Origin of the sequence: Novosphingobium naphthalenivorans NBRC 102051 (assembly GCF_001590985.1) — a bacterium.
Taxonomy (GTDB): Bacteria; Pseudomonadota; Alphaproteobacteria; order Sphingomonadales; family Sphingomonadaceae; genus Novosphingobium; species Novosphingobium naphthalenivorans.
Window position 1 is genome coordinate 1 of sequence record NZ_BCTX01000009.1, and the last position, 56,914, is coordinate 56,914.

Annotated in this window: 48 protein-coding genes and 1 pseudogene (1 of these 49 cut by a window edge); 22 read left to right on the forward strand and 27 right to left on the reverse strand. The window is 65.0% G+C overall.

Translation table 11 applies throughout. The features are described 5' to 3' along the window. Together NN5_RS04695 and NN5_RS04700 are read right to left on the reverse strand one after the other, a co-directional pair. A pseudogene (locus tag NN5_RS04695) lies at positions 1-285 on the reverse strand (7-carboxy-7-deazaguanine synthase QueE); the annotation flags it as partial. A gap of 476 nt (positions 286-761) precedes the next feature. Then, the gene (locus tag NN5_RS04700) at positions 762-3,464 is read right to left on the reverse strand and encodes a valine--tRNA ligase (protein WP_067732867.1); all 2,703 of its coding nucleotides are present in this window, start codon (positions 3,462-3,464) and stop codon (positions 762-764) included. Between the two features lie 152 nt (positions 3,465-3,616). On the opposite strand from NN5_RS04700, the gene NN5_RS04705 reads away from it, so the two are divergent. From NN5_RS04705 to NN5_RS04725, 5 genes are all read left to right on the forward strand, one after another. Further along, positions 3,617-4,732 (forward strand): ABC transporter permease, encoded by a 1,116-nt coding sequence (locus tag NN5_RS04705; RefSeq protein WP_067732868.1) that lies wholly within the window; start codon positions 3,617-3,619, stop codon positions 4,730-4,732. Next, the gene (locus tag NN5_RS04710; RefSeq protein ID WP_067732869.1) at positions 4,729-5,616 is read left to right on the forward strand and encodes an ABC transporter ATP-binding protein; all 888 of its coding nucleotides are present in this window, start codon (positions 4,729-4,731) and stop codon (positions 5,614-5,616) included. The genes NN5_RS04705 and NN5_RS04710 overlap by 4 nt, the downstream gene beginning before the upstream one ends. 10 nt (positions 5,617-5,626) lie before the next feature. Then, entirely contained in the window at positions 5,627-6,565 is a 939-nt protein-coding gene (locus NN5_RS04715; RefSeq protein WP_067732870.1) for an MlaD family protein, read from the forward strand. Positions 6,566-6,588: 23 nt separating this feature from the next. After that, positions 6,589-7,200: an ABC-type transport auxiliary lipoprotein family protein gene (locus tag NN5_RS04720; RefSeq protein WP_157081011.1), complete on the forward strand. Its 612-nt coding sequence runs from the start codon at positions 6,589-6,591 to the stop codon at positions 7,198-7,200. Positions 7,201-7,735: 535 nt separating this feature from the next. Continuing rightward, entirely contained in the window at positions 7,736-8,293 is a 558-nt protein-coding gene (locus tag NN5_RS04725; RefSeq protein WP_067732871.1) for an outer membrane protein, read from the forward strand. Between the two features lie 82 nt (positions 8,294-8,375). On the opposite strand, the gene NN5_RS04730 is transcribed toward NN5_RS04725, so the two are convergent. Genes NN5_RS04730 through crcB form a run of 6 tightly spaced genes read right to left on the reverse strand, consistent with a single transcriptional unit; the run spans position 8,376 to position 12,388 of the window. After that, positions 8,376-9,107, reverse strand: coding sequence for an Nmad3 family putative nucleotide modification protein (locus NN5_RS04730; RefSeq protein ID WP_067732872.1), 732 nt, complete (start codon positions 9,105-9,107; stop codon positions 8,376-8,378). Next, positions 9,104-9,802, reverse strand: a complete 699-nt coding sequence (locus tag NN5_RS04735; protein WP_067732873.1) for an ATP12 family chaperone protein — start codon at positions 9,800-9,802, stop codon at positions 9,104-9,106. The genes NN5_RS04730 and NN5_RS04735 overlap by 4 nt, the downstream gene beginning before the upstream one ends. Beyond that, entirely contained in the window at positions 9,799-10,014 is a 216-nt protein-coding gene (locus tag NN5_RS04740; protein WP_067732874.1) for a hypothetical protein, read from the reverse strand. Before NN5_RS04740 ends, NN5_RS04735 begins: the two co-directional genes overlap by 4 nt. Before the next feature lie 24 nt (positions 10,015-10,038). Further along, the gene (locus tag NN5_RS04745; protein ID WP_067732875.1) at positions 10,039-10,689 is read right to left on the reverse strand and encodes an HAD-IA family hydrolase; all 651 of its coding nucleotides are present in this window, start codon (positions 10,687-10,689) and stop codon (positions 10,039-10,041) included. After that, complete coding sequence (locus NN5_RS04750; protein ID WP_067732876.1) at positions 10,686-11,984, reverse strand: RluA family pseudouridine synthase; 1,299 nt, start codon at positions 11,982-11,984, stop codon at positions 10,686-10,688. The genes NN5_RS04745 and NN5_RS04750 overlap by 4 nt, the downstream gene beginning before the upstream one ends. Continuing rightward, positions 11,981-12,388, reverse strand: coding sequence for a fluoride efflux transporter CrcB (gene crcB, locus NN5_RS04755; RefSeq protein ID WP_067732877.1), 408 nt, complete (start codon positions 12,386-12,388; stop codon positions 11,981-11,983). The genes NN5_RS04750 and crcB overlap by 4 nt, the downstream gene beginning before the upstream one ends. A gap of 170 nt (positions 12,389-12,558) precedes the next feature. Between crcB and NN5_RS04760 the strand changes: the two genes are divergently transcribed. From NN5_RS04760 to gatB, 6 genes are all read left to right on the forward strand, one after another. Continuing rightward, positions 12,559-13,215: a hypothetical protein gene (locus NN5_RS04760; protein WP_067732878.1), complete on the forward strand. Its 657-nt coding sequence runs from the start codon at positions 12,559-12,561 to the stop codon at positions 13,213-13,215. Between the two features lie 233 nt (positions 13,216-13,448). After that, positions 13,449-13,655, forward strand: a complete 207-nt coding sequence (rpsU, locus tag NN5_RS04765) for a 30S ribosomal protein S21 (RefSeq protein ID WP_067732879.1) — start codon at positions 13,449-13,451, stop codon at positions 13,653-13,655. A 155-nt stretch (positions 13,656-13,810) separates the two neighbouring features. Continuing rightward, entirely contained in the window at positions 13,811-14,338 is a 528-nt protein-coding gene (locus tag NN5_RS04770; protein WP_067732937.1) for an FKBP-type peptidyl-prolyl cis-trans isomerase, read from the forward strand. Positions 14,339-14,463: 125 nt separating this feature from the next. Further along, the gene (gene gatC, locus NN5_RS04775) at positions 14,464-14,766 is read left to right on the forward strand and encodes an Asp-tRNA(Asn)/Glu-tRNA(Gln) amidotransferase subunit GatC (protein ID WP_067732880.1); all 303 of its coding nucleotides are present in this window, start codon (positions 14,464-14,466) and stop codon (positions 14,764-14,766) included. Between the two features lie 121 nt (positions 14,767-14,887). Further along, positions 14,888-16,375 carry an Asp-tRNA(Asn)/Glu-tRNA(Gln) amidotransferase subunit GatA gene (gene gatA, locus NN5_RS04780; RefSeq protein ID WP_067732881.1) on the forward strand — a complete coding sequence of 496 codons (1,488 nt, stop codon included), beginning with the start codon at positions 14,888-14,890 and terminating at the stop codon, positions 16,373-16,375. Positions 16,376-16,380: 5 nt separating this feature from the next. Next, a complete protein-coding gene (gene gatB, locus NN5_RS04785) occupies positions 16,381-17,886 on the forward strand; it encodes an Asp-tRNA(Asn)/Glu-tRNA(Gln) amidotransferase subunit GatB (RefSeq protein ID WP_067732882.1) in 1,506 nt (501 codons plus the stop codon). 114 nt (positions 17,887-18,000) lie between these two features. Here gatB and NN5_RS04790 read toward each other — a convergent pair whose 3' ends face one another. The 3 genes from NN5_RS04790 to NN5_RS04800 all read right to left on the reverse strand — a co-directional run bounded on the left by NN5_RS04790 (position 18,001) and on the right by NN5_RS04800 (position 23,768). Next, positions 18,001-18,303 carry a hypothetical protein gene (locus tag NN5_RS04790; protein ID WP_067732883.1) on the reverse strand — a complete coding sequence of 101 codons (303 nt, stop codon included), beginning with the start codon at positions 18,301-18,303 and terminating at the stop codon, positions 18,001-18,003. Between the two features lie 5 nt (positions 18,304-18,308). Further along, a complete protein-coding gene (locus NN5_RS04795) occupies positions 18,309-21,230 on the reverse strand; it encodes a M16 family metallopeptidase (RefSeq protein ID WP_067732884.1) in 2,922 nt (973 codons plus the stop codon). A 78-nt stretch (positions 21,231-21,308) separates the two neighbouring features. Beyond that, on the reverse strand, positions 21,309-23,768 hold the full coding sequence (locus tag NN5_RS04800) for a TonB-dependent receptor (protein ID WP_245656237.1): 2,460 nt from the start codon (positions 23,766-23,768) through the stop codon (positions 21,309-21,311). A gap of 276 nt (positions 23,769-24,044) precedes the next feature. On the opposite strand from NN5_RS04800, the gene NN5_RS04805 reads away from it, so the two are divergent. From NN5_RS04805 to clpB, 3 genes are all read left to right on the forward strand, one after another. After that, positions 24,045-24,590, forward strand: a complete 546-nt coding sequence (locus tag NN5_RS04805; protein ID WP_067732885.1) for a DUF2478 domain-containing protein — start codon at positions 24,045-24,047, stop codon at positions 24,588-24,590. Between the two features lie 207 nt (positions 24,591-24,797). Beyond that, the gene (locus tag NN5_RS04810; RefSeq protein WP_067732886.1) at positions 24,798-25,922 is read left to right on the forward strand and encodes a S8 family serine peptidase; all 1,125 of its coding nucleotides are present in this window, start codon (positions 24,798-24,800) and stop codon (positions 25,920-25,922) included. A gap of 176 nt (positions 25,923-26,098) precedes the next feature. Continuing rightward, positions 26,099-28,678 carry an ATP-dependent chaperone ClpB gene (gene clpB, locus NN5_RS04815; protein ID WP_067732887.1) on the forward strand — a complete coding sequence of 860 codons (2,580 nt, stop codon included), beginning with the start codon at positions 26,099-26,101 and terminating at the stop codon, positions 28,676-28,678. Positions 28,679-28,756: 78 nt separating this feature from the next. Here clpB and NN5_RS04820 read toward each other — a convergent pair whose 3' ends face one another. Both NN5_RS04820 and NN5_RS04825 read right to left on the reverse strand, forming a co-directional pair. After that, positions 28,757-31,723: a TonB-dependent receptor domain-containing protein gene (locus NN5_RS04820; protein WP_157081012.1), complete on the reverse strand. Its 2,967-nt coding sequence runs from the start codon at positions 31,721-31,723 to the stop codon at positions 28,757-28,759. 573 nt (positions 31,724-32,296) lie between these two features. After that, a complete protein-coding gene (locus NN5_RS04825) occupies positions 32,297-32,830 on the reverse strand; it encodes a hypothetical protein (protein ID WP_067732888.1) in 534 nt (177 codons plus the stop codon). 184 nt (positions 32,831-33,014) lie between these two features. Here NN5_RS04825 and NN5_RS04830 point away from each other — a divergent pair, with 184 nt between their 5' ends. Together NN5_RS04830 and NN5_RS04835 are read left to right on the forward strand one after the other, a co-directional pair. Continuing rightward, positions 33,015-33,266 (forward strand): hypothetical protein, encoded by a 252-nt coding sequence (locus NN5_RS04830; protein WP_157081013.1) that lies wholly within the window; start codon positions 33,015-33,017, stop codon positions 33,264-33,266. Positions 33,267-33,384: 118 nt separating this feature from the next. After that, entirely contained in the window at positions 33,385-34,854 is a 1,470-nt protein-coding gene (locus tag NN5_RS04835) for a tetratricopeptide repeat-containing sulfotransferase family protein (RefSeq protein ID WP_067732890.1), read from the forward strand. On the opposite strand, the gene NN5_RS04840 is transcribed toward NN5_RS04835, so the two are convergent. Continuing rightward, positions 34,851-36,383, reverse strand: a complete 1,533-nt coding sequence (locus tag NN5_RS04840) for a 2OG-Fe(II) oxygenase family protein (RefSeq protein ID WP_067732891.1) — start codon at positions 36,381-36,383, stop codon at positions 34,851-34,853. The two genes, NN5_RS04835 and NN5_RS04840, sit on opposite strands and share 4 nt — an antisense overlap. A gap of 113 nt (positions 36,384-36,496) precedes the next feature. After that, a complete protein-coding gene (locus NN5_RS04845) occupies positions 36,497-39,412 on the reverse strand; it encodes a TonB-dependent receptor domain-containing protein (protein ID WP_067732892.1) in 2,916 nt (971 codons plus the stop codon). Between the two features lie 472 nt (positions 39,413-39,884). Here NN5_RS04845 and NN5_RS04850 point away from each other — a divergent pair, with 472 nt between their 5' ends. The 3 genes from NN5_RS04850 to mtnP all read left to right on the forward strand — a co-directional run bounded on the left by NN5_RS04850 (position 39,885) and on the right by mtnP (position 42,207). After that, complete coding sequence (locus NN5_RS04850; RefSeq protein ID WP_067732893.1) at positions 39,885-40,670, forward strand: SDR family oxidoreductase; 786 nt, start codon at positions 39,885-39,887, stop codon at positions 40,668-40,670. Between the two features lie 99 nt (positions 40,671-40,769). Next, positions 40,770-41,327 carry a TetR family transcriptional regulator gene (locus NN5_RS04855; protein WP_373280324.1) on the forward strand — a complete coding sequence of 186 codons (558 nt, stop codon included), beginning with the start codon at positions 40,770-40,772 and terminating at the stop codon, positions 41,325-41,327. A 25-nt stretch (positions 41,328-41,352) separates the two neighbouring features. Beyond that, positions 41,353-42,207: an S-methyl-5'-thioadenosine phosphorylase gene (mtnP, locus tag NN5_RS04860; protein ID WP_067732940.1), complete on the forward strand. Its 855-nt coding sequence runs from the start codon at positions 41,353-41,355 to the stop codon at positions 42,205-42,207. A 12-nt stretch (positions 42,208-42,219) separates the two neighbouring features. Here the strand turns inward: mtnP and NN5_RS04865 are convergent, their stop codons facing one another. The 11 genes from NN5_RS04865 to NN5_RS04915 all read right to left on the reverse strand — a co-directional run bounded on the left by NN5_RS04865 (position 42,220) and on the right by NN5_RS04915 (position 53,498). Next, complete coding sequence (locus NN5_RS04865; RefSeq protein ID WP_067732895.1) at positions 42,220-42,552, reverse strand: SHOCT domain-containing protein; 333 nt, start codon at positions 42,550-42,552, stop codon at positions 42,220-42,222. A gap of 21 nt (positions 42,553-42,573) precedes the next feature. Next, positions 42,574-42,987, reverse strand: coding sequence for a Cu(I)-responsive transcriptional regulator (gene cueR / locus NN5_RS04870; RefSeq protein ID WP_067732896.1), 414 nt, complete (start codon positions 42,985-42,987; stop codon positions 42,574-42,576). Further along, positions 42,984-45,323, reverse strand: a complete 2,340-nt coding sequence (locus NN5_RS04875) for a heavy metal translocating P-type ATPase (protein ID WP_067732897.1) — start codon at positions 45,321-45,323, stop codon at positions 42,984-42,986. The genes cueR and NN5_RS04875 overlap by 4 nt, the downstream gene beginning before the upstream one ends. 161 nt (positions 45,324-45,484) lie before the next feature. Beyond that, positions 45,485-45,841 (reverse strand): hypothetical protein, encoded by a 357-nt coding sequence (locus tag NN5_RS04880; protein ID WP_067732898.1) that lies wholly within the window; start codon positions 45,839-45,841, stop codon positions 45,485-45,487. Between the two features lie 196 nt (positions 45,842-46,037). Further along, positions 46,038-47,060, reverse strand: coding sequence for a type II secretion system F family protein (locus NN5_RS04885; protein ID WP_067732899.1), 1,023 nt, complete (start codon positions 47,058-47,060; stop codon positions 46,038-46,040). Positions 47,061-47,080: 20 nt separating this feature from the next. Beyond that, positions 47,081-48,052: a type II secretion system F family protein gene (locus NN5_RS04890; protein WP_067732900.1), complete on the reverse strand. Its 972-nt coding sequence runs from the start codon at positions 48,050-48,052 to the stop codon at positions 47,081-47,083. 66 nt (positions 48,053-48,118) lie between these two features. Then, positions 48,119-49,384: a pilus assembly protein CpaE gene (locus NN5_RS04895; RefSeq protein WP_067732901.1), complete on the reverse strand. Its 1,266-nt coding sequence runs from the start codon at positions 49,382-49,384 to the stop codon at positions 48,119-48,121. Positions 49,385-49,387: 3 nt separating this feature from the next. Next, positions 49,388-50,062, reverse strand: coding sequence for a CpaD family pilus assembly protein (locus tag NN5_RS04900; protein ID WP_067732902.1), 675 nt, complete (start codon positions 50,060-50,062; stop codon positions 49,388-49,390). 14 nt (positions 50,063-50,076) lie between these two features. After that, a complete protein-coding gene (locus tag NN5_RS04905) occupies positions 50,077-51,645 on the reverse strand; it encodes a type II and III secretion system protein family protein (RefSeq protein ID WP_084384741.1) in 1,569 nt (522 codons plus the stop codon). 56 nt (positions 51,646-51,701) lie between these two features. Next, entirely contained in the window at positions 51,702-52,718 is a 1,017-nt protein-coding gene (cpaB, locus tag NN5_RS04910) for a Flp pilus assembly protein CpaB (protein ID WP_067732904.1), read from the reverse strand. A gap of 69 nt (positions 52,719-52,787) precedes the next feature. Next, positions 52,788-53,498 (reverse strand): A24 family peptidase, encoded by a 711-nt coding sequence (locus tag NN5_RS04915; RefSeq protein ID WP_067732905.1) that lies wholly within the window; start codon positions 53,496-53,498, stop codon positions 52,788-52,790. Positions 53,499-53,585: 87 nt separating this feature from the next. Here NN5_RS04915 and NN5_RS04920 point away from each other — a divergent pair, with 87 nt between their 5' ends. The 3 genes from NN5_RS04920 to NN5_RS04930 all read left to right on the forward strand — a co-directional run bounded on the left by NN5_RS04920 (position 53,586) and on the right by NN5_RS04930 (position 55,970). Then, positions 53,586-54,560 (forward strand): alpha/beta fold hydrolase, encoded by a 975-nt coding sequence (locus NN5_RS04920; protein WP_067732906.1) that lies wholly within the window; start codon positions 53,586-53,588, stop codon positions 54,558-54,560. Positions 54,561-54,565: 5 nt separating this feature from the next. After that, a complete protein-coding gene (locus NN5_RS04925) occupies positions 54,566-55,657 on the forward strand; it encodes an NAD(P)/FAD-dependent oxidoreductase (RefSeq protein ID WP_067732907.1) in 1,092 nt (363 codons plus the stop codon). A gap of 130 nt (positions 55,658-55,787) precedes the next feature. Continuing rightward, positions 55,788-55,970: a YegP family protein gene (locus tag NN5_RS04930; RefSeq protein WP_067732908.1), complete on the forward strand. Its 183-nt coding sequence runs from the start codon at positions 55,788-55,790 to the stop codon at positions 55,968-55,970. Positions 55,971-55,975: 5 nt separating this feature from the next. On the opposite strand, the gene NN5_RS04935 is transcribed toward NN5_RS04930, so the two are convergent. Then, positions 55,976-56,914: the 3' portion of an FUSC family protein gene (locus NN5_RS04935; RefSeq protein ID WP_245656239.1), read on the reverse strand. 168 nt of this gene lie beyond the right edge of the window; only the last 939 of its 1,107 coding nucleotides appear in the window; its start codon lies beyond the right edge, outside the window — the gene reads right to left on this strand; its stop codon occupies positions 55,976-55,978.

A 56,914-nucleotide genomic window follows, 5' to 3' on the forward strand; every position in this document is an offset into this window, starting at 1 on the left:
GCCGGTCACGACGAGCCGGTCCGGCGGCAGCGCGGCGATCGCCTGCGCCACGTCCTCTTCGTCCCGCATGAGCTGGTTGGCCTTGCGCTCGAAGGCGGTTTCGTCGCGGTGCGGGCGATTGTCGCCTTCGAAGCGCCAGGTGTAGGCGGTGTCGCACCACTGGCAGGCCAGATTGCAGCGCGAGAGGCGCACGAAAGTGCTCGGCCGCCCGATCGAGGGGCCTTCGCCTTGCAGCGAGGCGAACAGTTCCGGTTCGCCCGGCGTGGTGGTGGCCAAAGTCAGCATGAGAGAGTGGGAGTCACAAGGTTACAGGTCAGGTTGACACGGTTTACACAGTCCAGAGCGAAGCCAATGTGTCACCTTGCGCCGGACTGTCACCTTGTGCGGAAGAGGCAGGGTGAAGGCGGGGCAGGGCGGACATGCCGGGACAGTGGCAGAAGGTGCGCGGGTAGGAAAATGAAATCGCGGGTGAGGCGCTGTAAACCGTCCGCCCTTGATAGGCGCAGTTGGAAGGGGGTGATGGAGCGTCGCGCCCGGACTTCACCCCCACCCAACTCCGGCCAGGCAGACAAGCTGCCAAGCCTGCGTATCCCTCCCCCATCAAGGGGGAGGAGGCCGTCTCCAAATCCTCCCTGTCGCGAAGCGATGGGGAGGGGGACCGCCCGCGAAGCGGGTGGTGGAGGGGTAGCATGCCCCTCCGTCAGCGACTGCGTCGCTGCCCCCTCCCCATTTTGCCATGCAAAACAGGGAGGATTGTGTGATTACCCCAGCCGCTGGAGTGCCGCCGCCAGCCGCTCCGCTTCCGCCGCGTGGTGGGCGTGGTCGGCCTTGGCCTTCTCGACCGCTTCGGGCTTGGCCTTCTCGACGAACTTGGGGTTCGACAACCGGCCTTCGAGCGACTTGGCTTCCTTCTGCGAGGCCGCCAGCGCCTTTTCGAGGCGGGCTTTTTCGGCGGCGATGTCGATCACGCCTTCGAGCGGGATCGTCAGCATCGCATCGCCCGCGCCGACCTGCATGGCCGCGCCGGCGGGCGCCGCTTCGAAATGGATCGCATCGAGGCGGGCGAGGCGGTCGACCGCGGTGCCGTTGCGCCCGATGATCGCCTTGGTGGCGTCCGAGGGATCGGCCAGATAGGCCGTCAGCCGCGCACCCGGCGCGATGCCGAGTTCGGCCTTGGCGGCGCGCAAGTTGCCGATCAGCGCGATCAGCCATTCGACCTCGCGCTTGGCATCGGCATCCACGGTAGCTTCAGGGGCAGGCCACTTCGCCACGATCAGCTCGCCGTCGCGATCGCCCATCTTGCTCCACAGCTCTTCGGTGACGAAGGGCATGAAGGGGTGGAGCATGACGAGGATCTGGTCGAGCACCCAGCCGGCGACGGCCTTGGTTTCCCCCCCCAAATCCGGATCGTCGAAATTGCCCTTCACCAGTTCGATGTACCAGTCGCAGAACTGGTCCCAGACGAAGTGATAGACAGAGTTCGCCGCCGCATCGAAGCGCAAGTCGGCCATGGCCTTGTCGAGTTCGGCTTGGCATTCGACGACTTCGCCGATGATCCACTTGTTGACCGCGCTGGTGGCGGCAGGCGCGGCGACCGAAGTGCTCGCGCCGATACCGTTGGACTGGCAGAAGCGGGCGGCGTTCCACAGCTTGGTGGCGAAGTTGCGGTAGCCCTCGACGCGCTTCTCATCCATCTTCACGTCGCGGCCCTGGCTTTCCATGGCGGCCATGAAGAAGCGCAGCGCATCGGCGCCGTACTGGTCGATGAGGCCCAGCGGATCGACGACGTTGCCCTTGGACTTGGACATCTTCGCCCCGTCCGCCGCGCGCACGAGGCCGTGGAGGTAGAGCCGTTTCCACGGCACTTCCTTCATGAAGTGCAGCCCCTGCATCGCCATGCGGGCATCCCAGAAGAACAGGATGTCGAAGCCGGAGATCAGCAGGTCGTTGGGGTAGTGGCGCTTGAGCAGCTCGGTATCGTCCGGCCAGCCGAGCGTGGCGAAAGGCCAGAGCGCGGAGGAGAACCAGGTGTCGAGGACATCCTCGTCGCGTGTGAGCGGCTTGTTGCCGGCAAGGGCTTGCGCCTCTTCCTCGGTCTCGGCGACGAAGACTTCGCCATCTTCTGCATACCAAGCCGGAATCCGATGTCCCCACCAGAGCTGGCGGCTCACACACCACGGCTGGATGTTCTCCATCCAGTTGAAGAAGGTCTTCTCCCACGTCTTCGGCACGATCTCGATCGCGCCCGACCGTACTGCCTCGATCGGCGCCCCGGCGAGCTTTTCGGCATCGACGTACCACTGGTCGGTCAGCCAGGGTTCGATCACCACGCCGCCGCGGTCGCCGTAAGGCGTCTGGATCGTGCGCGGCTCGGCGTCGTGCTCGATCTCGTTGCCTTCCTTGTCCTTGGTGACATGGGGGATGAGGAAGCCCAGGTCCTTCATCTCGGCGACGATCTGCTCGCGCGCCTCGAAACGGTCGAGCCCGAGGAACTGTTCGGGCACGAGGCCGTCCGCCGTCTGGCAGACATGCGCTTCGGCATCGAGCATGTTGAGCATCTCGGCGGGCTTGAACCCGGCGCGCTTGCCCACCTCGAAGTCGTTGAAGTCATGCCCCGGGGTGATCTTCACCGCGCCCGAGCCCAGTTCCGGATCGGCGTGCTCGTCCGCCACGATGGGGATCTCGCGGCCGGTGATCGGCAGGATCACCGTGGCCCCGCGCTCCAGCAGCGGCTTGTAGCGCGCGTCTTCCGGGTTCACGGCGACTGCCATGTCGGCCAGCATCGTTTCCGGACGCGTGGTGGCCACGGTGATGAAGCCCGAGCCGTCCGAGAGCGGGTACTTGAAGTGCCAGAACGACCCCTTGATCTCGCGGGTTTCCACTTCAAGGTCGCTGATTGCGGTCTTGAGCTTGGGGTCCCAGTTGACCAGCCGCTTGTCGCGGTAGATCAGGCCCTGATTGTAGAGGTCGACGAAGACTTTCACCACCGCCTTGGTGAAGTGCGGGTCCATGGTGAACTGCTCGCGGCTCCAGTCCATCGAGCAGCCGAGGCGCCGCAGCTGGCCGGTGATGGTGCCGCCGCTCTCGTGCTTCCACTCCCAGACTTTGTCGATGAACTGCTCGCGCGTGTAATTGGTGCGCTTGTCCTGCTTCGCCTCCATCTGGCGTTCGACCACCATCTGCGTGGCAATGCCCGCATGGTCGGTGCCGACCACCCACAGCGCATCCTTGCCGCGCAGGCGCTCGTAGCGGATGACGATATCCTGCAGCGTGTTGTCCAGCGCGTGGCCGATGTGCAGGCTGCCCGTCACGTTCGGCGGCGGGTTTACGATGGTGAAGGGCTGCGCGTCCGGGCGTTCCGGGTGGAACAGGCCGTTGTTCTCCCAGTGGGCGTACCACTTCGCCTCGATGTGGGCGGGGTCGAAAGTCTTGTCCAGAGCGGTTTCAGGTGCGGTTTCTGTCATGGCGCGGGCGCTTTGCCAGCGGGCGGGTTTACGCGCAAGGCGCGATTGCCACGGTTTCGCCGCAAGTGCGTGCCATCAAAAGCCCCGTCACAACTCGTCGCAGCCGTGGAACCACTTGCCGGTCCACGCTTTTTCCCCCAATACGAGCCGAGATGCGGGAATACGCGGAATTTACCCTGTCGGAAAGCGACGATGGCGGCGTCCCGACTCTGGCGCTGAAAGGGCCCCTGCGCGTCTATTCGCTGGGCGACCTGGATGCCCGGCTGGCGGCGCTTGACGGCCATTTCCAGCGGATCGACCTGTCCGGCGTTACCGATATCGACACCACCGGGGCCTGGCTCGTGGCGAACTACGCGCGCGAGCATGGGCTTGAGACGACGGGCGAAAGCGAACAGGCGCGGCGTCTGTTCGCGGCCATCGGCAGCCTGGGCGAGCAGGAGGCCGCGCCGGAACCGCGCCCCTCGCTGCTGATCCGCACGCTGGGCGATGTCGGCGACGTGGTGATCGGCTGGGGCCATGGCTTCGTGAAGTCGGTCTCGTTCCTGGGCGAGATGATCAGCGCCATGTTCACGGCGCTGCGCCATCCCTCGCGCCTGCGCGGCACGGCGCTGGTCCACCACATGCAGTACGTGGGGATCAACTCGCTGTGGATCATCGGGCTGATGAGCTTCCTCATCGGCATCGTGATCGCACAGCAGGGCGCTGTGCAGCTCGAACAGTTCGGGGCGGAGATCTACACGATCAACCTGACCGGGCGCCTCTCGATGCGCGAACTGGGCATCCTGATGACCTCGATCATGGTCGCGGGCCGGTCCGGTTCGGCTTTCGCCGCGCAGATCGGCACGATGAAGCTGACCGAGGAAGTGGATGCGATGCGCACGATCGGCGTTTCGCCGATGGAAGCGCTGGTGGTGCCGCGGGTGCTGGCCTCGATGATCATGATGCCGCTGCTCGGCTTCTATTCGGCCGTGCTCTCGATCATCGGCGGCGCCTTCATCTCGAACTTCGCGCTCGACATCCCGTTCTGGACTTTCCTGCAGCGCACGCAGGAAGTGGTGCCGATCACCGACGTGTGGATCGGCATTATCAAGGCCCCGGTCTTCGCGCTGATCGTGGCCCTGCTCGGCTGCTATCAGGGGATGCAGGTGACGTCCAACGCCGAGGAAGTCGGCACCCGCACCACGCAGGCGGTGGTCACGGCGATCTTCACGGTGATCGTGCTCGACGCGTTCTTCGCCATCTTCTTTACGGAGATCGGCTGGAAATGACCGATCTGTCGGGCGATTACGAAGGCGAATATCCGATCGTGGTCGAAGGCCTGCGCAATGCCTTCGGCGAGCATGTCATTCACGAGAACCTCTCGCTCAGGGTGCGCAAGGGGGAAGTGCTGGGCGTGGTCGGCGGATCGGGCACCGGCAAGTCGGTGCTGATGCGTTCGATCATCGGGCTGCAGCACCCCAGCGCCGGCCACATCGAAGTGCTCGGCCGCGACATGACCCAGCCGCGCGACGATGGCGGCATCGATATCCGTTCGCGCTGGGGCGTGCTGTTCCAGGGCGGCGCGCTGTTTTCCACGCTGACCGTCGGCGAGAACGTCGAAGTGCCGCTCAAGCAGTTCTATCCCGAGATTTCGGGCCATCTGCGCAGCGAGATCGCGCGCTTCAAGGTGCGTCTGTCCGGCCTGCCGGAGGAGGCGGCGTTCAAGTATCCCAGCGAGCTTTCGGGCGGTATGCGCAAGCGCGCCGGGCTGGCGCGCGCGCTGGCGCTCGATCCGGAACTGCTGTTCCTCGACGAGCCGACCGCCGGCCTCGATCCGATCGGTGCGGCTGCGTTCGACAGCCTGACGCGCGCGCTCAAGGAAACGCTGGGGCTTACCGTGTTCCTGATTACCCACGATCTGGATACGCTCTATGCGATCTGCGACCGGGTGGCGGTGATCGCAGACCGGCAGGTGATCGCGGTCGGCACGATCCCGGAACTGTTGGCGCTCGATCACCCGTGGATTCAGGAATACTTCAACGGCCCGCGCGGCCGGGCGGCGCTGGCGGCCAAGGGCGATCCCGAAGTGGAAAGCGCGATGGCCGGTACAGGCATAGAGAGCACAGGGCTGGACAGCACTGGCATGGACAGCATGGGCAAGACGGGGGCATAGGGCTTAGGGCATGGAAACACGGGCCAATCACGTCTGGGTAGGAACCGTCACGCTGGTGCTGCTGGCGGCGCTGGCGGCCTTTGTCCTGTGGCTCGCGCGTCTGAACGAAGGCGCGCAGAACGAATACGACATCTTCTTCAAGCAATCGGTCGACGGGCTCGCGAAGGGTTCGGAAGTCGCTTATTCCGGTGTGCGCGTCGGCCAGGTGAAAGAGATCGAGCTGTGGCGCAAGGATCCCAGCTTCGTGCGCGTGCGGATCAAGGTGGATGAGAAAGTGCCGATCACCATCGGCACTTCCGCGACGATCCAGGGCAGCTTCACCGGCGTATCCGACATCCAGCTTGAAGGCGCCAAGAAGGGCGCGCCGCTGCTCACCCAGTCCGGGCCGGAAGGCGTGCCGGTCATTCCCACCAGCCGCGGCGGGCTCAGCGAAGTGCTGGCCAATGCCCCGCTGCTGATGGAGCGTCTGGCGACGCTGACCGAGAATCTCAACCTGCTGCTGTCCGACGATAACCGCAAGGCGATCGGCGGCATCCTCAAGAACACCGACAAGATGACGCGCGATCTTGCCAAGGCCACGCCCGAAGTGCGCAAGACGCTGGTGGAACTGCAGGGCACGCTGGATCAGGCGACGCAGACGCTCGCCTCGTTCCAGGGGGTGGCGGACAAGGCCGACGACCTGCTGGGCAGCGAGGGCAATTCGCTGGCCGAGCAGCTGCGCAAGACGCTGGCCTCGGCGCAGAAGTCGATGGATCAGCTCAACAAGACCATGGAGCACGCGCAGCCCGCGCTCGATCAGGTCTCGCAAAGCACGCTGCCCGCTGCCGAAGCGGCGATCCGTGACTTGCGCGCCACCAGCAAGGCGCTGCGCAACGTGACCGAGAAGATCGACGAGCAGGGTGCCGGCGCCCTGATCAAGGGGCAGACGCTGCCCGACTACAAACCGTGAATGGGGCGATGATGGGAAAAGCGATGAAGCCTGCGGCAGCACCCGGTATCCTCAAGGGCGCCCTGTTCGCCGTGTCGTGCCTGGCCCTGTCGGGGTGCATCAGTCTCGGCAGCAAGGCGCCGGACCTGCTGTTCCGCCTGACGCCGGAGAAGACGGCGCCGACAGGGGCGACAGCCAGCGGCAAGCTGAGCAATGCGATCGTGGTGTTCGATCCGGAGACCGACCGCAGCCTCGATGTGCTGCGCATTCCGGTGCGGGTGGATGCGTCGAACCTGGCCTATCTCAAGAACGCCGCCTGGATCGAGAAGCCGGCGCGTGAATTCCGTTCGCTGCTGGCGGAGACGATCCGCGCCGAGACCGGCAAGCTGGTGATCGAAGGCGGCGACTTCGAAGTGACCGGCGAGACCTTTGTCCGCGGCCGCCTGCTGGAGATGGGCTACGACGTGCCGCGCCAGGCGGTGGTCGTGCGCTTCGATGCGGTGCGCAGCGGCGGTCCGGGCAGCGAAATCGTCACCAAGCGCTTCGAAGCGGCGGTGAACGGTGTGGAGCCCAAGGCCAAGTATGTCGGGCCGGCGCTCAATCAGGCCGCCAACGACGTCGCGCGGCAAGTGGCGGACTGGATCAAGGGCGGGTAGGGGCTTCCGAACAAAGGGCCGCTGCCGGGCCTCTGTCGGGACGTTTCTGCGGCTTGTCGGATGGCCGCAAAGGCGGGGTCGGCGCCGTTCGAGACAGCCCACCCCCGGCCCCCTCCCGCAAGCGGGAGGGGAGTATCAGAACCACGCAGCAACGGGCGCAATGGCGCCCTCCCGCTTGCGGGAGGGTCGCGAGACTTGGTCTTGCACAGCAAGGCCTAGTCGCAGCGGGGTAGGCTGTCTGTAATGTCGGTGGATTCGGAAAATTTGGCGATATGATGCTTGTCGATTTTTAATCGGCATTCGTCGAAAAAATAGAAAAGGCGTCTTTCGGGGTTGCATTGCAATTGTTTGAAGTGACCGAATTCCTCAATATTCGGAATTATGCTGGTCGATTATTTGTTGCAACAATACAACTATGACGATTTTGTTGCAGGTTGTTTTCGGAATTTTGTTTCCGGGAAATTTTTTCCTCCTGTAAGCGGCGCCTCCCCGCTGCCGGTCCCGGCGCGGATGATAAGCACAAGCAGGAGTTACCATGAAGAAGTTCGCCATCGCGGGCGCCGCTGCCGCGCTGTTCGCCATTCCCGCTGCCGCTAACGCCGAGGCTTTCTTGCAGGTCGAAACCGGCCTTGATTCGGTGTCGGTGAGCGGCGATTCCGACGAAGGCGTGAACTACGGCATTTCGGCCGGCTACGACCTTCCGCTTTCGGGCGGCATGTTCGTTGGCATCCAGGGCACTGTTGCCGACAGCACGGTCAAGGAATGTGCGAGCGACATCTTTACTGCCGGGGATCGCCTGTGCGTCAAGACCGGCCGCGATCTGGCTGCTGTCGTTCGTCTCGGCACCTCGGTCGGTGAGAAGAGCAAGCTCTACGTTCTGGGTGGTTACACCAACGCACGCATCCGTGCGACTTACACCGATGGCGTGAATTCCGCTTCGGATGGCGCGAACGGTGACGGCTTCCGTCTCGGCGCGGGCTACCAGTACGACCTGAGCGACCGTCTCTTCCTGAAGGCTGAATACCGTTACTCGAACTACGAGTCCGACGTCAGCCGCCACAACGCGATCGTCGCGCTCGGCGCCAAGTTCTGATCTCAAGAAGGATGGGCGCGGGCATTTCGCCTGCGGCTGTCGGAAGGCCCGCTCCGGTTCGTCCGGGGCGGGCTTTTCCGCGTCAGGTGCCTTCGATCAGCGCGGCGATGCGTTCCAGCCAGCGGCGCGGTTCCTGCGCGCGGCCGATGTCGCAGACGAATTCCTGCCCGCGCCTGGCGGAATCGAGCAGGCCGCCGCGCCGCCAGCGTTCCGGCTTGTCGTGATACGTGAGGCCCCGCTGCCGCAGCCAGGAGGGCACGCTCCAGAGGTTGAGCGGGCCGCCGGGCACGGTCAGGCGCAGGGCGTCCGGGGCATGGCGGGCGGTCTTGCCGGGGCCGAACCAGATCGTGTTGTTGGCAGGCCAGTCCCCCTCGCGGTGGGGATGGGGCCGGGGCGGTGCGATCCAGTGCGCGGAGCGCTCGATGCCGTCCGGTGATCCCATGGCCAGGACCTGCATGTGGCCGAAGATCCGGTGGTGCCGCTCGCCGGTTTCGGGATCGGCGAAGAGGCCGAAGAACAGGAAGTGGTCGCCGGGGCCGACGCCGTGCTTCGCCAGATGGCCCTGCGCGGCGCCGCATTGGCCGAACCAGCACAACCCGTCCGCGAACATCGGATCGTCATGGCACAAGTCCTGGCCGGTGAGCCTGCCGCGCGTGGTCTGCGCCACGAGGCCGGCAAGGCCGCGATCGGCAAAGGTCGTGCGCGAACGGTCCCGGGCCGGGATCGGCAGTGAGACCGGCACGCCCTCCACGATGGGCGAAGGTGCGCCGCCTGCGGTGCTGTCGAAACCCTTGCGGCTGAAGACCAGCTTCATGCCTTGAGGGAAAGCTCCGCCATGCGCATGGCCAGCGTGAACGCCTCGAAGCGGGCGGCGCGGCGCTCGGCGGCTTCCCAGTCCTCGCCCCAGAGTTCCACCTGCCAGTCGGTTTCCAGCTCGGCGGCTTTCCATAGCGCTTCGGCATTGGCGCCGGGGCGCACGGCTTCGAGCGCGATCGTGAGCGAGGCGGCGAGGCTGGAGAGCATCTTGAGCGCGGCAAGGGCGAAGCCGCTCTGGGCTTCCAGCTCCTGCCGCAGCCGCGCCAGCGTTTCGGCGGGTTGGGGCTTGTGCAGGATGCCCGAGACGCGGGCGAACTGCACGCCCAGCCGCGCTTCAACGCCGGCCAGCAGCGGCTCCCAGACATCGATCTGGCGCTTGTAGAGCGCCTCGTCGGGATCGGCGCGGTAGCACAGGGTGTCGGTCTCGGCGTAGGGCAGCAGTTCGCCGATCACTTGCGCGCGATTGGTGGCGACGGCGTCGATGGCGAAATCGGCCAGATCGCGGAAAGGGAAGCGGGCAGTGTCGATTTCCTCGCCCTGGCCCTGCCATTCGGCCGCCAGCGCCTCCGCGAGGGGCTGGGTGGGCACCACTTGCGCGCGGCCCCCGGCGGTCTTGATCCCGCGCCCGTCGAGCAGCACGCGCCAGTCGTCCCCGGCCGGTTCAACCGTCACAGTCTTGTAGAAACGCTTCATTTCGGCGTGCGCCACTTCCGGATGAGGATCGGCGGGATGACGAACACGTCCACCAGTCCATTGGCGATGAGGATGTAGCCCACCCAGTCAGGCAGGCCGGGCAGGATGCGGTCGGTGGCGATCACGATGCCCAGCACCACGCAGGCGACGCCGGTCAGCCGGGTGAGCTGGATCGCGGCAAAGCGGGCGGCGGCGGGGTCTTTCTCGCTCATGCCAAAGTGCTCAGGCCAAAGTCATCATGACTGCAGGTATTCCAGCAGTTCGGCGGGGGATTCGACCACTTTCTCGGCCCCCGCGGCTTCCAGCTCGTGCGGGTGGTGATAGCCCCAGTCGACGCCCACGGCGCGGGTGCCGGCGCTGACCGCCATCTGCATGTCGTAAGCGGTATCGCCGATCATCACCGCCTCTTCGGGCAGGGCGCCGGCCTCGAACAGCGCTTCTTCGAGCATCGCCGGGTGCGGCTTGGAAGGGTGGCGGTCGGCGGTCTGCAGCGAGACGAAGAGATCGGTAATGCCGTTGTTGGCGAGGCAATGCGTCAGGCCGCGGTCGGACATGCCGGTGGCGACGGCGAGCGTCCAGCCTGAGCCGTGGAGCGCGCGCAGGGTCTGCTCGACGCCGGGAAACAGCGGCTGCGCCACGCGGCCTTCGCTGCGCGCGGTGCGGAAGGCATCCTTGTAGGCATCGGCGATCGCGTGCTGCTGTTCGCTGGTGCTGTCCGGCAGGAGCTGGCGGATCGCCTGCGGCAGCGAGAGTCCGACCGCGCGGCGGATCATTCCGCGCGGCGGGGCGGGCAGATTGAAGGCCGCGAAGGCCGCTTCCATCGCCTCGCAGATCGAGGCCTGCCCATCGACCAGCGTGCCGTCGCAATCGAAGACGGCGAGTTTCACCGCTTGCCTCGCGGGGATGATCCGCGCGGCGCGGAGCCGCCCGGCTTGCGCGCGCCGGGACGGGCGGGGCGGCCGGAAGGTTTGCCGGAGGGCCTGCCACCGGGCTTTCCGCCGGGCTTTCCGCCGGGCTTTCCGCCGGGTTTGCCGGGGCCCTTGGAGCCCGGCTTGCCCGCCGGTTTGCCCGAGCGGACGCGGCCCGAGGGGCTGTCGCTGCGCTTGCGGCGTTCGCCGCGGCGTTCCTTGCGGTATTCCTTGGCGTGGGCCTTCGCCGCGCGCTTTTCGTCGGCCTTGGTCGGCTCGGGCGGGGCAGGGGGCAGTTCGGCGCCGTCCGCCTCGTCGAAACCGAGCGAGGCCATCGAATTGGCGAAGTGCTCGGGCAGGGGGGCGGTCACGTCGAGCGGGGCGCCGTCCGGATGCTCGATAATCAGGCGGCGCGCGTGCAGGTGCATCTTGCGGCTGATCGTGCCCGAGAGGAACGCGTCCTGCCCGCCGTACTTGCCGTCGCCGACGATCGGGTGGCCGATCGCCGCCATGTGGACGCGCAGCTGGTGGGTGCGGCCGGTGAGGGGATGCAGTTCGACCCAAGCGGCGCGGTTCCCCGCGCGGTCAAGCACGCGGTAGCGGGTGCGCGCGGGCTGGCCGCCTTCCTCGTCCACATGCATTTTCTCGCCGCCGGTGCCCGGCTGCTTGGCGATCGGCAGTTCGATCATGCCGTCGGAGATGTTGGGCACGCCGACCACCAGCGCCCAGTAGATCTTCTTGGCCGAACGCCCCGAAAAGCGCTTGGAAAAGAACGCCGCGCTGCCCGGCGTGCGGGCGATGAGGAGGACGCCGGAGGTGTCCTTGTCCAGCCGGTGGACGAGGCGGGGGCGCGGACCGTCGCCGGCGAAGGCATCGAGCAGCCCGTCGACATGCTGCTTCATCCCCGAGCCGCCCTGCGTGGCAAGGCCCGGCGGCTTGTTGAGCACGATCGCGGCGCGGTCCTGCGTCAGCACCATCGAATCGGCGAGCTCGATTTCCTCGTCGGTCAGTTCGCGCTTGGGGCGGGCGGGCTTGCCGCTGCCCTTGGCTTCGCCGCCCGGCGGCACGCGCAGGATCTGGCCCGCTTCGAGCCGCGTATCGACATCGGCACGCTTGCCGTCGACGCGGATCTGCCCGGTGCGCGCCCAGCGCGAGACCATCGCGAAGCCGACTTGCGGCAAATGGCGCTTGAACCAGCGGTCCAGCCGTACCCCGTCGTCGTCGTGCCCGACGGTGAACTGGCGAACGGTTTCGGTCGTGCCCGGCCCGCTCATGCTGCGTGCCTCATGATGGCAAGGCCAAGGAACAGGCTGGAAATGCCGGCGATCACCGAAATGCCCGCGTAGAAAGCGGCCATCCCCAGTTGCCCGCGCTCGGTGAGCGTCACGATGTCGAGGCTGAACGAGGAGAACGTGGTGAAGCCGCCCAGCAGGCCGATGGCCAGGACCAGGCGCGTGCCTTCGCCGTGGCTGCCGAAGCGGGCGAGCCAGCCGACGAGCAGGCCCATGAACAGGCTGCCGAGCACGTTGACCGTGAGCGTGCCATAGGGAAATTCGCTTGCGCGCACGGGGCCGATGAGCGCGGTCCAGGCGCGGCCGACAAGGAAGCGCAGCCAGGCGCCGGTGCCGCCGCCCAGCGCTACATAGAGCGAGGCCGCTAGAAAGGAAGGTTGAGGCATCCGGCCGCCTTAGCCGCGAATGGACGGATTTCCAATCACCGCCGTGCGCGGAGGCCTTCTGCGTTTCGGGATACGGTGATTTGCGTAGCAGGGATTGAGGCGCTTTTAGCCATGTCCGGTTACTTCCGCCGCAGGGATGCGACCCCACTCCAGTTATTGGAGACCGAAGTATGCAAGTCATGTCTTCGGCGGGCATGTCACGCCCGCCCATGAGTCCGCGCAACGATATGGATAACAAGATCTCGGCCGCGCTTGAGGCGGGATCGATCAGCGAAACCGACGCCACGGCACTGGAAAGCGCGCTCGATTCGATCGACAGCGCGCTGGGTTCAGGCAGCAGCAGCGGCACGTCGTCGAGCAAACTCGATCCGTCGGAAATGAAGGACCGCATCGATTCGCTGATTTCCGATCAGGTCGATGCCGGCACGCTTACCGAGGATCAGGCCGCCGAATTGCAGGGCCTGTTCGCGCAGGGCCCCTCCGGCGCCGGTGGCACGCCGCCGGAGATGGCCGCGTCGAGTGACGGCACGGAAGTGGCCAGCATCGATGGCAGCAGCAGTGTGGACGGGATGCAGGGCATGGGTGGTCCCGGTGGTCCCCACGGCCCGGGTGGCCCGCCGCCGCCTCCGCCGTCGTCGTCGGACGATGACAGCTCGGTTTCGTCGTCGAGCAGCGACTCGGAGACCTCGGTCGATGACGTGCTGGCCTCGATGCAGGCGTTTCTCGACAATCTGCGCGCCAGCATGGCCAGCGGCTCGACCTATTCGGCGTCGAGCAGCACCAGCACTACTGCCAGCAGCGGGCTGATCGTCGACCAACTGGCATGAAGTACGGGGCCGTGGTATAAGGGCGCGGAAAGCTGCATTTCCTCCTGCGCCGCCAGTATTGGCGAGGGCAAGATCTGCGGCAAGATTGCTTGCCTTTTCGTCCGTCCGGTGCTAGCGGCCCCCAACTTCGAGCCGGCCCTGATGGGAATCGGCGTCTTTTCGTATTCTATAGAGGGCCTTCCCCGCGTCGGCATGTGGGGCTCTGGTCTTCGATTTGTGAGGTGTTTCGGTTTATGCAGATTCTCGTTCGCGACAACAACGTTGATCAGGCCCTTCGTGCGCTCAAGAAGAAGCTGCAGCGTGAGGGTGTGTACCGCGAAATGAAGCTGCGCCGTCACTACGAAAAGCCCTCGGAAAAGCGCGCCCGCGAAAAGGCCGCTGCCGTTCGCCGCGCCCGCAAGCTGGAGCGCAAGCGCATGGAGCGTGACGGCGTCAAGTAAGCGCCGTTTCCTGCGGTTTTTCGCAGGGCACCTCAAAATCGCGGGTTCGCGCTTGAACGCAGGCCCCGCTTGAGCCATGAGGGCGCGGAAATCCATCCGCGCCCTTTGTGCATCTGCACGTCTATGGGGCGAACCCCAACGAGGTCTTTTCGACAATGACAGAGATCACCCGCGTCCCGCTGCAGCCGATCGCCAAGGGCTCGCTCACCAAGATCTGGCTTGGCGTGGCGGCGATTGCGCTGGCTGCCGGCGGTGTCGCTTATGCCGCCATGCCGCCCGCCGTCCATGTCGAGACGCTGACCGCCGGCAGCGGCGATTCGCCGACGATGGATGACGTGGTGCTCATCAACTACAAGGGCACGCTGCCCAGCGGTAAGGTGTTCGACCAGGCCCAGCAGGTGCCGATGGCGCTGGGCGAAGTCGTTCCCGGTTTCAGCAAGGCGCTGGTGAAGATGCAGCGCGGCGGCAAGTACAAGGTCGAGATTCCCTCGTCGCTGGCTTATGGCGACAAGGCCGTGGGCGACATTCCGGCCAACACCGACCTGACGTTCGAGATCGAACTGCTGGACTTCAAGAGCCGCGCCGAGATCGAGCAGCAGCAGCGCATCATGCAGCAACTGCAGCAGATGCAGATGCAGGGCGCGCATGGTGAACAGGGCGCCGCGGCTCCGGCCCATCCCTGACGAGTCGGGGGCTCTGACAGCCCCCTGACCGCTTGATGAGGCCGGGAGCGGGTGCTAGCGCCCGCTTTCAGCCTGTTTTTATATCCGGGGCCGCTCGCCGGTCCTGCCATTATTGAGGAACCGCCATGTCGGTCGATACCGCAACCGTGGCCAAGATCGCCAGCCTCGCCCGCATCAAGGTGAGCGAGGGAGAGCTTGAGGCGATGGTGCCCGAACTCAACGGCATTCTCGCCTGGGTCGAGCAACTCGGCGAAGTGGACGTCACCGGCATCGAGCCGATGACTGCCGTGATCCCGAACACCCTGCGCCTGCGCGACGACGTGATCGATGCCGATCCGCTGACCGGCGGCAACAAGCGTGATGCCGTGCTGGCCAATGCCCCGGCGGCCGAACACGGCTTTTACGGCGTGCCCAAGGTGATCGAGTGAGCTTGGGTTTTCCCCGGGCCCCCATGTTCGTCATCCCCGCGAAGGCGGGGATCCCGCTTCCTTTCTGCCCTGTCGCGACCAGCGGGACCCCCGCCTTCGCGGGGGCGACGGATGAAGATAAATGACTGATCTTACCGAACTCGGCGTAGCAGCCATCCGCGACGGTGTCGCCAACGGCACCTTCACCGCCGTCGAAGTGGCCGAAGCCTTCAACGCGAACGTGGCTGCCGCGCAGCAGGCGCTCAATGCGTTCATCGTCGCCACCCCCGAAGCCGCGATCGAGGCCGCCAAGGCCACCGATGCCAAGCGCGCGGCGGGCGAGGCGCTGGGCAAGATGGGCGGCGTGCCGATCGGCATGAAGGACCTGTTCGCCACCAAGGGCGTGCAGACGACCGCGGCCAGCCACATGCTGGAAGGCTTCAAGCCCGAGTACGAAAGCACCGTCAGCCAGAAGCTGTGGGATGCGGGCGCGGGTATGCTGGGCAAGCTTAACCTCGACCAGTTCGCGATGGGCTCCTCGAACGAGACCAGCTATTTCGGCAACGTGATCTCGCCCTGGCGCCGCAATGACGGCGGCAACGCGGCGCTGGCGCCGGGCGGTTCCTCGGGCGGTTCCTCGGCGGCACTCGCCGCGCGGCTGTGCCCGGCAGCGACCGGCACCGACACCGGCGGCTCGATCCGCCAGCCCGCCGCCTTCACCGGCACCACCGGCATCAAGCCGACCTATGGCCGCTGCTCGCGCTGGGGCATCGTTGCCTTTGCCAGCTCGCTCGATCAGGCCGGGCCGATGGCGCGCTCGGTGCAGGACTGCGCGATCATGCTCGAAGCCATGGCCGGGTTCGATCCCAAGGATTCGACCAGCCTCGACATGGCCGTGCCCGCATGGGAAGCCGGTCTCTCGGCGGACATGAAGGGCAAGAAGGTCGGCATTCCGCGGGAATACCGCGTCGATGGCCTTGATGCGGACGTCGCCAAGAGCTGGGACGACGGCATTGCCTGGCTCAAGGATGCGGGCGCCGAGATCGTCGAGATCTCGCTGCCGCACACCAAGTACGCGCTGCCGACCTACTACATCATTGCGCCTGCCGAGGCTTCCTCGAACCTCGCGCGCTATGACGGCGTGCGCTATGGTCTGCGCGATCTGCCCGATGGCGCCAACCTGCAGGACATGTACGCGGCCACCCGCGCCGCCGGGTTCGGTGCCGAAGTGAAGCGCCGCATCATGATCGGCACCTATGTGCTCTCGGCGGGCTTCTACGACGCCTACTACACGCAGGCGCAGAAGGTGCGCACGCTGATCAGCCACGACTTCAAGAACGCCTTCACCGAATGCGACGTGATCCTAGCGCCCACCGCGCCGAGCGCGGCCTTCGGTCTGGGTGAGAACGTCGACGATCCGCTGAAGATGTACCTCAACGACGTCTTCGCGGTGCCTGCTTCGCTGGCGGGCCTGCCGGCGATGTCGGTCCCGGCCGGGCTGAACGCGGAAGGCCTGCCGCTGGGCCTGCAGGTGATCGGCAAGCCGTTCGACGAGCAGGGCGTGCTGAACGCAGGGTTGGCGATCGAACAGCGGGCCGGGTTTACGGCGAAGCCGGAAAAGTGGTGGTAAGAGACATGACCGAGAGCACTTATCGCATCCAGGGCGCAACCGGTGACTGGGAGGTCGTGATCGGCCTTGAAGTCCATGCGCAGGTCACTTCGCAGTCCAAGCTGTTCTCCGGCTCGGCGACCGCGTTCGGCGCGGAGCCGAATTCGCAGGTGTCGCTGGTCGACGCGGCGATGCCGGGCATGTTGCCGGTGCCGAACCGCGAGTGCATCCGTCAGGCGGTGCGCACCGGCATGGCGATCAACGCGCAGATCAACAAGTGGAGCCGGTTCGACCGCAAGAACTACTTCTACGCGGACCTGCCGCAGGGCTACCAGATCAGTCAGCTCTACCACCCGCTGGTGGGCGAGGGCTCGATCGAGATCGTGCTCGACGAGAAGAACCCCGAGAATTCGACCAAGACCATCGGCATCGAGCGCATCCACGTCGAGCAGGACGCGGGCAAGCTGATGCACGACCAGCACCCGACGATGTCCTATGTCGACCTCAACCGTTCGGGCGTGGCGCTGATGGAAATCGTCAGCCGTCCGGACATGCGTTCGCCCGCCGAGGCAGGGGCTTACCTGACGAAGCTCAGGACCATCCTGCGCTATGTCGGCTCGTGCGACGGCAACATGGACCAGGGCTCGATGCGCGCCGACGTCAACGTTTCGGTGCGCAAGCCGGGCGAGCCGTTCGGCACCCGCACCGAGACCAAGAACGTGAACTCGGTGCGCTTCGTCATGCAGGCGATCGAGCATGAGGCGAACCGTCAGGTCGACGTGCTCGAAGGCGGCGGCAAGATCGTGCAGGAAACCCGCCTGTTCGATCCGAACACGGGTTCCACGCGCTCGATGCGCAGCAAGGAAGACGCGCACGATTACCGCTACTTCCCCGATCCGGACCTGCTGCCGCTCGAACTCGACGATGCGTTCCTGGAAGATTGCCTCGCCTCGCTGCCCGAACTGCCGGACGCCAAGCGCCACCGCTACGAGAGCGACCTCGACCTGTCCGCCTACAACGCGGGCGTGCTGACCGCCGACGTCGAGACCGCGCGCTGGTTCGAACTGCTGCTGGCGGAAACCGCCAAGGCTGCGGGCAAGCAGCCTGCCGAAGTCGCCAAGCAGGCGTCCAACTGGCTGATCTCCGAACTGTTCGGCGCGCTCAACAAGCTGGGCACCAGCCTCGACGAGTCGCCCGTAACCCCTGAAAAGGGCGCGGAACTTCTGTCGCTGATCGCCAAGGGCACGATTTCCGGTTCGGCCGCCAAGCAGGTTCTCGAAATCATGCTCGAAACCGGCGACGATGCGGGCGTGATCGTCGAGCGCGAAGGGCTCAAGCAGGAATCCGACACTGGCGCCATTGAGGCCGAAGTCGACAAGGTGCTCGCCGCCAATGCCGACAAGGTCGAGCAGTACAAGGCGGGCAAGGAAGCCCTGTTCGGCTTCTTCGTCGGCCAGACGATGAAGGCCATGAAGGGCAAGGGCAACCCGCAGGTGGTGAACGAGATCCTGAAGGCCAAGCTGGCCTCCTGATCGACCGTTTCAGGCAAACAAAAAGGGCTTCGCAGGAACATGCCTGCGAAGCCCTTTTTGTTTGCCGGTGTCAGTTTCCGTTCGACACGGACGGGGGGAGAGGTGAGGGTGGGCCTATCCCCGCCGCGTCCCCGTCAGGTCCATCGTGCCGAACATGCCGGCCTTGACCTTGCCGGTAAGCGCATCGCCGTCGATCGTGGCGGTGCAATCGAGGTTCATCGGCATCGGCATGGTCATTTTCATCTGCCAGGCCAGCGTGTTGCCGCTGACGGTGCCCTGGGTGATGTCCATTGTGCCGAGATCGCCGGTGATGGCCCCGGTGAAGGTATCGCCTTCGCCGGGCATGATCGTCAGCACGCCCTTTTGCGGGCCCATCGGGGTCTTGGTGACGCAGTCATAGCTTCCGGCGATCGTCATGCAGTTTACTCCTCTTCCGCCCCTGCTTCGGTAGTGGCCGGGGCCTCGCGCACTTCTACAGGCAGGCCGAGACCCTGCAACTGCGGTTCGACGACCTTGCGATCGCCCACGACGACGAATGTGAGCCCGGCGGGCTGCAGGTATTTCGCCGCAGCCGTGCCGATCGCGTCGGAGCCGATCGCCCGGTACTTGCCGGCGAGCTGTTCGTAGTAGTCCTCCGGACGGCCGAGGCGCGCGTTCTTGCGGATCGCATAGAGCACGGAAGCGTTGGTCTCGAACTGGTTGGGCAGGGCGCGGATGGCGCCTTCGGTGACGCGCTGCAGCTCTTCGGCGCTGACCGGCTGGGTTGCCGGGAAAGCCTTCATGTCGGCGATCACGGCCTTGATCGTGTCCCCGGTGCGATCGGCCTGGACCGGCGCGGTGAGCTGCATCATGCTGGGCCCCACCGGCTGGGCGACATCGGTGCGCACGCCGTAGGACCAGCCCTTGTCCTCGCGGATGTCGAGATTGAGGCGCGAGAGGAAATCGCCGCCGAGCACGTCGTTGGCCAGCGCCAGCGGCTCCTCGTCCGGGGTGCGCCCGGTCAGCGGCAGCACGCGCCCGGCCATGATGACCGACTGCGGCGAGTTCGGACGGTCGATCAGTACGATCCGGGCTTTCGGCGCCGGGGTGGCGGTGTCGAGCGGCTTGACCGGGGCGGCCGTCCTGGGCGCTTTCCAGCCGCCGAAAGCCTGTTCGAGCAGGGGCTTGAGCTGGGCCATCGTCACGTCGCCGACCACGGAGATGTGGGCGAGGTCCGGGCGCAGCCACTCGTCATGCGCGGCGCGCATGGCGGCAGGCGTCAGGGCGGCCAGCGAGGCGGCATTGCCGAGGCCGTCGGCAGGCTGGGCATAGGGATGCTGGCCGTAAAGCTCGGCATCGAGCGTGCGCGAAGCAAGGTCCCGCGGTGAGGAGAAAGCCTGCGCCAGCGCCGCCTGCGCCTGCGCCTTCACGCGCGTGAAATCGCTGTCCTTGAAGGCGGGATGCAGGATCAGGTCCGCGGTCAGCGCCAGCGACGGGGCCAGATTGTCCGTCAGCGCGCTCAGCGTCACGGTGCTGGCATCGAGCGAGCCGTCGATGTTGATGTCCGCGCCCAGGCGTTCCTGCTCTTCGGCGATCTGCGTGGCATTGCGGGTGTCCGTGCCCTGATCGAGCATCGAGAGCATCAGCCCCTGCGTGCCGGGGCTGTCGAGCGCGTCGGCGGCATAGCCCGCGTCGAAATCGATCGCCAGGACCAGCTTGGGCACGGCGGTGCGCCGCGCGAGCGTGACGGGAATGCCGTTGGACAGCGTGGCGTGCTCGATCGCGGGGAATTTCAGCGCGGCGACCGGCTGCACCGGCGGCGGCGTGCGCGCGGGGCCTGTGGGGATCGGCGGTGCCTTGGCGTGCGGATCGGCGGGCGGAGCGGGGCGGCTTGCCTCGTCGCCCCAGCCGCCCATCTGGTCCCCGCTTTCGGTGCGCTCGCCGGGCACCACGTTGAGCGCATAGACCGGGCGCGAAAGCCACTTGTCGAGCGCGGCCTTGACCGTGGCCGGGGTCAGCGCGGCCATGGCGGCAAGGTCCTGCTTGTAATGCGCGGGATCGTTCGAATAGACCTGCCCCTCGGCCAGCGTCGCGCCCTTGCCGGAGAAGCCGCCGACGCGCTCCAGCCCGCCGATTTCGCCGGAGAGCAGCGAGGTGACGGCGCGGCGCACTTCGTCTTCGGTCGGGCCGTCTCGCAGATAGTCGGCCAGCACTTTGTCGAAGGCCTTTTCGGCCGCCGCGCGCTCGACGCCGGGCTTCACGTCCATCGACATCGTCAGGAAGCTGAGCTGCTGGAAGATCTGGTCATAGGCCGTGACCGAGACCGCCAGTTCCTGTCCTCGCACCAGCTGGTTGTCGAGCCGCGAGCTGGCAAGGCCGCCGAGGATGTGCATACCGACTTTCAGGGCGGGCGTGTCCGGATCGTTCAGCCCCGGCGCGCTCCAGTTGCGGGTAAGGCGCAGGACCGGAACCTGATCGGTAATGTCCTGCGTGACCGGCGCGGGCAGCGTGACCGGACCGGCCTTGACCGGCTCGATCGCGGGGCCGCGCGGAATGTCGCCGAACCACTTTTCCACCTTGGGCCGCGCGGTGGCGGCGTCGATGTCGCCCGAGAGCACCAGCACCACGTTGTTGGGGCCGTAGTGGTCGGTGAACCAGGTGCGCACGTCGGTGAGCGTCGCGGCGTCGAGATCGGCCATCGAGCCGATCGTGGCATGGCGATAGGGATGGCCGACCGGCAGCAGTCCTTCGGCCTGATAATAGTCGACGAGGCCATAGGGCTGGTTGTCGCCCTGCCGCTTTTCGTTCTGGACGACGCCGCGCTGCTTATCGAGCTTGTCCTGGCTCACTGCGGGCAGCAGATGGCCCATGCGGTCGCTTTCCATGAACAGCGCCAGATCGAGCGCGCCGGTGGGGACGGTTTCGACATAGTTGGTGCGGTCATACCAGGTGGAGCCGTTGGTCGGCGTCGAACCGGCGGCTTCGAGCGGGATGTCGAAATTGGGCACATTGGCCGAGCCGCCGAAGAACAGGTGTTCGTAGAGGTGGGCAAAGCCGGTATGGCCGCGCGGCTCGTTCTTCGATCCCACCTTGTAGTAGATCGTCACGGCAACGACCGGCGCCTTGCGATCGGTGTGGACCAGGGTGGTGAGCCCGTTGGGCAGGACGAACTTCTCGTAGGGAATATCGACCTTGGAAACCAGTTCCTGCGGCGAGACCGGGGCAGGCTGGGCGGCCGGTGCGGCGGGGGCCGATGCTGCGGCGGCCGATGCTGCAAGAGCCGGGGCGAGCGGCGCGGCAAGGCTGGTCGAAAGGAGAAGGGCGGCGGCAAGAGCGGTCAGGCTCGGCATGGGGGATTTGCGCATGGCTGATTGTCTAGCAAAGACGCGCTCCGCCGCAAGCGCGACGCGGAAGGGTCTTGCAAGAGCCTTCCGCGTCCGGCGTCATTGATGAAGGCGCAGCGTCACGCCGAGAATGCGCGGCTCGCCGGGATTGGCGAGGATCAGCCCGCTGTTGCCCGCCTGCGCGGTCACATTGTCGAGATAGTTCTTGTCGAACAGATTGCGCGCGAACAGCGCCACTTCCCACGACGGCGTGCGGTAGCCGATGCTGGCATTGAGCAGCGCATAGCCGGGCAGGATCAGATAGGCCGAATCCGACCCGTCGCCGTATTGCTTGCTTTTGGCGCTCACGTCGCCGCGCAGGTAAAAGTCGCCGGACGTCGCGCCGATCGGGACCGGCACCGCGTATTCGCCGCCCAGCGAGCCGGACCACTTGGGCGTGCCCGGCAGCGGCTTTCCGCTGAGGTCGCAGACGGTGCTGCTGCTGCCGACCATCTCGATCGGGCAAGGGCCCTTGGGATAGGAGACGTACTTGGCGTCGGTATAGGCCCCGGCAAAGCGCAGCGAGAAGCGCGTTCCCACGTGCAGGGCGCCATCCAGTTCCACGCCCTGCACCCGGACTTTGGGAATGTTGGAGAGATAGGTGCGCAGCGCGGCCGGCGCGACGGTATCGACGGTATTGGCCTGGAAGTCCGTCACATCGGTGCGGTAGGCATCGATATTGACAGTGAGCGCGCCGCCCAGCGTCGTGGTCTTGATCCCGGCTTCCCAGGAGGAGTGGGTTTCCGGCCCGACAACGGCCTTGCTCAGCACCGGATTGCCTGACGTGTCCACCGGCAGGCCCGCCATGTTGATGCCGCCCGACTTCTGCCCGCGGGCATAGCCGGCATAGACCATGATCCCGTCCGTCAGGTCATAGGCGAGGTTGACCCGGCCCGAGGCGCTGCCGTCGCCGACATGGCCGGTGTAGCTCTGCGCGCGCAGGATCGAGTTCTTGGCGGCGATGTAGGTGGCGTTGGTGGTTTCTAGGCCGCCGGAGGTGGTGGCATCGTAAGTGCCGTCCTTGTCCTCATACGTGTAGCGGATGCCCCCGGTCAGCGCGAGGCGGGGCAGGGGGCGCCAGGTCACTTCGCCGAAGATCGCATAGCTTTTCGCGGTGAACTTGGTGTCGTTGTGCAGGCCGTAGCCGTCGAGCAGATCGCCGGGGTAGCTGGAGCCGAGCAGCCAGTAGGTGGCCAGCGGGCCATAGACGGTGTTCTGGTTGCCCTTGATCGTCTGGTCGAGGAAATAGAGCCCGGCGACATATTCCAGCTTGCCGTGCCCGTTCGAGGCCAGGCGCAGTTCCTGGCTGTACTGGTCATGGCGCGAGGGGATGCGCTGGATCGTCTGGATCGACAGACCGATGTAGTCGCGGTCGTTGTCGACGTCCCATTTCCAGAAACGCCAGGCCGAGACGGACGTGAGCGTCACCAGGCCAAGGTCCAGCTCGGCGGTCCCCGAGAGACCGCCCTCGCTGGTATCGACCCCGAGCGTGGCGTCGATGTCGGTCACGCGGTCATAGACATTGGTGCTGGGCACGGCATAGTTCTGACCGGCGGCCAGCGCCGGATATTGCCGCGCGGCGGAGCGCAGGGTCGGCACCACTTTCCAGTATTCGGGAACGCAGCAATCGCCCTTCACATTGGACCAGTCACCAATGAGGCGGAAGCTGAAATCGCTGGAGGGCTTGAACAGCAGTTGGGCGCGGAAAGCCTTGTTGTCGAGGTCGTTCTGCTTCTTGTCGTAGCGGACATTGGTGACGAGCCCGTCGCGCCGGTTGATGAGGCCGGACAGCCGGAACGCAACGGTGTCTCCGGCGATCGGGCCGGTTACGGCGGCGCTCGCCCGCACCATGTCGTAGGAGCCGAGCGAGAGCTCCGCATCGGCGCCCCAGTCGAACTGCGGCTTCTTGGTCGTGATGTTGATGGCGCCGGCCGTGGTGTTCTTGCCGAACAGCGTGCCTTGCGGGCCGCGCAGCACTTCGACCTGCTCGACATCGGTGAAGTCGAACGAAGCGGTGGCGGGGCGCGCGTGATAGACTTGGTCGACATAGAAGCCGACGCCCGGCTCCAGCCCGTCGTTGGCAGCGCTGATTGCCGCCACGCCGGCTCCCAGGCCGCGGATCTTGAACGTGGTGTTGCGGGGATTGGGCGAGGCATAATTCAGCGTGGGAACGAGCTCGGTCAGGCTCTTGGTATTGACTGTGTAGGTCCGGGTGATGGTGTCGGCACTCACCACCGACATGGCAACAGGGACCTTCTGCGAATCCTCCGTGCGCCGCCGGACGGTGACGAGGATGGTGCCGCCTCCCGCGTCGGTTGCCGAGGCCGCGTCGTCCGCGAGCGCGTCCGCCGCTTCGTTCGCAAGAGCGGGCTGGGCGCAGACCATGCCGGCCAGGGCCGTGCCCAGAGACAGCGCGTGGAGCCCCTTGCCCCAGGTGGATCGCCGGTGCGTGTTGCCGATATTGTGTTCGCGGCCCCCCTCAGGGCGCACGAAACCCTCCACGGAATCGTGGAAAACCATAAGTAACCCTCCTTGTCTTGTCAGGCCCCCAGGGTCTCCCGCTCCCGCCCCACCTTCATTCTTTTATCTATATCCATCTGTATATATTTACCGCCAATGCTTGGAAATGGGCTTTGTGCATCGCGTCATAAGCGTTGCATCGCAGCAACATGGGTTCGTTCGGGGGAGGGCTTCGCCATTTGCCCGATGCGGCGGCGACAGGATGGTACATCTATATTTTTATAGATATAGTATGGGCTTGCAGTGTATCGTGGCTGGCAGCACATGAGGTGGCCCATGACAGTCAGCCTTTTCCCCGTCGGTGTCGTCGAAGCGGAATCCAGCAAGGCGGCCCAGCGATCGTTTCGCGATTTCGCCAGCCGCTGGCAGCCGCGGGTACGAATCGCCGGGGTGATCGAATCGGCCCGGCCGGACCGGGGGGACCGCCGCGGCGCGGGCGAATTGCACTGCATCGGCAGCGGCGCCGTGTTCCGGCTCTATCATCCCGACTTGTGTCAGGACGGCGTGTGCAATGTCGATCCGCAAGGGGCGGCGCTGGCCAGCCACACGGTGGAGGGAGAGATCGCGGCAGGCTGCGATCTCGTGATTCTCAACAAGTTCGGCAAGCTGGAAGCCGCGCGGGCAGGGCTGCTCTCGGCCTTCGTTGCCGCCATCGGCGCCGAAGTGCCGGTGCTGACCTATGTCTCGCCCGGATGCCGCGATGCCTGGACGCGTTTCGCGGACCCGCTGTTCTGCTCGCTCGAAGACCGGGCCGATGCGATCGACGCCTGGTGGCGCGCGCATCAGCACGCCCGGTCCGCGCTGGCCGCCGGCCAAGGTTAGAGGAAAAGGTTCACTGTGAATTCACACATGGAAAAGGTGTTTTGCGATTTTTCACATATCGCAATGAATACAGAGTGATCTCTGGATGCCCGGGTGGGCGCGAAATTTTGTATGCCTAATCCTGCAACAAGTACTCGACGTAAGAAATCATCGGGTTAGTCTGGCCTCCATGGGCGTCATAGACGCCGTTTTCTGTGAGGAGGGCACATGAACAGGAAACTCATCGCAACTCTGGCATGTTCGGCCGCCGCGCTCGTGATAGCAGGTCCGGCGCTGGCCAAGACCGGGGATATCATTCCGAACTCGTACATCTGCGTCTTCAACAAGAAGGCGGTCAATCGCGGGGCCGTGCAGTCGGAAGCCAATCGCGCTGCCAATGCAGCCGGAGGGCACGTCAGCCACGTGTACAAGTACACGATCCACGGCTTCTCTACGAACATGAGTGCACAGGCCGTTGCCCAGATGAAGGCACGCAACCCGTCGATTGCCTATTGCGAAGCGGACCGGGTTATCGAGCTTTCGCCAATCCAGGCCGCGAAGGGCAAGCCGGGGACGGGCGGCGGCGGCGGAAGCACCGGCCAGACGACTCCCTGGGGCGTGGCGCGCGTCCATGGCGGTGTGTCGGCGGTGGGCAAGCGGGCGTGGATCATCGATACCGGCATCGATTCCTCGCACCCCGATCTCACGGTCGATACGTCGCTGGGCAATGGTTTCGTGACGCGTGAGGAAGGCCAGACCGAGGATCTCAACGGCCACGGCACCCATGTGTCGGGCACGATCGCGGCCAAGGACAATGCGATTGGCGTCATCGGCGTGGCCGCCGGGGCGACGGTTATTCCGGTGCGGGTGCTCGACCGGCGCGGGAGCGGCTCCTATGCGGGCGTGATCGCCGGCATCGATTGGGTCGGCCAGAACGGCAAGGCCGGTGACGTGGCCAACATGAGCCTGGGCGGCCCTGCGGACGACGCGCTCGATGCTGCGGTGCTCGCAGCGTCGTCCCTGGTGAAGTTCGCGATTGCCGCGGGCAATGACGGTGCCAATGCCAACGCTTATTCGCCCGCGCGCGTGAACGGGACGAATATCTACACGGTGTCCGCGTTCCAGGAAGGCGATAGCTGGGCGAGCTTCTCGAACTACGGCAATCCGCCGGTCGATTACGCCGAGCCGGGTGTCTATATCTATTCGACCTGGAAGGATGACGGGTACAACACCATCAGCGGGACTTCGATGGCAACGCCCCACCTTGCGGGGTTGCTGCTGATCGGATTCTCCGCCGACGGGCACGTCACCGGCGATCCCGATGGCACGCCGGATCCGATTGGCGCGCATTGAACCCTCTGAAATCGTGTTGAAAAGGGCGGTCCGGATACGGGCCGCCCTTTTTCGTGCGTGCCCGGTTGCGCACTGTCAAAGACCGCCCACATTAGGCACGCATAATAATTGGGTAGAGGCTCTTGTGTTGCAAATATGCAACACTATATCATCGGGGTCAGGAGGCATCTCACACCATGAATCTCGAAAAGTTCACCGATCGCGCCAAGGGTTTCCTTCAGGCCGCGCAGACCGTTGCCATTCGTCTGAACCACCAGCGCATCAGCCCCGAGCACGTGCTCAAGGCCCTGCTCGACGATAGCGAAGGCATGGCCGCCGGGCTGATCCAGCGCGCGGGCGGCAATGCGGCCTACACCACGCAGGAACTCGACAAGGCCCTGGCCAAGGTGCCGGCTGTCTCGGGCAGCGGCGCGCAGGCTTCGCCGGGCCTCGACAACGATGCCGTGCGCGTGCTCGATTCCGCGGAACAGCTTGCCACCAAGTCGGGCGACAGCTTCGTGACCGTCGAACGGCTGCTGCTGGCGCTGGTGCTCGCTACCACGACGCCTGCCGGGCAGGCGCTCAAGGCGGGCAATGTCACGGCGCAGGCGCTCGAAGCCGCGATCACCGAACTGCGCGGGGGCCGCACCGCCGACAGCGCGGGGGCGGAAAACGCCTATGACGCGATGAAGAAGTACGCGCGTGACCTCACCCAGGCCGCGAAGGACGGCAAGCTCGATCCGGTGATCGGCCGTGACGAGGAAATCCGCCGCACCGTGCAGATCCTCGCGCGCCGCACCAAGAACAACCCCGTCCTCATCGGCGATCCCGGCGTCGGCAAGACCGCCATCGTCGAAGGGCTGGCGCTGCGCATCGCCAATGGCGACGTGCCCGACAGCCTGAAGGACCGCACGCTGATGGCGCTCGACATGGGCGCGCTGATCGCCGGCGCCAAGTACCGCGGCGAGTTCGAGGAACGCCTGAAGTCGGTGCTCGACGAAGTGAAGGGCGCCGAGGGCCAGATCATCCTGTTCATCGACGAGATGCACACGCTGATCGGTGCGGGCGCGTCCGAAGGCTCGATGGACGCGGGCAACCTCCTGAAGCCTGCCCTGGCGCGCGGCGAGCTGCACTGCATCGGTGCGACCACGCTCGACGAATATCAGAAGTACGTCGAGAAGGACGCCGCTCTCCAGCGCCGTTTCCAGCCCGTCTTCGTGGGCGAGCCGACGGTCGAGGATACCATCTCGATCCTGCGCGGGCTCAAGGAGAAGTACGAGCTGCACCACGGCGTGCGCATCACTGACGGCGCGATCGTGGCGGCGGCGACGCTCTCCAACCGCTACATCACCAACCGCTTCCTGCCCGACAAGGCGATCGACCTGATGGACGAGGCCGCCAGCCGCATCCGCATGGAAGTGGAAAGCAAGCCCGAGGAAATCGAGAAGCTCGACCGCCGCATCATCCAGCTCAAGATCGAGGAAATGGCGCTCGCCAAGGAGACCGACGAGGCCTCTGCCGACCGGCTCCAGACCCTGCGCGAGGAACTCGCCAATCTTGAGCAGCAATCGAGCGAACTGACCACCCGCTGGCAGAACGAGCGCGACAAGATTGCCGCCGAAGGCAAGATCAAGGAGCAGCTCGACGCCGCGCGCCTCGAACTCGAACAGGCGCAGCGTTCGGGTGATCTCGGCCGGGCTGGCGAGCTGTCCTACGGCACGATCCCGAACCTTGAGAAGCAGCTTGCCGAAGCGCAGGCCCAGTCCGCCAACGCCATGCTGCGCGAGGAAGTGACCGAGGATGACATCGCCGGTGTCGTCAGCAAGTGGACCGGCGTGCCGGTCGACAAGATGCTGGAGGGTGAGCGCGAAAAGCTGCTGAAGATGGAAGAAGTCCTCGGCCAGCGCGTGATCGGCCAGAAGGACGCGGTGGAAGCCGTCTCCAAGGCGGTGCGCCGCGCCCGCGCGGGGCTGCAGGACCCGAACCGGCCGCTGGGCTCGTTCCTGTTCCTCGGTCCCACGGGCGTCGGCAAGACCGAGCTGACCAAGGCCCTGGCCGGCTTCCTGTTCGACGACGACACCGCGATGGTGCGCATCGACATGAGCGAGTTCATGGAGAAGCACGCCGTCGCCCGCCTGATCGGTGCCCCTCCGGGCTATGTCGGCTATGAGGAAGGCGGCGTGCTGACCGAAGCGGTGCGGCGCCGGCCCTATCAGGTCGTGCTGTTCGACGAAGTCGAGAAGGCGCACAGCGACGTGTTCAACGTGCTGCTGCAAGTGCTTGACGATGGCCGTCTGACTGACGGGCAGGGCCGGGTGGTGGACTTCACCAACACCCTCATTATCCTGACCAGCAACCTTGGCAGCCAGTACCTGTCGAGCCTGGCCGACGGGCAGGATGTCGAAAGTGTCGAGCCGCAAGTGATGGAAGTCGTGCGCGGGCATTTCCGCCCCGAGTTCCTCAACCGCCTCGACGAGATCGTGCTGTTCCACCGCCTTGGCCAGGAACACATGGGCCCGATCGTCGATATCCAGGTGAACCGGGTGCAGAAGCTGCTCAAGGATCGCAAGATCGTGCTCGACCTCACCGATGCCGCCAAGCGCTGGCTGGGCCGGGTGGGCTACGATCCGGTCTATGGCGCGCGGCCGCTCAAGCGCGCGGTGCAGCGCTACCTGCAGGACCCGCTGGCGGAGAAGCTGCTGGCCGGGGAGGTGCCGGACGGTTCGACCGTGCACATCGACGAAGGCGATGGGGCGCTGGCGATCGGGGTGGAGTGATCCCCTTGCACCGACGGCAGACATAGAAAAAGGGCCCCGGGAAACCGGGGCCCTTTCCTTTTGTGTATCCGCTCCGGATCAGTACTTGGCAGTCACGTTCGCGAAGAATGTGCGGCCAGTATAGTCGTAGCCCGAATAGAGCGGGGTATTGCCGACCAGGCTGTAGGTGTCCGCCGAGATCCTCGGCAGCTTGGCGTTGGTCAGGTTGCGCACGCCGATGGTGAACTCGAACTCGTCGTTGACGTCCCACTGGATGGAGGCCGAATGCAGGAAGTAGTCGGGAGTCTGGAGCTTGTAGTAATACTTGTAGAGTTCCAGGTTGTCCTGATTGACTTCACCCGTCAGCGAGTCCGTGGCGAGAACGGTATAAGTGTGGTCGCCGGTGCCTTTGATCCAGTCCAGTCCGTACCGGAACTTGACCGGGCCGATCTTGTAGCTGGCATCGAACGTCCCGGTCCATTCGGGCGTAGCGATCGTGTTGTTGTAGTCGATTTCAGCATCGTTGCTTCCAAGCGCGGTCGACTGCTTGGTGAACTTCGTGACCTGGGTCTCAAACTGGAATTCGCCCGGACCGATATCGCGAAGATATCGCAGGTTGAATTCGAAGCCCTGAGTTTTCTGGGTCGCGACGTTCACGTAGTTGTCGATCACGGTCAGTGCGTTGTTCGCATCGCGGCTCACGTACCGGCAATAACCGGCATCGGGGTTGAAGTTCGCCGAGCCATAGCAAAGGTTGGCGATATTCGAGCCGCCGACGCGTTGCACACCGTTGTTGATCTCGATGTTGAAGTAATCGAGCGAGACGGACAGTTTGCCTACCGACTGGGGAAGGACTGGCTGCAGGATGATACCCAGCGACAGGTTCTTGGACGTTTCCGCCTTCAGGCCGGTGCTTGAGCCGCCGCCGCCGTAGACCGACACGCCGTTCTTTTGTTCGAAGTCGGCGGGAAGGCCGGCTGCGGCACAGTTGGCCTTGAGGATGAGGTTCTTGCTGTCTGCGTAGTTGTCGCAAGGATCGTAGCTGCTCGAAAGGAAGCCGCTGGTAGCGCCAAGGTACTGTTCGAACAGGGCAGGTGCGCGGTAGGACGTGCCGTAGCTGCCCCGGAAGGTCACGCCGCGAACCGGTGCGTATTCGACCGAGCCCTTGTACGTCCATTCGCCGCCGTAGGAACGGTAGTGGGTGTAGCGGCCCGAAGCGTCGAAGTTCAGGTTATAGACGCCCGGCATGTTTGCCAGCACCGGCAGATAGACTTCACCGTAGACTTCCCAGACTTCATCCGAACCCACGGTTGGGGCGGCAGACGTCAGATTGTAAAGGTCGCCGGCGACGCTTTCTGCAGGCGGCTGGTCGTCGAGATGCGAATGGCGGTATTCGAGGCCGAGCGCTGCCTTGGCGATGCCGCCCGGCAGCTGGAACAGCGAACCGTCAAGGTTGAGCGAGCCGATATATTCGGCCGTCTTGGTGCTGCCGGTCACGGTTTGGGTGATGAAGTCGCGGTAAGCCTGCGAGAGATTGCCGCCGACCGAAGCGGCATCGACGACGGGCGCAGCGACGCAGCCGTTGGACGTATCGACGCAGCTGAAAGTGCCGTCACCGTTGTCCACCACGTTGAGCGACTGGGCCACACGGCTGGTCAGGAAAGTGGCGGTGGAATACCGGGCCTTGGACCAGGAATAGCTGCCGTAGAGGTCGTAGCGCCAATCGCTCAGCCCGGTGTCGCCACGCAGGCCGCTCGCGGCCCGGTAGAAATCGACATTCTGCGAAGAATCGAGCAAGCCGAAGCCGATGAACGAACGCAGGGCGACCAGTTCGCCGTTCGATACTGCGGTCGGGTTGAGATAGGCCGTGTTGCGGAACAATTCCGGCACCAGCGGGCTGCCCACGGCGTAGTCCAGCGTGAGCTGACGATACAGCGGCGACGAGGACTTGCGGTTGCTGTACAGGAACTCGCTGTAGAGTTCGGCGTTGCCAAGCGCATTAAGCTGATAGCTGCCCTGAGCAAACACGTTCAATGTTTCCACCGGCGTGACCAGCGGTTCCTTCAGCATGTCTGGATCGAAGCTGTCGCGGGTATAGTAGTCAACGCCGGCGTAGCCGGGGGTGGCACCACCGGTTACAGAGGCGTCGGGGACGAAGCGGTTGTAGTATCCGGTCTCACCGGTGAGGCGGTCCTGGCCTTCGCGGGTCCTGACGCCGATGGTGTTGATCGTCACGCCGCCATTGTCGAGCGTGAAGCACTTCGGTTCGCCGGTGTTCGGATCGATGTAGTCGTTGGCACCAAACGCAGTGCCCTGTCCATCAAGGTAGCCGCCGATCGGGCACTTGGTGAAATCGACGTCGCCCATGCTGACGGCGTTGCGCTTGCGCCAGTCGACCGAAACATTGAAGTTCCAGTTGTCGCCTTTGGCGCCGAACAGGCCGGAAAGGCGGCGGTCGAGCCCGGTGCCGATTTCAGGGACGTTCACCTGCGCGTCGAGCTTGAAGCCGGTGAACTTGTTGTCGGTGATGATGTTGATGACGCCGGCGACGGCGTCCGAACCGTAGATCGAGGAGGCGCCGGCCTTGAGTACTTCGACCCGGTCGACCGCAGTGGTCGGGATCGTGTTGAGGTCGACCGCGCCGACCGCACCGCGGGTGCCGGCCGGAGCCAGACGGTGGCCGTTCAGCAGCACCAGTGTGCGCGTCGGACCCAGGCCGCGCAGGCCGATGGTGTTGACGCCGGTGCCGCCATCGACGACGTAGCCGCCGTAGAAGTTGTTGATCTGCGATCCGCCCTGCGTGACGGAAGAACTCTGAAGGGCATCGGTCGTGGAGTTGAAGCCCTGTTCCGTCATCGAGTCACGCGTGATGACCGTCAGCGGTTCCGGCGACGTGAAAGTGTCGTGACGGATACGGCTGCCGGTGACGATGATCGCGGTCGATTCCGGCTCTGCCTTTGCCGAAGCCTCGGTGTCCTGAGCCCAAACCGTTGCAGGATTCAGCGCTCCGGCAAGAGTGAGGCACGTAGCGCTTCTCAGCGCAGCCTTCTTTATGGATGTTTTCACGTGATGTGTCCCTTGTTGCCCCGGTCATCCGTTGTTGGGTTGTGACACTCCCACAAAGGATGGCCGAACTTTGGTGGCAGCGTGACGCAGGCTTTGAATGCGTTGCTGCATTTATGTTGCCCCGGCCATTCCCCTTTCGGGCGTGACGTTCCCTTACGGAATGCCCGGACTTGGTGGCAGCCCATCCTGTGAATGCTTGGCCGCCCTGCAGAGGTTGTTGCTCCACCTGAACATCGGTTCAACTATTTTTGCAGGATGTAGATGTTTGGCAAATTCAGTGTGTCTATATGGTTACATACTTTGGAGAGGGAGCAAGATTTGTTCCGGAAGCACACATGAATGCTAGTCTGGAAAAGGTTTTGATACGCTGCGTAGTAGATGGTGTCTTTGTGGAAAATGTTACGCAGGACTTTTACATTACGTAATAATATTACTTCGCAGATCTGCTTGTGCAGAAGCGCAGCCGTGTCTCGGTGACAGGCTGGCAAGCCGTGCCAGTTGATTATTTACTGGCGCTGTGTGGGTGACTGACCCCTTGTGCAGGGGGGGGCAGTGAGCGGGCGGCAGCGTGCGCTATTCGACCCGGCGCATCTTGACCGAGGGCTGGCCGGCCACGGACACGCGAAACGTGCCGAGCGAGCCGCGTTTGACCTTCACGGCATTGCCGGGCTTGGGGGACAGGATGAAGCTGCGAGTGTCGTTCTGCTCCCAGACGCTTCCATCGGCCAGCTTGATGTGCCAGCCGCCGGGAGTCCTGCGAGCGCTTTCGATTGTCGATTCAATCTCGTCGATCCGGTTTTCGTCTTCATCGTCACCGCCGAAGCCCATGAGTTTGCCGATCGGCGCCGTGAAGCCGAACAGTCCGCGGCGGGCCCGTTTGACGGCTTCCTTGTCGGTGATGACCACTTCGTTCTTGCGGGTCGCTTCGTCGAGCGCGGCGGTCTTGGCGTCGTAGCAGGCCAGGCGTGCCGTCGGGTCTGCGATCGTACGGCAATCCATAAGCTGGCTGTAGAGGGCTGGCGGGGGCGCCTTGTCGTCGTCCTTTGCAAGCGCGCTCTGAGGAATGATGACAACAGTAGCCAGTGTAAGCAGGAATTTCTTGCTCATGCCCGATCCCTTTGTGGCTTGGATTGTGGTTGCTTAGCAACGATCACAAGGATCGGGCAAGTCAACGGGAGGGTGACGGCAGGTGTTTCCACGGCTGTTCTTGCTGCGCTTGCACAAGAGGGGCGACAACCTTTCGAGGGTTTGTTAGGCTTCGAATATTCAGCAATTTACTAGGATGAACATAATGAAAGCGCTCGCAATTTTGGCCGTTGGCGCAGTATTGGCTGTTTCCGCCGCGCCGGCCGCTTTTGCCAGTACCAATGATGATCCCGGCAAAGGCGACGCCAACCGCGTCATTTGCCGCAGCATGTCGGTGACTGGTTCGCGTCTCAAGAAGACCCGCCTGTGCCTTACGGCTCGGCAATGGGATGAATACCGAGCCGATACGCGCCAGAAAGTGGAATTGTCCCAGATGCAGAAAGGGAAGAGCAACTGAGCCGGGGAAGGGCGCTTCTTTCTCTCTGAACTTGCCGCGCTGCACCTGGCCTTGTAGCGGGTGGAGGCAATGCATCGAGGCTGGCGCGCCCGGTCGTTTGCCGATCTGATACGAGCCCATGACTGACCGCCTCCCACCGCTTCTTTCCCGTGCCCGTGAACTGATGAACGCCGGCCGGGTGATCGAGGCAATCGCTGCGTACAAGGATTTGCTGGCCGCCTTTCCGGACTTGCCGGACAGTTGGTTCAATCTCGCCTACTTGCAGCGGCAGGCGCGTCAGTTCGATGCTGCCTTGCAGTCATACCAGATGGCGCTGGCGAAGGGGGTGTCCGGCGCGGAGGAAGTCCACCTCAACCGCGCCGCCATCCTGACCGACCACATGGCGCGCCCGGAAGAGGGGGCGGTTGAACTGCGCCGCGCGCTTGAGCTCAAGCCGGACTATGTTCCGGCCCTGCTCAATCTCGGCAATCTCTGTGAAGACCTGGGGCAACGCGAAGAGGCGCGGCGGCTCTATGACCGGGCGCTGGAAGCCGATCCCCGTTGCATGCTTGCGCTGGCGCGGGGGGCTTTGCTGGCCGATGTGTCCGGCCCCGGGGATCCCCTGATAGAGCGTGTACGCCGTGCCGCCGGTGACGCCAGCCTGAAACCCGGCGAACGGGCCGATCTCCTGTTTGCCCTTGGAACGTTGCTGGACCGTTGCCGTGATTACGATGCGGCTTTTACGGCGTTCAACGCCGCGAACCTTGCCGCCCGGCAAGCGCTGGGACCCCGCTTCCCGGGTTACAGTGGTGCAGCAGCCAGTCAGGCGATGGAGAGGATACGCCGGGCTTTCCCGAGCGCATCGCCGCCATCGGAGTCATCCGGCGGCCCCGGCGCTGCGCCTGTCTTCATTTGCGGCATGTTCCGCTCGGGATCGACGCTGGTCGAACAGATCCTGTCGCGCCATTCCCGGGTGACGGCGGGCGGGGAGCTGGATCTGATCCCTGCGATCGTGCAGTCGCTGGCTGCTGGCTATCCGGAAAATGCCGCTGCGCTCGATGATGCTGCCCTTGCCCGGTTACGCGCCTCTTATCTGCAGGCCCTGCACCGGCGCCATCCGGATGCTGACCTGGTGACGGACAAGCGGCCCGATAATTTCCTGCATATCGGCCTGATCAAGCGTCTGTTTCCCGATGCGAAGATTGTCCACACGACCCGCGATCCGCTCGACAATTGCCTCGCGATCCACTTTCTGCATCTCGGGCCGCAGATGCCTTATGGTTTCGATCTTGAGGATGCCGGGCACTGGTATCGTGAATACGAGAAGCTGATGGCGCATTGGAAAGCGCTGTGGCCCGACGACATCGTCGATGTGCATTACGACGATCTGGTGAGGGATACCGAAGGCGAAGTCCGGCGCCTGCTCGACAGGCTGGGACTGGGCTGGGAAGAGCCATGCCTGGAATTCCACAAGGCTGCCAATGCGGTGAAAACCGCCAGCGCATGGCAGGTGCGCGAACCGATCTATGCGCGCTCATCGGGGCGCTGGCGCAATTATGCCGGCCACATCGGCAAACTCAGAGGTGTGCTCGGACTGTCTGCGCGTTAGGTCCTGACCCTGGACATGGGGCCAGGGGAAATGTCGAAGGCTACCGTCATGCGTTCGCCTTCATGGATCGGCCGGGTGCCGTGCCACATGATCGAGGGGAACAGCACGAGTTGACCTGGCCTGGGGCGGATCGTGCGAAAGGCAGGCGGGCAGTCTCGGAATTCAGGCTGGTCGCCCAGTGTCAGCCAGCCTGCGTGCGGATCGGTCGCGTCCATGTCGCCGGGCACGGCGACATAGAATGCGGAACTGAACCAGCCTTGCGTGTGGATGTGCGCGGAATGATGCCCCTCGCCAGTGAGGCGGACGGACCATGAACCGGAAAAGCGGATGTCCGGCGGCCGTATGCCCAGCGTAGGGTGGTTTGGATCGACCGGTGGCAATTGTGCGACATGAGCTTTGACCGCTTCGACGACCGCGGCGCGCAACGCGCGTATTTCCGGTTCGATGCGCGCGAACAGGCGGCCGCTGGTCTGGGTGCCGGTCCGAACCGATTGTTCCAGCGGCTGGTGGCTCGTGGCGCTGTGAAGCGTCCTGAGGAAGGTCGCCAGCTTGTCCAGGGCGCCGATGCGGGCGCCGATATCGTGAACGCCGATCAGCCGTTCGTCGCCTTCGAGCCATTGCGAGCGGGCATCGCCGGTCATGCGCCAGGCGGTCGCGATGTAGGGCCAGAAGTGCTGGGCACCGGGCTGTCCGGTCCAGGCCTGCGCCACGGCTGCGGCATCGTCCGGGCGTCCGGCGTGGAGCAGGTGGCGCGTGAAATGGAGCGCGACACCGGCATCGGCCGCGCGGCCGATGTTCAGGAATGCCGCATAGGCAGCATCATATTGTTCGAGTTCATCAAGGCAGGCTGCCTCGATCGACAGAAAGAAGAGATCGGGTGGGCAGGCGGCCTTGCCGGTTCGCGCGGCTGCCAGAGCCGCGGTGTACTTCTTGGCGTGAAACAGGCCCAGAATGAGCTCTCGCCACAGGCCGGTATCTGCCGGACGGTGGTCGATGGCGGCCCGAAGCGTGCGCCAGGAGGCATCGCCTTCGCCAGCCTGCCAGCGAAGCCGTACCAGCGCCGCGTGGCCTTCGGCCCAGCCCGGCTCCTGGTGAAGTTCGGCTTCCAGCATGGTTTCCGCAGCATTGGCCGATCCTGCCGCGAGCAGGGCTCCTACGTGGCTGAGTTGAAGTTGCCGGTCACGCGGCGGAGCCAGCGCTGCTGCGCGGGAAAAAGCGTCGCGCGCATCAAGCCCGGCATCCAGTGTGACTTGCGCCAGCCCATGGGCGATCCGCGCATCGGCCGGGGCCAGCATGGCGGCTTTCCCCAAGTGCCCGAGGGCGGCCTCGTTTTCATCAAGCGAGCGGTGCAGCAGGCCCATCATTTGATGAACGCGCGGGTCCTGCAATGCTTCGGCCGGGGCCGCGTGCAGCAGCGCCAGGGCTTCGCGTTCGGTCCAGTCTTGCTGGGACTGGATGGCGCGGCGCAGCAATTCGTCCACCGAAAGGAAAGAGGCCTGGTCCCGGGCGATCTTTTCGTCCTGTTGCATTGCGGTTCCCGTTGCGCCGAGAGGGGGCACGTAAAAACTGGCCCGGGTTCTAGAATAAAGAAAGGCGGCGAGCCAATGGCCCGCCGCCCAACTTTTTCACGCTTGGCGAAGGATCAGAAGTCCATCGACACGCTGGTGAAGATGTAACGGCCCAGAGCGTCGTAGACGTTCGGGTAGGTGTTGCCGTTACCGTAGACCGAGGCCAGGTTGGAGCCACCCGTGACCGGCGGCGCCTTGTCGAAGACGTTGTTCACGCCGAAACGCAGCGTGTAGTGATCTTCGATGCGGGCGCTGAGGTTCAGGTCGAAGTAGCTCTGCGGCGAGAAGTGCTCGGAGTCACCATTGTCGGCCGAGCCGAAATAGCGCCAGCGCAGCGACGCGCCGATGCCGCTCGGCATTTCCCAGCCCAGGCGGGCCTGATGGCGCCACTTGGGGCTCGGAGTGCCGCAGACCGGACCGAACTGGCCAGCGCACTCGTCCGGCGTACCGATGCCCGAGTCGATCGTCAGCTTGTCCAGGTAGGTGCCCTGGAAGCTCAGGTTGAGCTTGCCAAGCGACGGGCTGAGTTCGTGGACGAACGCCGCCGCGACGTCGATACCCTTGGTCCGCAGGCTACCGATGTTCTGGGTGGTGTCGGTCACGTAACCGTTGGACGAGAGCCACAGCGAACCCGACGCATCACGATGGATGAGCGAGCAGATGAAGCTGTCGCCGGTTTCGGCGCAGGCATTGAGGATGGTATCGGCACCGATGCGCTGGATGGCGCCCTTCAGCTTGATGTCGAAGTAGTCGACCGAAGCCGTGAAGCCCGGCAGGAAGGTCGGGGTCAGGACGACACCGGCAGTGTAGGTATCCGCGACTTCCGGCGAAAGATCGCCGTTACCACCGATATAGCCGTTGTACTGATCCGCCGGGTTGGCAGGAATGTTCCCGTACTGTGCGGCGGTCACGCCCATGTAGGCGCACTGGGCGGCAGTGTACTCGGGATCGGAACCAGCGCAGCCGTCGGTGTTGCCGTCGAGGGCGATACGGTTCGGAGCGAACAGATTCTGTACGTTCGGAGCACGGACAGCGCGGTTGTAGCCGGCGCGGAACGCGATGTCCGCCGTCGGCGCCAGGGTCGCTTCAACCTTGTACGTATCGGTGCTGAAGCTGTTGTCCGCGTTCTTGTACTTCGAGTAGCGGTAGCCCGCGTTGATCGAGAACTCCTTGACGAAGCTGTCCTGAATGATCGGCAGGCTTGCTTCGGTGAAGAACTCGGTCACGTGGAACGAACCGGAAACCGGCAGCGTTGCCGCACCCTGACCGGTCAGGTCGCCCGTCTGGAAGGCCTGGTCGGTGTTGAGGACGAGGCTTTCCTTGCGGTATTCGAAGCCGAACAGCATCTGCACACCGTCCTGCGCCCAGGGCGAGACGATGCCGTAGTTGGTCAGGTCACCCGTGACGGTGGCGCTGAGAACCTGCTCCGAAGTCTGGCCGCGCTGGAAGCCCGGAGTCGACAGGTAGGCAGTTGCCGCCGGATCGACCTGGCCGAGCTGGAAAATGTTCCAGGGAACGCAGTTCGGATCCGAACCATCCAGCACCGAACGGCACACGGCAGAGCCGGTCGACGGATCGGTCACGACGTCGAGAGCGCGGGCCACGCGGGTCGCCGAAAGGTCGTTCAGGTAGGTTTCGGCGAAGTTGGTGCGGCCGTACTGGTAGTAGGCGTCATACGACCATTCGGGGCTCAGGTCGCCCTGCGAACCGAGAACCGCACGGTACGACGTGTGCTGCAGGTCGTCCTGACGCGGACCGCCTTCGACGTTGCGGCGCAGGATGTACACGCCGGCGACGTCGTAGGAGGCGCCGGTGGTCGGATCGACGCGGGTCGCGATGATGTTCGACGGACGGCAGATGATCGAGAGCTGCTGGGCCGACAGAAGCGGGTTGTCGCAGTTCAGGGTCGAGGTGTTGCCGAAGTCGCCCGACGGCGCGATCTGCGCAACGGTGCGGTCGTCCATGAACATGAACTCGGCGTAGGGCTTGATCGCGGAGTTGATCTCGTAGTTCGCGAAGAAGCCAGCCGTGTAGCGTTCGTCCGGACGCTGGTAGTAGTTCAGCGGGTTGTAGTTGTAGATGCCGTAGCCCGGGACGAAAGTGGCCGAGCCATCCGGATTGGGCTGATAGCTCGAGAAGTCGTCGGTCAGCAGGAAGCGGCCGGTCGGCGAGGTCGAGGAACCGCCGCACCCGAAGCCCGAGATCGAGGAGCCGGAAAGGGCGCAGGAGGCGTAGTCGCGGCTGCCCTGAAGGACGGCGTTGATCTTGCGGTAGCCGACATAGGCGGTGATGTGGCCACGGCCGTCGTCGAAGCTGGTGCCGAACGAGAGGGTGGTGTCCACCGTGCCGCCGTTGGCGCTGCTGCCCGACGGATAGTCGTAACCTGCAGCATCAAGCGGGCCAGTGATGGCCGAGCCGGCGCTGTTGTTGTGCTGGTAGAACGAATACTGGCTGTCGAGGCGGAAGCCTTCGAAATCGGTATCCATGACGAAGTTCACGACGCCGGCAATGGCGTCCGAACCGTAGGTGGCCGAAGCACCGCCGGTCAGCACGTCGACGCGCTTGATCAGAGCGGCGGGGATGGCGTTGATGTCAGCGGCCGAGGAGTTCGGGTCACCCGGCATCAGGCGGCGGCCGTTGACGAGAACCATCGTGCGCTCTTCGCCGAGGTTGCGAAGGTTCAGCGTGGCGGTACCCGACGAGCCGTTCGAGACGTTGCCGCCCTGGCCGGCGAAGACCTGCGGCAGCGAGTTGACGAGATCTTCGACGCGGGTGGTGCCGGTCGCCGCGATGTCGGCGGCGTTGACCACTGTGACCGGGCTGGCCGACGTCAGGTTCGGATTGACGATGCGCGAACCGGTGACGATGATCGCCTCGCCGGTGTTCGCATCATCTGCCGCATCCTGCGCATAGGCGCCGGTCGTGCAGATTGCGAATGCCGCAAAGCACGTCGCGCTCCGAAGAGCGGCCTTTTTGACAGTTGTGTTCACTTTGGTGTCCCTTGTTGCTTTCGTCCGCCCACCAAGAGAGTGACCATGCTTGGCGAGCGACCCGGATGCCGGCAGCGGTGCATCTTTTTGATGCCTTGCTGCCATGGTGCGGTGTTGTTGCGCTACGCAGACCGGCTTTCAATGCAATTTGGCGCTGCGCACAAAATGACTTTGCGTCTGTGTTTTTGTTGCAACAGTGTGCCCAACGGGGCCTGGCTCGGAGGTGGCTATCGCTGGAGATTCAGGGGCTTTTGTGAAGCAATGGAACTGTGGCTCATCGGCATTGATCGCCTTGATTGTTGCGCATCGTGCCTTTGGAGTGAAATCGTATTGCGCAAGCGGGTGTGAGCTGTCCTGGCGCATTGACCGTCGCCGTCCGGGCTCTTAACCGTGCGCTTAAATCATGCAGGGTGCAGCCCTGGCTTCGCGCTTTCGTCGAAGTCGCGGCATGCCCAGGAAAGGAATGCGAAGGATGAAACTTGACGGCAGCATCGCGGCCGTTGTCACCGGCGGCGCTTCGGGGCTTGGTGCTGCCACAGCGCGGGCGCTTGCGGCGCAGGGTGTCAAGGTTGCCATCTTCGATCTCAATGCCGAAGCGGGCGAGGCGGTTGCCCGGGAAATCGGCGGCGTGTTCTGCGAAGTCAATGTGACCGACGATGCCAGCGTCGATGCCGGTTTCGCCAGGGCGCGCGCGGCGCATGGGCAGGAACGCGTGCTGGTGAACTGCGCGGGCATTGCGCCGGCCGCCAAGACCGTGGGCCGGAACCGCGAGACCGGGGAGCCGCGCGCCCACGACATGGCGCTGTTCGAAAAGGCCATCGCCATCAATCTCGTCGGCACTTTCCGGTGCATCAGCAAGTCGGCGGCGGGCATGGTCACGCTCGATCCGGTGGACGGGCAGGGCTCGCGCGGGGCGATCGTCAACACGGCATCGGTTGCCGCGCAGGACGGGCAGATCGGCCAGGCCGCCTATGGCGCCTCGAAAGGCGGCGTGCTGGCGATGACCCTGCCGGTCGCGCGCGATCTGATGAACGACGGTATTCGCGTGAACACCATTCTGCCCGGTATTTTCGAGACGCCGATGATGGCGGGTATGCCGCAGCCGGTGCAGGATGCGCTGGCGGCGATGGTGCCGTTCCCCAAGCGTCTGGGGAAAGCCGAGGAATATGCGAAGCTGGCACTGTTCATGATCGAGCACGATTATCTCAACGGTGAGTCGGTCCGCCTCGACGGTGCGATCCGCATGGGTCCGAAGTAGGGCCGCGCCGTGCTGGGAAGAGGCACACCAGATGCGGCATCGGGCCTGACGGCGCCTGTAGGCGCGCGGGGCCTGCTGCTCGATACGGCCAGCGCGATCATGCGCGAAGGCGACGTGATCGATATCTCGCTGTCGGAACTCAGCCTGCGTTCGGGCCTCAATTCGGCGCTGGTCAAATACTACTTCGGCAACAAGGCCGGGCTCCTGAAGGCCCTGCTCGACCGTGACTGGCAGACGATCGTCACCAGTGTCGACGCTCTGATCGCCAAGGACGGCTGGTCGCCCGAGACCAAGCTGCGGCGGCATTTGTGGAAGGTGGTCGATACCTTCTATGAAGTGCCCTATCTCAACCGCCTGACCATGCGGGTGATCCGCGAAAGCGATGATGCCGAGGCACGCCGGATCGCCGATTGCTATCTCTCGCCGATCTACCGCGCCTATGAACAGCTCATCGGTGATGGCGTGAGGGCGGGCGTGTTCCGCGAGATCGATCCGCAATTGTTCTATTTCACGGTCACGGGCGCAGTGGACCGCTTTTTCTCGACGCGGCTGGTGCTCAAGCACTGCTTCGATCAGGACACTCTTACCGAAGAGCTGCGCGACCGCTATCGCGTACACACCATAGACATCATCATGGCAGGTATCCTTGCGCGCTGAGAAAAGCAGCTTCTGGCACATTGGGGTGATCGGTGGTTCCGGTCTGGCCGCCGGCATCGATCTGGAGGACGCGCAGGAGATTGCGGTCTCCAGCCCGTTCGGGGAGCCTTCGGGGCCAGTCGTGACCGGGCGCCTGGGCGGCGTGCGCTTCACCTTCCTGGCGCGGCACGGGGCAGGGCACCGCATCCCGCCCGCGCAAGTGAACTACCGCGCCAATATCGACGTGCTCAAGCGCTGCGGCGTGACCGACGTCATCTCGCTTTCGGCCGTGGGATCGCTGCGGGAGGACATGGCGCCGGGGCAGTTCGTCATGGTGGACCAGTTCATCGACCGCACCACGGCGCGGGCCAACAGCTTCTTCGGTCCCGGTCTTGTCGCCCATGTCAGCCTGGCCGATCCGGTCTGTGCCCGGCTTTCGGACATGCTGGGCGCATCGGCGCGCCGGGCCGGAGGCGAAGTGCATAGCGGCGGCTGCTATGTCGCGATCGAAGGGCCGCAGTTCTCCACACGCGCCGAAAGCCGCATGTATCAGGCCTGGGGCGCCGACGTGATCGGCATGACGGCGATGCCCGAGGCACGCCTCGCCCGCGAGGCCGAACTGCCTTATGCGATCCTGGCCATGGTCACGGATTATGATTGCTGGCGCGAGGAGGAAGCGGGCGTCGAAGTGACCGACGTGCTGGCCGTGCTCCACGCCAATGCCCGCACGGCCCGCGCGACTGTGGCGGCGCTTGCCGCGGCCCTGCCGCAAGTGCGCGCGCCGAGCCCCATCGACATGGCGCTGGAACATGCCTTCATCACCGCCCCGGAGGCACGCGATCCGGCTGTGATCGCGCGGCTGGACGCAGTGGCGTGCCGGGTGTTCGGCGAGCGGGACTGAGGGTTCTGAAGGTCAGGCCCCGCTGATGTCTTTCTTGCGCTGGAGATAGTCCTCGCGGTCTATCTCGCCGCGGGCATAGCGTTCGTCCAGAATCTCCAGCGCGGTGGGCGGCGGCGTGTCTTTGCCGTCGGCATCGTCGCTGCCGAGGCGCCTGACCAGCGTCAGGGCAATCACGATGATCGCCAGGACCGTTACCAGCCAGAAGACGGCGTGGACAATGCCCCAGCCGCCCCAGCCATAACCGTAGCCCATCATGGTGCCGGGCCCACCACTCATGTGCCAGCCATAGCCGGTCTGCACTTGGCGGAACCCTAGGGGAATGAGCGGAAAGAGTGACGTCGCCATGGGTGTTCTCCTTCATCTGCGTCAGGATTGGGGGCTCTCGGGAAGCGAGGTCCCGGCAAGTTCGCTCAGGATCGGGCAGTCGGGGCGTTCGTCGCCGTGGCAGCGCTCCGCAAGGTCGTGCAGCGTTGCGCGCATGGCTTGCAGCTTGGCGATTTTCGCGTCGAGGGCGTCGATGTGATCGAGCGCCATGTGCTTCACTTCCGCGCTGGCCCGCTTGCGATCGTCCCACAGCCCGATGAGCGTGGCAATCTCCGCCACGGAAAAGCCGAGGTCGCGGGCGTTGGCGATGAAGCGCAGACGATGCACATCGCGCTCGTTGTAGTCGCGGTAGCCGCTGTCGCGCCGTGCGGGCGGCGGCACCAGTCCGATCCGCTCGTAGTGGCGGATCATGCGCTGCGAGACGCCGCTCTTTGCCGAGGCGAGGCCGATGTTCACAGCGATACCCGGTTGAGCCGCAAGGCATTACTGACCACGCTCACCGAGGACAGCGACATGGCCGCCGCCGCGATGACCGGCGAGAGCAGGAGGCCGAACAGCGGATAGAGCAGTCCGGCAGCGATCGGCACGCCGGCCGAGTTGTAGGCGAAGGCGAAGAACAGGTTCTGCCGGATATTGCGCATGGTCGCCTGGCTCAGGCGGCGGGCGCGGACGATGCCGGTCAGGTCGCCCTTGAGCAGAGTGACCCCGGCGCTTTCGATGGCTACGTCGGTGCCCGAGCCCATGGCGATCCCGACATCGGCGGCGGCCAGCGCCGGGGCGTCGTTCACGCCGTCCCCGGCCATGGCGACAGTGCGGCCTTCGGCCTTGAGGCGGGCGACGACGGCGCTTTTCTGGTCGGGCAGGACTTCTGCTTCCACTTCGCGGATCCCGAGCTGCCGGGCAACGGCCTCTGCGGTAGTGCGGTTGTCGCCCGTCAGCATGACGACGCGGATGCCGTCCTCCCGCAGCGCGGCCAGCGCTTCGGGCGTCGTGGGCTTGACCGGATCGGCAATGGCGATGATCCCGGCCGCCTCCCCGCCGATACCGGCATAGATCGCCGTGGCCCCTTGCTCCCGCAGGGCATGGGCCTCGCTGTGCAGCGGGGCGGTGTCGATCCCCCGTTCGCCCAGGAACCGGTCGCTGCCGAGCACCACCGCCGCGCCTTCCACGGTTCCCAGCGCGCCTTTGCCGGTGGGCGAGTCGAAATCGCCGACCGGGGGCAAGGCGAGTTTCCGGTTTCCGGCTTCGGCGACAATGGCCGCGGCGAGGGCGTGTTCCGAAGCGCGCTCGACCGCCGCGGCAAGGCGCAGCAGCTCGTCTTCGCTCCAGCCCCCGGCGGTCACGATCCGCGTCACGCGCGGCTTGCCCTCGGTGAGCGTGCCGGTCTTGTCGACGACGAGCGTGTCCACTTTCTCAAGCCGTTCCAGCGCATCGGCATTGCGGATCAGCACGCCGAGCCCGGCGCCGCGGCCGACGCCGACCATGATCGACATCGGCGTGGCCAGCCCGAGCGCGCAGGGGCAGGCGATGATGAGCACGGAAACGGCAGCGATCAGGGCATGGGCGAAGCGCGGCTCCGGCCCCCAGAGCGACCATGCGGCAAAGGCGATCACCGAAACCAGCAGCACCGCAGGCACGAACCAGCCCGCCACGCGGTCGGCCAGCCCCTGGATCGGTGCGCGCGAGCGCTGGGCTTCGGCCACCATCTGGACGATGCGGGACAGCATCGTGTCGCGGCCGATCTTCTCGGCGCGCACGATGAGCGCGCCGGTCTGGTTGATCGTGCCGCCGATCACAGTATCGCCCGCCGCCTTGGCCACCGGCATGGCCTCGCCGGTGATCATCGCTTCATCGAGTGCGGAACGGCCGTCCTCGACCACGGCGTCGACAGGGACTTTCTCGCCCGGCCTGATGCGCAGGCGGTCTCCGGTCCTGACCTCTTCCAGCGGGACTTCGGCCTCGCGCCCGTCTGCACTGATACGGCGCGCGGTCTTGGGGGCGAGTTCGAGCAGCGCCTTGATCGCGCCCGATGTCCGCTCGCGGGCCCGCAGTTCGAGGACCTGCCCGAGCAGGACGAGAACGGTGATGACCGCGGCGGCCTCGAAATAGACAGAAACGGTCCCGTCGGCGCCGCGAAAGGATGGCGGGAACAGGCCGGGTGCCAGTGCGGCCATCATGCTGTAGGCCCAGGCCACGCCGGTGCCCATGGCGATCAGCGTGAACATGTTGAGATTGCGCGATTTCAGCGATGCCCAGCCGCGCGCGAAGAACGGCGCGCCGGCCCAGAGCACGACCGGGGTGGCGAGGACGAGCTGGATCCACACGGATGTCCGACCGGGCACGAGATGATGCACGGCGGGAAGGAAATGTCCGCCCATTTCCAGCAGGAACACCGGCAATGCCAGCACCAGCGCGATCCGGAAGCGGCGGCTCATGTCGGCCAGTTCCTCGCTCGGGCCAGTGTCGAGCGAAACCGTTTCCGGCTCCAGCGCCATGCCGCAGATCGGGCAGGCGCCGGGATGATCCTGACGAATTTCCGGATGCATGGGGCAGGTCCAGACGGCACCGGGCTGTGCCGCCTGTTCGGGTTCGGCTTGCGGATGGAGATACCGCTCGGGATCGGCTTCGAATTTTGCCCGGCACCCGGCGCTGCAGAAGACATAGTCCTGCCCGCCATGTTCCGCGTGGTGTTTGGCCGTCGCAGGATCGACGGTCATGCCGCAAACCGGATCACGCGCGGCTTCACCGGCATGAAGCGCGGGGGCATGGTGGCGGTGATGGCACTGCGTCATCGGGAGTCTCCAGGACTTGACGCTATGCTATATGGACCCTGACATCATGTCAGAGTCAAGGCCGGTAAAGGGGGAGGAGCCGGCGTGCCGATGTGCTCACAAGCAAACCCCTCCCGCGGCAGGGCCGGGGAGGGGCGAAGGTTGCGACCCTGAGGGTTCCGTCAGTTGCCGCGGGTCGCCGTTGCGCTCGCGCCCATGTCCTGCGTCCGGGTCTGGTACTGTGTCTGATACTGGGCCTGATCCCGGACCTGCGACTGGGTGCGGATGCGCTCGCGTTCCTGCTTCATTTCCCGCGCCTGGTCCCGGTCACGCACGCGGTCCTGCGTACGGTAGCGGTCCATCGAACCCATGCCGGACGAGGAGCCCATCATCATGGATCCGCCCATGCTGCCCATGGAGCCACCCATGCCGCCGCCCATTCCGCCACCGGGGCCGGCCAGAGCAGGGCTTGCGGCCAGCGCCAGTGCGAGCAGTGCACCGCCGAAGTAGCCCGTTTGCGACGAAATCTTGAACATCATTTTCAAACTCCTCTGTCGTCGCCCCCGACAGTCTATCTATCCCTGTGACAGGCGTTGTGGCGGGTGGGGCTGACAGGAAGCTGACGAGCGTTTCCGGTGAACGCTCAGGGGCATCGGTTCGTCGCGCGGCAAATGGCATTCGGCCCCGCGCCCGGTGTCTGGGGCGGGGCCGAAAGAATAGCACGTCCGGTCTCGATCAGTGGTGCGACGGCGGCGGATGCGGGTCGCCGCCGGAGAAGGCGTCGGCGATCGAACAGGCGGCCGGACCGAGGATGGCGATGAACAGCACCGGCAGGATGAACAGGATCAGCGGCACGGTCATGATCGCGGGCAGGCGGGCGGCCTTTTCCTCAGCGCGCATCATGCGCTCGTTGCGGAATTCGGCGGAGAGCACGCGCAGTGCCGAAGCGAGCGGGGTGCCGTAGCGTTCGGTCTGGACCATGGTGGTGACGACGCCTTTGACCGCGTCGAGATTGACGCGCCAGGCGAGGTTTTCGAACGCCTGGCGCCGTTCGGTGAGGAACGACAGCTCGATCGAGGTGAGCGAGAATTCGTCGCCCAGTTCGGGATAGGCGCGGCCCAGTTCGCGCGCGACGCGCTCGAAGGCGGCGTCGACGGTCAGACCCGCTTCGGCGCAGATCACCAGCAGGTCGAGCGCGTCGGGCAGGCCCTTGCGGATCGCGTCGGTGCGCTTGTCCACCATGTTCTGGATGTAGATGTCCGGGCCCTTGTATCCGGCGCCGACCATGAGCGCGAAGCCCATGAACTTCTTGAAGCTGCTCCAGTCCGGGAAATAGTCGATCCAGTAGATCACGACCGCGGCGATAGCGCCCAGCGCGATCGGCAGGACGAGGCGCGCGAAGACCACCGCGACGGCCCATTCCTTGTTGCGGATGCCGGCCTGCGCGAGCTTCTGCTCGATCGTCTTGACCTGACTGTCCTGCAGCATTTTGAATTTGCCGAGGAAGTCGCCGATCTTGTCGGTCGTGTCGTTGCGGCGAACCACGCTCTGGCGCTTGCGCGCAGTCGTGGTGATGCCGGCCTTGAGCGCTTCGCGGCGCTGGTTGAGCGCCTTGACGCGCTTGGCCATCGGGTCGGTGACCGTCACCGCGGCATAGATCGCGGTGATGACCGCGCCAGCCGCGATCAGGGCCAGAATGGTGGCCACAAAGAAGACGTTGAAGCCGAGGAGAGTCGGACCGGTGGATTGTTCGAGCATGGTTCCTGACGTTCCCCCGATCAGATTTCGAAGCTGACCATCTTGGCCATGATGAAGGCGCCGATACCCATCCAGACCAGACCGCCCAGACCGGCGACGATCAGGCGCTCATCGACGAAGAACTGGCCGATGTACTGCGGGCTGATCCACCAGATCATGGCGAATACGATAAAGGGCAGGGCGCCCACGATGTAGGCGGAAGCCTTCGATTCCGAGCTCATCGCACGGATCTTGAGTTTCATCTGCGCGCGCTTGCGCAGCACGTCGGCCAGGTTCGCCAGCGTTTCGGCCAGGTTGCCGCCGGTTTCGCGCTGGATGGCCAGGGTGATGCAGAAGAAGTTGAATTCGGGCATCGCCAGACGGTCGGCGGTTTCCTGGAGGGCGTCCTCCATGGTCTTGCCGACCTTGATGCGATCGGTGATGAGCTTGAATTCCTCGCCGACCGGGCCGGGCACTTCCTGTGCGACGACGGCCAGTGTCTCGGTGACTGGCAAGCCCGAGCGCAGGCCGCGCACCAGCAGTTCGATGGCATCGGCGAACTTCACGGTGAACTTGTTGGCGCGCTTCTTGATGGTATGCCCCACGACCATATGGGGAATGCCCGCACCGGCGAACAGGCCCACCGCCAGCGACAGGAACAGCGCGCCGGACTTGAGAAACACGATCGCGGCCACGACAAGGCCAAGACCCAGCGAAGCGTAGAGATACTGCGATACCGTCCAGGCCTGGCCGGTACGGTGCAGGCGCAATGCCAGGGCATCGATACGCGAGCTGGACCCGGCGACCTTGTGCATCCTGGGCTTGCGCGCGGCGACGGCTTTGCGCATCTGCGCCTCGACGCGGTCGACGGCATTGTTCGAATGCCGGAAGCGGACGGCGCGCAGGCGGCGGTTCGATTCCTTCTCGGGAGACGGACCGGCAAGGGCCACCCAGGCGAGTGCCAGGACAGTCGTCAGGCCCACCGCCACCAGAATCGCCGGAAGAATGTTCATGTGCCTGTTATGCCTTTTCCGTCCTTGCGAGGCGGTCTTGCACCGGGGTGTCCCCGGTGCCGACCGTTATTGCGCTGCTTCCGCCTTCTTCGCCTTGGGAATCATCGACTTGATATCCAGCTTGCTCAGCAGCGATTTCTTGGCCGATGCCCCTTCGTCGACGTTCCGGTCGGCGATCATGGCGGCGAGCTCGCGGATCGCGCCGCCCGCCTTGCTCGAACGGTTGCTGTCGGCAAAGGTCTGGCCCAGCTTGGCCGCCATCGAGGCCCCCTTGATGTCATAGGGGATCGAAAGCTGGATCTTGCTTTCGATCGAGGCTTCGAAATCGGCCTTGCTGATTTCGGCGAGATTGGCCTGCACCTTGTTGGCCACCACGATCACCCGCGCATGCGCGGCGTTCGCCTTGAGCCAGGATAGCAGGCGGATCGTGTCGCGCGCCGAAGCCAGGGTCATTTCGGCCACCAGCACCACCACGTTCGCGCCGGCGACGAGCTGCGGGAAATTGATCAGCATGTTGCGCGGCAGATCGATCACCGACATTTCGAAAGCCTGCCGGAACTCTTCCTCCAGTTGCAGGAAAGCGGAGCCGTCGGTCATCAGCGGCGAACTGATCGGCGCTTCGGCCGAGAGGATCGCGAGATTGTCGTTGGCGCGGATCATCGCACGTTCGATGAACAGTCCGTCGATGCGGCTTGGGTTCTCGATCGCATCGGTAAGGCCGCGCCCGGGCTCGAGATCGAGGCAAAGCGCGCCGGTGCCGAAGTGAATGTCGAGATCGAGCAGCGCCGTCGGCATCTTGTTGTCGGCGCTGAACAGCCAGGCCAGCGACGTGGCAATGGTCGAGGCACCGGCGCCGCCGCGGGTGCCGATCACGGCCGTGGTGATGTGTTCCTTGCCGGCGCCTGCATCAACATGCTTGGGCGTCGAGAACACCGCCTGGGCCTGCGCCAGCGCGTCGCGGAGCTGGCCCGGCGAGAGCGGCTTGAGCAGGTAGTCGTGGATGCCACTGGCGATCAGGTCGCGATAGAGGCGCACGTCGTTGACCTGGCCCACGGCGACCACGATCGTGCCCGGCTCGCAGACTTCGGCCAGCGCGTTGATGTCGTTGAGCGGGTCTCCGCTTTCCGACAGGTCAACGAGCAGGATGTTGGGCGATGCCGTGATCGAGAGCGACTGCACGGCATTGCGCAGCCCGCCCTTGTTGCACTTCTCGGGCTGCCAGCCCATTTCCATCGCCACCGGTCGCAGAACGTCGAGCGAGGCCTCGTCGCAGAGGTAGGCGGCGAACTGGTCGCGCCCGTTGGGGCTGCCGGATTTCCACGGTGCGTTCATGGCTCAGTTGCTCTTGCTGTTGGTTTTGGTGACGGTGTTGCCATTGCCGGTAGGCTTGGCCTCGCGATAGGCGTCGATGGCCTTGTTGGAACTCATCGAAACCGTGACCCCGGTGCTTTCGGCGCCGTGCAGCAGGTCCTCGGGATTGGCGACCATCGCCGCGAGGTTGCTGTTGGTGGCGCAGCCGAAGTTGCTGGACAGGCCGTTGTTCGGATTGAAGTCGTTCTTGGACGACCAGTCGGGGCAGCCGGGCACCGAGGCCTTGCTGCGCACGATCACCACCCGCGCCGTGCCGGGTGTCACGTATCCGGCCGTCGCGGGCGCGCCGTCGCCGAGCAGGATGCCGTAGCGCGAGGCCACGGCTTCGATGGCGCTGTGTGCCGCCGTATTGCCGGCGGGATCATCGACATAGACTTTGTCACCGTATTTCAGGTCCATGGCGTCGAACCAGCCGGCAAGGCGGCTCTGTTCGCCATAGGCAAGGCCCGAACTGCCGGTGGTGAGATCGAGCGTGTAGTTGACCTTTTCGACCACGGGCTGATGCACCGGGTACATTGAGCGGTTGGTCGGAATGCCGCCGCATCCGGCAAGGGCAAGGCCCAGCGAGAGTGCGAGCGCAGTGCTGCCGAGGCGCGTGACGCCGGAGCGACGGGTGAAAGCCGGTTGGAAAGAACGCATGGTGTTCACCTTTCTCACTTCAGGCTGAAGCCGGGCTGGGCGCTGTCGTCGGAGGCGGTGCGCTTGCTCTTCTTGCCCTTGAGGGGCAGGTCGGCGGCGCCGATGCCGGGACCGTCGGTGGAAGTCGGGGCCTGCGTCGGGCCGGGGCGCTTGCCGCCGGTGACGCCGTCGTTTTCCATGTTGCCCAGCAGGCGCTGCAACTCATTGGGCGAATTGAAGCCGTCGGTCGGCAGGGCGATCTGCGAGGCATCGACCGGCTTGACGAGGTAGGGCGTCACGACGATCACCAGCTCCGTCTCGCCGCGCTTGTAGCCGGTCGAACGGAACAGCGAGCCCAGGATCGGCAGGTCGCCGGCACCGGGCATCTTCTGGATCGTGTTGGACGTGTTGTTGCTCAGCAGGCCGGCGATCATGAAGCTCTGGCCCGAGCCGAGCTCGACCGTGGTCTCGGTGCGGCGCACGGTCAGGGCCGGCACTTCATAGCCGTTGAGATTGACCGAACCCTCGCTCGAGAGTTCCGAAACCTCGGGGCGCACGCGCATCGAGATGCGCCCGTTCGCCAGCACTGTCGGCGTGTAGGAGAGGCTGACGCCGTATTTCTTGTATTCGACCGAGGTCGAGCCGAGGCCCTGGCTGATCGGAATCGGGTATTCGCCGCCCGCCAGGAAGTCGGCGGTTTCGCCGGACAGCGTGGTCAGGTTGGGCTGGGCCAGCGTGGACACGAGGCCGACCGTCTCGCCCGCGTCGAGCGCGCCGAGAATGTCGAGGCCGAGCAGCTTGCCGGCCATGCCGAGCGTGGTGCCCGTGCTGGTCTGGGCTACGCCGGTGCCCTGGATCGTTCGAATAACCTGGCCAGTCGTGGGATCGATCACCGACGTTGTGGGGAGATTGCCGACACCCAGAGTGCCTCCTGGAGTGAAGACTCCACCAGACGCGATTGGCGATCCCTGGCCGATGCCGAATTTGAAGCCACTGGTCGAATCCGACGTCGTCAGGTTGACGCCCAGCGTCTTGACCAGCGAACGGCTGACTTCGGCAATGCGGACCTGCAGGTTCACCTGCAGCGGCGTCGCCATGCGCAGGCGGCTGATCACGTTCGCCTTTTCGCCGACATAGGCCTGCACGAGGCGCTCGGCTTCCGAGACGTCTTCCGGCGTCTTGACCGTGCCGGTCAGCAGGAAGGTGTTGGTGCCCATCGTCGAAACGCCGATCTTGGCTTCCGGCATGGCCAGGCGCAGCATGGAATCGACGCTGTCGATGTTGGAGCCGACCCGGATCGTGCCGGACCAGACAACCTTGCCCGAGCCGTCGCTGGCATAGACCGTGGTGGTGCCGCCAGCCTTGCCGAAGACGTAGAACTGGCTGCGGGACTTGACCTGAACGTCGGCGATCTGGTCGTTGGCGACGAAAACGTCGGTCATCGCACCGGGCACATTGACCAGTTGGCCATTGCCGATCGAAAGATCGATGCTCTGGGCCGGGCGGACCACAGACTGGGCAGTGACCGGAGCCGAAACTGTCGCTGCGAGCGGCGAAAGCGCGCAGGCAGTGGCCAGTACGGACTTGATAAGGCGCGGTTTCATGGAAGTGCCCTCAAAGGCGTTGAAACGGGTGGCGGAGAGAGGCTTGGCGCGGGCCATCACTTGCCCTCCACGAGTTCTTCGGTGGTTTCCTTGCCGCGGGTCACGCGGACCACGGGGCCGGTGCGCACCGGCTGGCCGCCAGCCACGGCAACGGCCATGGGCGCGGAAGAGCCCATCCCGTGCGTGCCTTGTCCACCGCCTTGTGCAGGGCGGCTGGAGCGCTGGAAGCGCGAAACGTCGCCGCCGGTCACGTAAGTCGTGTTGCCTTCGATCGGCTTCGACAGGGCCTGGCGCATGATCTGCTCTTCCTGCTCCTTGGTCGCGCCTTCGGGGACCTTGACTTCGCCGCTGGCGAGCGCGCGTTCGAAATCGGCCTGATTGTCGGCGATGGAACGGAGCGAGAGGCTGATCGTGCCGATGTCCTGTGCGACAGCCACCTTTTCGGCGATGCGCGGGGTGACTTCGAGCGTCACGGTGCTGAAGGCGCGGACCACTGTCTTGCCATCGACAACGTCATTGTCGGTGGTCTGGTCGGTTGCGAGAACCCGCAGGTTGCGCAGGACGGTTTCGGCCGTGCGCAGCGGTTCGCCTTCGCCGCTGATGGACTGCGTCAGCACCAAGTCGACGTGGTCGCCCGGGAAGACGAAGCCGCCGACGCCGGTCTTGGCTGAAACGGGGATGGTGACGGCGCGCATGCCCGGCCCGAGCGCGGCGGCGAGGAAGCCGCGGTCACCCGGCGAGACAAGCCCGCCCTGGGTCAGCGGCTGGCCGGCCGTGATCGGATAGCGCACGACCGTGCCGAGCAGTTTGGTCATGTCGGCTTCGCCATCGATGAAGTAGGCGTCCTTGACGAGCTCTTCCGGCCAGTCCTGGAAGGACACGGCATCGGCGGTGATGATCGTGCCGACTGGAAGCGCACGCTGCGCGACGAGGACCTTGGGGCCCTTGGGCTGCGCGGCTACGGCCTCTGCCTGTGGTGCGGAAGCACCCGAAAACAGCGAACGGGCTGCAAATGCAGTGCCTGCTGCCACCAGCAGCGCCACGACCAGCAGCACCAGCTTCTTCTTATCCATGGCTTGGTAAGCCCCCTGAGAATCCCTCGATGGAGCGTGAACCATCGGGCAAATTGGTTAAAATCGAGTTCATCCCGATTGCGCGGCCAATCGGGCAGCCGAGAGTGTCTGTTCGCCCAGGACCCACAGGCCGGCCGCGGCGATCGCGATGCCATAGGGAACGGGAAGCCGCGATTTCTGGCGCTTCACGATATGGAAGAACCCGAAAGCGAAGATCAGGACCATGGCCAGAGCGGCGGCGGCCAAGAGCCGTGCGTTCGGCAGCAGGGCCGCGATCGCGGTCACAGTGCCCTCGTCGATCAGCGGATGGTGAGTCGCCAACGAATAGACGATGGCGCAGGCGCCCCAGACCCAGGCGAGCGCCACCAGCGCCGCCAGCCCGTCGCGTAGCATTTCGCCGGGGACACGTTTCATGTTGAAGGCGGCCATGGCCATCGAAGCCCCGCCGCCGAGCACGGCCATCAGCACGATCAGTTGCACGAAGCTGAGCGGCGTGAACCACAAGGCCAGCGCGGTCAGCAGCTTGACGTCGCCGCCGCCCATCTGGCCGGTGACGAAGAGAATGCAGGCAAACACGAAAGTCACGCCCGCAAGACCGATCTGGAAGCCGATGTCCATCCAGCCGAAACCCATGGCCAGCCACCATAGCGGGGCTGCCAGCACGATTGCGGCATTGAGCCAGTTATCGATTTCGCGCCGTCTGAAGTCGGTAAAGGCGGCAACGAGCAGGGCAGTTGCCAACGCCGCCAGCAGTGCGTACGAGAAAATACCGCCCGACATGTGATCGTGTCCCCTCAGTCGGGATTGTGATCTAACGGGTATCACTTACTAAAAAGTAACCAGTGGGCTGAACACGGAATTAGCCAAGTGACATCTCCCGTTTTCAGCCGACCGCTGTCCGCAGCGCGCAGGGCGATCCCGGCCGAAGTGCGGGAGAGCACTTGGCGTATGCCGGATGGCTGGGGTGTGCGGCGGCTGGACTGGCCGGCGGCGGCCGGCACGCGGCGCGGGGCCATGCTGTTCATGCCCGGGCGCGGCGATGCTTACGAGAAATGGCTGGAGTCGTTCGACCAGTGGCATGGCGAGGGATGGCAGATTACCTCTGCCGACTGGCGCGGGCAGGCTTATAGCGGGCGGCTCGGCAGCGATGCCCTGACCGGCCATATCGACGATTTTGGCACCTGGGTGGCGGACTACGCCGCGCTCTGGGCCGATTGGTCCGCACGCACGACGGGGCCGCGCGTGGCTATCGGTCATTCGATGGGCGGGCACATCGTGCTGCGTGCCGTCGCGGAGGGGCGGATGCGCCCCGATGCCGTGGTCCTTTCGGCGCCGATGCTGGGCCTTCACCCCGCCTGGCTGCCGAGCCGGTTCCTGCACCTGACGGCAAGGGGCATGGCGGCGCTGGGCGACCGGCGGCGGCCGGCATGGAAAGGCAATGAAAAGCCCGAACTCGTGGCCCATGCCCGCAGTATGCTGCTGACGCACGACTTGTCGCGCTATGAGGACGAGCTGTGGTGGCGCCAGCAGCACCCCGCGATCGAGATGGGCGCGGCAAGCTGGGGCTGGATCGAACGCGCGCTGGCATCGATCCGGTTGCTCGAACGGCCGGGTATGCTCGAAGCGGTGCGGGTGCCGGTGCTGCTGCTGGGAACGCGCGCCGATACGCTGGTGTCCTGGCGCGCGATCCGCAGCGCGGCGCGGCGTCTGCCGAAAGGCGAACTGGTTGCCTTCGGCAAGGAATGCCGTCACGAGATCCTGCGCGAGGCCGATCCCGTGCGCGACAAGGCGATGGATGCAATACGGGAGTTCCTTGACCGGACCGTTCCGGCTAGGGGCTGATCGCGATGGATTCTGCCCCTAAGTACGATATCGTCATTGTCGGCGCGGGTATGGCCGGAGCCTCGCTGGCTGCGGCCATCGGTGCACGCGCCCGCGTGCTGGTGATCGAGGCCGAGGAGCGGCCCGGCTATCATACCACCGGCCGTTCCGCCGCCTTCTGGTCCGAAAGCTATGGCGGATCCGGCGTACAGCCGCTGACGACCGCATCTGGCCCGGTGCTGCACGAACTGGGGTTTCTGGCCCCGCGCCGCGCACTGACGCTCGGGCGGGAGGGCGAAGAGGCACAAGTCGCGGCGTTTATCGAGGAATACAGCGCGATCGGGCTGGAGGTCGAATGGTTCGACCGCGCCGAGATCGAAAGCCGCGTGGCAGGCGTGCGGCCGGAATGGATCTGCGCTGCGTTCGAACCGACCTGCTGCGATATCGACGTTGCCGGATTGCACCAGCACTACCTCGCGCAGGCCCGCAAGGCGGGTGCGGACATGTGGTGCCGTGCAGGTCTCGCTGCCGCGGAACGCACCGGCGAGGGCTGGTCCCTGTCCCTCACGGACGGGCGGCGGGTAGCTGCCGGTGTCCTGGTGAACGCCGCAGGGGCATGGGCCGATCCGGTGGCACGGATGGCGGGCGTGCGGGCGCTGGGCATTACCCCTTATCGGCGCACCATGGCGCAGCTTGCGGTCACGCCGGCCGCCACGGATGACCTGCCGCTGGTGCTCGACATTTCCGAGACCTTCTATTTCAAGCCCGAAAACGGAAGGCTGTGGCTGAGCCCGCATGACGAGACACCGAGCCCGCCCTGCGACGCGGCGCCGGAGGAACTGGACGTGGCCGTGGCCATCGACCGGTTCGAGCAGGTGGTCGACTGGCGCATCGACCGGCTGGAACACCGCTGGGCCGGGCTGCGTTCCTTCGCGCCCGACCGGTTGCCGGTCTATGGTTTCGCGCCGGAAGATCCCGCGTTCTTCTGGTTCGCCGGGCAGGGCGGTTTCGGCATCCAGACCGCGCCCGCCGCAGCCGAACTGGGCGCACGCGTGCTGCTGGGCGAGGTGGGCGGCGTGATCGATCCCGCGATCTATTCTCCCGCACGCTTTTCCTGAGCTGGCCATTTCCGAGCGTACCTATTTCTGAGCCACCTATTTCTGAGACTGCCTCGCAACGCGGTTATCGCGGTTGCATTGGCGGGCGCGAATTGCTCAGTTCGCACCGACCATTCAAAGGAGACTCAAAATGGCGCACCGTTTCGAAATTCGCAAAAACAAGGCCGGCGAGTTCGTCGCCTACTTCTGCTACAACGCCGAAACGATGTTCTGGACCGAAGGCTATTCGAGCAAGGCCTCCGCGCAGAACGCCATCGATTCGATCAAGAAGAACGGCCCCGAAGCCGAAGTGGTCGACAAGACGGTCGAGTAACCCGCTTATGCCGTCGCGGTGGGCTCGTCGTGCCCGCCGCGTCGCGGCAGGCGCGCGGCGATGAAGTGCCAGGCGAGCAGCACCGGCTCCAGCAGCGCCATGCCCAGAAGAATGCCGATCAGCCGGTCGACCGCAAGGCCGGGGTCCATCTGCCGGTAGCTGTCCGGCACGAGGGCCATCAGCAGGGCAATCGAGAATTGCAGGCCGATATAGGCGGTCGCACTGCCGCCGGTTTCGAGATGGCGGCCGATAATCAGTCCCAAACAAGTGCCGGCAACGATAATGGCCGGGTTGCCGTTGGCCAGCAGGAGTACGGCCACGGCCAGCAGGCCGCCGGTAATGCAGCCGATCGTGCGGTGCAGCAGCCTGCGGCTGACCGGCACGAGGCCGCTCTGGCCCAGCCCTGCGACGGGCACGATCATGACTGCCAGAATCGTTATCGCCGTGCCGGAAAGTTCGGGCAGGTGCGTGGCGGCATAGATCGGCGGCAGCAGGGCGAGGGCAAGGCCTGCCTGCGCCGCGTGCCGGGCGGCCTGCGGGTTCCAGCGCATACGGTCCGGGCGGGGCTTGCGGTGGAGCATCCAGCCGCTGCCTGAAAGCAGCGCTGCCCCAAGGCTGACCGCGACGCAGGCCACGGTGCCCGCGCCGACCTCGATCAGCCGGGTCCAGGCCAGGTCCAGCGTGTCGAGGTGCGGGTAGGCGAGCTTGTCGAACAGGACGATCTCGAATGTCAGCCCGAACAGCAGCCAGGCATAGGCGCGGCGTCCGGTCAGCATACCGTAAAGGCCGAGGGCGCCCACCACTGCCGCGCTGAGGCTTGCGAGCGGCAGGGATTGTACGGCGAGAGGGACGACCAGCAGGGCCAGGCCCGCACCTATCGCCGTGCCGATCAGGCGCATGACGCCGCGCATGAGGGTTTCGAGCGTATCGCTCTTGAGCAGGAC

Bases quoted from the DNA above. Each gene is read 5' to 3' on its own strand.
- NN5_RS04700 (WP_067732867.1), bottom strand. From the start codon at position 3,464: ATGACAGAAACCGCACCTGAAACCGCTCTGGACAAGACTTTCGACCCC.
- NN5_RS04705 (WP_067732868.1), top strand. From the start codon at position 3,617: ATGCGGGAATACGCGGAATTTACCCTGTCGGAAAGCGACGATGGCGGC.
- NN5_RS04710 (WP_067732869.1), top strand. From the start codon at position 4,729: ATGACCGATCTGTCGGGCGATTACGAAGGCGAATATCCGATCGTGGTC.
- NN5_RS04715 (WP_067732870.1), top strand. From the start codon at position 5,627: ATGGAAACACGGGCCAATCACGTCTGGGTAGGAACCGTCACGCTGGTG.
- NN5_RS04720 (WP_157081011.1), top strand. From the start codon at position 6,589: ATGAAGCCTGCGGCAGCACCCGGTATCCTCAAGGGCGCCCTGTTCGCC.
- NN5_RS04725 (WP_067732871.1), top strand. From the start codon at position 7,736: ATGAAGAAGTTCGCCATCGCGGGCGCCGCTGCCGCGCTGTTCGCCATT.
- NN5_RS04730 (WP_067732872.1), bottom strand. From the start codon at position 9,107: ATGAAGCTGGTCTTCAGCCGCAAGGGTTTCGACAGCACCGCAGGCGGC.
- NN5_RS04735 (WP_067732873.1), bottom strand. From the start codon at position 9,802: ATGAAGCGTTTCTACAAGACTGTGACGGTTGAACCGGCCGGGGACGAC.
- NN5_RS04740 (WP_067732874.1), bottom strand. From the start codon at position 10,014: ATGAGCGAGAAAGACCCCGCCGCCGCCCGCTTTGCCGCGATCCAGCTC.
- NN5_RS04750 (WP_067732876.1), bottom strand. From the start codon at position 11,984: ATGAGCGGGCCGGGCACGACCGAAACCGTTCGCCAGTTCACCGTCGGG.
- crcB (WP_067732877.1), bottom strand. From the start codon at position 12,388: ATGCCTCAACCTTCCTTTCTAGCGGCCTCGCTCTATGTAGCGCTGGGC.
- NN5_RS04760 (WP_067732878.1), top strand. From the start codon at position 12,559: ATGCAAGTCATGTCTTCGGCGGGCATGTCACGCCCGCCCATGAGTCCG.
- rpsU (WP_067732879.1), top strand. From the start codon at position 13,449: ATGCAGATTCTCGTTCGCGACAACAACGTTGATCAGGCCCTTCGTGCG.
- NN5_RS04770 (WP_067732937.1), top strand. From the start codon at position 13,811: ATGACAGAGATCACCCGCGTCCCGCTGCAGCCGATCGCCAAGGGCTCG.
- gatC (WP_067732880.1), top strand. From the start codon at position 14,464: ATGTCGGTCGATACCGCAACCGTGGCCAAGATCGCCAGCCTCGCCCGC.
- gatA (WP_067732881.1), top strand. From the start codon at position 14,888: ATGACTGATCTTACCGAACTCGGCGTAGCAGCCATCCGCGACGGTGTC.
- gatB (WP_067732882.1), top strand. From the start codon at position 16,381: ATGACCGAGAGCACTTATCGCATCCAGGGCGCAACCGGTGACTGGGAG.
- NN5_RS04790 (WP_067732883.1), bottom strand. From the start codon at position 18,303: ATGACGATCGCCGGAAGCTATGACTGCGTCACCAAGACCCCGATGGGC.
- NN5_RS04795 (WP_067732884.1), bottom strand. From the start codon at position 21,230: ATGCGCAAATCCCCCATGCCGAGCCTGACCGCTCTTGCCGCCGCCCTT.
- NN5_RS04800 (WP_245656237.1), bottom strand. From the start codon at position 23,768: ATGGTTTTCCACGATTCCGTGGAGGGTTTCGTGCGCCCTGAGGGGGGC.
- NN5_RS04805 (WP_067732885.1), top strand. From the start codon at position 24,045: ATGACAGTCAGCCTTTTCCCCGTCGGTGTCGTCGAAGCGGAATCCAGC.
- NN5_RS04810 (WP_067732886.1), top strand. From the start codon at position 24,798: ATGAACAGGAAACTCATCGCAACTCTGGCATGTTCGGCCGCCGCGCTC.
- clpB (WP_067732887.1), top strand. From the start codon at position 26,099: ATGAATCTCGAAAAGTTCACCGATCGCGCCAAGGGTTTCCTTCAGGCC.
- NN5_RS04825 (WP_067732888.1), bottom strand. From the start codon at position 32,830: ATGAGCAAGAAATTCCTGCTTACACTGGCTACTGTTGTCATCATTCCT.
- NN5_RS04830 (WP_157081013.1), top strand. From the start codon at position 33,015: ATGAAAGCGCTCGCAATTTTGGCCGTTGGCGCAGTATTGGCTGTTTCC.
- NN5_RS04835 (WP_067732890.1), top strand. From the start codon at position 33,385: ATGACTGACCGCCTCCCACCGCTTCTTTCCCGTGCCCGTGAACTGATG.
- NN5_RS04840 (WP_067732891.1), bottom strand. From the start codon at position 36,383: ATGCAACAGGACGAAAAGATCGCCCGGGACCAGGCCTCTTTCCTTTCG.
- NN5_RS04850 (WP_067732893.1), top strand. From the start codon at position 39,885: ATGAAACTTGACGGCAGCATCGCGGCCGTTGTCACCGGCGGCGCTTCG.
- NN5_RS04855 (WP_373280324.1), top strand. From the start codon at position 40,770: ATGCGCGAAGGCGACGTGATCGATATCTCGCTGTCGGAACTCAGCCTG.
- NN5_RS04865 (WP_067732895.1), bottom strand. From the start codon at position 42,552: ATGGCGACGTCACTCTTTCCGCTCATTCCCCTAGGGTTCCGCCAAGTG.
- NN5_RS04875 (WP_067732897.1), bottom strand. From the start codon at position 45,323: ATGACGCAGTGCCATCACCGCCACCATGCCCCCGCGCTTCATGCCGGT.
- NN5_RS04880 (WP_067732898.1), bottom strand. From the start codon at position 45,841: ATGATGTTCAAGATTTCGTCGCAAACGGGCTACTTCGGCGGTGCACTG.
- NN5_RS04885 (WP_067732899.1), bottom strand. From the start codon at position 47,060: ATGCTCGAACAATCCACCGGTCCGACTCTCCTCGGCTTCAACGTCTTC.
- NN5_RS04890 (WP_067732900.1), bottom strand. From the start codon at position 48,052: ATGAACATTCTTCCGGCGATTCTGGTGGCGGTGGGCCTGACGACTGTC.
- NN5_RS04895 (WP_067732901.1), bottom strand. From the start codon at position 49,384: ATGAACGCACCGTGGAAATCCGGCAGCCCCAACGGGCGCGACCAGTTC.
- NN5_RS04900 (WP_067732902.1), bottom strand. From the start codon at position 50,062: ATGCGTTCTTTCCAACCGGCTTTCACCCGTCGCTCCGGCGTCACGCGC.
- NN5_RS04905 (WP_084384741.1), bottom strand. From the start codon at position 51,645: ATGAAACCGCGCCTTATCAAGTCCGTACTGGCCACTGCCTGCGCGCTT.
- cpaB (WP_067732904.1), bottom strand. From the start codon at position 52,718: ATGGATAAGAAGAAGCTGGTGCTGCTGGTCGTGGCGCTGCTGGTGGCA.
- NN5_RS04915 (WP_067732905.1), bottom strand. From the start codon at position 53,498: ATGTCGGGCGGTATTTTCTCGTACGCACTGCTGGCGGCGTTGGCAACT.
- NN5_RS04925 (WP_067732907.1), top strand. From the start codon at position 54,566: ATGGATTCTGCCCCTAAGTACGATATCGTCATTGTCGGCGCGGGTATG.
- NN5_RS04930 (WP_067732908.1), top strand. From the start codon at position 55,788: ATGGCGCACCGTTTCGAAATTCGCAAAAACAAGGCCGGCGAGTTCGTC.